49 protein-coding genes (1 of these 49 only partly in view) are annotated in these 56,642 nt (G+C 70.5%); 27 read left to right on the forward strand and 22 right to left on the reverse strand.

The window, feature by feature from the left end:
- The coding region (locus ACFWRO_RS01345) for a VWA domain-containing protein (RefSeq protein WP_384503177.1) at positions 1-1,035 on the forward strand (1,035 nt) is incomplete at its 5' end.
- Positions 1,036-1,096: 61 nt separating this feature from the next.
- Here ACFWRO_RS01345 and ACFWRO_RS01350 read toward each other — a convergent pair.
- Complete coding sequence (locus ACFWRO_RS01350) at positions 1,097-2,236, reverse strand: sensor histidine kinase (protein ID WP_384503179.1); 1,140 nt, start codon at positions 2,234-2,236, stop codon at positions 1,097-1,099.
- Positions 2,233-2,886 carry a response regulator transcription factor gene (locus tag ACFWRO_RS01355; RefSeq protein WP_384503181.1) on the reverse strand — a complete coding sequence of 218 codons (654 nt, stop codon included), beginning with the start codon at positions 2,884-2,886 and terminating at the stop codon, positions 2,233-2,235. The genes ACFWRO_RS01350 and ACFWRO_RS01355 overlap by 4 nt, the downstream gene beginning before the upstream one ends.
- A gap of 148 nt (positions 2,887-3,034) precedes the next feature.
- Here ACFWRO_RS01355 and metG point away from each other — a divergent pair, with 148 nt between their 5' ends.
- From metG to ACFWRO_RS01380, 5 genes are all read left to right on the forward strand, one after another.
- Entirely contained in the window at positions 3,035-4,642 is a 1,608-nt protein-coding gene (metG, locus tag ACFWRO_RS01360) for a methionine--tRNA ligase (protein ID WP_384503183.1), read from the forward strand.
- A 102-nt stretch (positions 4,643-4,744) separates the two neighbouring features.
- Positions 4,745-5,275, forward strand: coding sequence for an SseB family protein (locus ACFWRO_RS01365; protein WP_384503185.1), 531 nt, complete (start codon positions 4,745-4,747; stop codon positions 5,273-5,275).
- Positions 5,262-5,909, forward strand: a complete 648-nt coding sequence (locus ACFWRO_RS01370) for a hypothetical protein (RefSeq protein ID WP_384503187.1) — start codon at positions 5,262-5,264, stop codon at positions 5,907-5,909. Before ACFWRO_RS01365 ends, ACFWRO_RS01370 begins: the two co-directional genes overlap by 14 nt.
- Positions 5,909-10,546: a putative T7SS-secreted protein gene (locus ACFWRO_RS01375; RefSeq protein ID WP_384503189.1), complete on the forward strand. Its 4,638-nt coding sequence runs from the start codon at positions 5,909-5,911 to the stop codon at positions 10,544-10,546. The genes ACFWRO_RS01370 and ACFWRO_RS01375 overlap by 1 nt, the downstream gene beginning before the upstream one ends.
- On the forward strand, positions 10,531-11,025 hold the full coding sequence (locus ACFWRO_RS01380; protein WP_384503191.1) for a barstar family protein: 495 nt from the start codon (positions 10,531-10,533) through the stop codon (positions 11,023-11,025). The genes ACFWRO_RS01375 and ACFWRO_RS01380 overlap by 16 nt, the downstream gene beginning before the upstream one ends.
- 297 nt (positions 11,026-11,322) lie before the next feature.
- Here ACFWRO_RS01380 and ACFWRO_RS01385 read toward each other — a convergent pair whose 3' ends face one another.
- Positions 11,323-11,532 (reverse strand): DUF397 domain-containing protein, encoded by a 210-nt coding sequence (locus ACFWRO_RS01385; RefSeq protein WP_384503193.1) that lies wholly within the window; start codon positions 11,530-11,532, stop codon positions 11,323-11,325.
- On the reverse strand, positions 11,529-12,404 hold the full coding sequence (locus tag ACFWRO_RS01390) for a helix-turn-helix domain-containing protein (RefSeq protein ID WP_384503195.1): 876 nt from the start codon (positions 12,402-12,404) through the stop codon (positions 11,529-11,531). The genes ACFWRO_RS01385 and ACFWRO_RS01390 overlap by 4 nt, the downstream gene beginning before the upstream one ends.
- 154 nt (positions 12,405-12,558) lie before the next feature.
- On the opposite strand from ACFWRO_RS01390, the gene ACFWRO_RS01395 reads away from it, so the two are divergent.
- From ACFWRO_RS01395 to ACFWRO_RS01405, 3 genes are all read left to right on the forward strand, one after another.
- Positions 12,559-12,987 (forward strand): ATP-binding protein, encoded by a 429-nt coding sequence (locus tag ACFWRO_RS01395; RefSeq protein ID WP_384503197.1) that lies wholly within the window; start codon positions 12,559-12,561, stop codon positions 12,985-12,987.
- A gap of 291 nt (positions 12,988-13,278) precedes the next feature.
- The gene (locus ACFWRO_RS01400) at positions 13,279-14,133 is read left to right on the forward strand and encodes a helix-turn-helix domain-containing protein (RefSeq protein ID WP_384503199.1); all 855 of its coding nucleotides are present in this window, start codon (positions 13,279-13,281) and stop codon (positions 14,131-14,133) included.
- Positions 14,134-14,187: 54 nt separating this feature from the next.
- A complete protein-coding gene (locus ACFWRO_RS01405; protein ID WP_384503201.1) occupies positions 14,188-15,096 on the forward strand; it encodes a hypothetical protein in 909 nt (302 codons plus the stop codon).
- 79 nt (positions 15,097-15,175) lie between these two features.
- On the opposite strand, the gene aspS is transcribed toward ACFWRO_RS01405, so the two are convergent.
- A complete protein-coding gene (gene aspS, locus ACFWRO_RS01410) occupies positions 15,176-17,008 on the reverse strand; it encodes an aspartate--tRNA ligase (protein ID WP_384503203.1) in 1,833 nt (610 codons plus the stop codon).
- 168 nt (positions 17,009-17,176) lie between these two features.
- Between aspS and ACFWRO_RS01415 the strand changes: the two genes are divergently transcribed.
- Together ACFWRO_RS01415 and ACFWRO_RS01420 are read left to right on the forward strand one after the other, a co-directional pair.
- Complete coding sequence (locus ACFWRO_RS01415) at positions 17,177-19,327, forward strand: SpoIIE family protein phosphatase (protein ID WP_384503205.1); 2,151 nt, start codon at positions 17,177-17,179, stop codon at positions 19,325-19,327.
- Positions 19,328-19,459: 132 nt separating this feature from the next.
- Positions 19,460-20,278: an MBL fold metallo-hydrolase gene (locus ACFWRO_RS01420; protein ID WP_384503207.1), complete on the forward strand. Its 819-nt coding sequence runs from the start codon at positions 19,460-19,462 to the stop codon at positions 20,276-20,278.
- Positions 20,279-20,318: 40 nt separating this feature from the next.
- Here the strand turns inward: ACFWRO_RS01420 and ACFWRO_RS01425 are convergent, their stop codons facing one another.
- On the reverse strand, positions 20,319-21,311 hold the full coding sequence (locus tag ACFWRO_RS01425) for an AI-2E family transporter (RefSeq protein WP_384503209.1): 993 nt from the start codon (positions 21,309-21,311) through the stop codon (positions 20,319-20,321).
- A gap of 201 nt (positions 21,312-21,512) precedes the next feature.
- Positions 21,513-22,475: a pirin family protein gene (locus ACFWRO_RS01430; protein ID WP_384503211.1), complete on the reverse strand. Its 963-nt coding sequence runs from the start codon at positions 22,473-22,475 to the stop codon at positions 21,513-21,515.
- Between the two features lie 187 nt (positions 22,476-22,662).
- Here ACFWRO_RS01430 and ACFWRO_RS01435 point away from each other — a divergent pair, with 187 nt between their 5' ends.
- Positions 22,663-23,142 (forward strand): hypothetical protein, encoded by a 480-nt coding sequence (locus ACFWRO_RS01435; RefSeq protein ID WP_384503213.1) that lies wholly within the window; start codon positions 22,663-22,665, stop codon positions 23,140-23,142.
- A 39-nt stretch (positions 23,143-23,181) separates the two neighbouring features.
- Here the strand turns inward: ACFWRO_RS01435 and ACFWRO_RS01440 are convergent, their stop codons facing one another.
- Positions 23,182-23,694, reverse strand: coding sequence for an SseB family protein (locus ACFWRO_RS01440; RefSeq protein WP_384503215.1), 513 nt, complete (start codon positions 23,692-23,694; stop codon positions 23,182-23,184).
- Positions 23,695-23,866: 172 nt separating this feature from the next.
- Here ACFWRO_RS01440 and ACFWRO_RS01445 point away from each other — a divergent pair, with 172 nt between their 5' ends.
- The 3 genes from ACFWRO_RS01445 to ACFWRO_RS01455 all read left to right on the forward strand — a co-directional run bounded on the left by ACFWRO_RS01445 (position 23,867) and on the right by ACFWRO_RS01455 (position 27,589).
- Positions 23,867-25,696, forward strand: coding sequence for an acyl-CoA dehydrogenase (locus tag ACFWRO_RS01445; protein ID WP_384503217.1), 1,830 nt, complete (start codon positions 23,867-23,869; stop codon positions 25,694-25,696).
- Positions 25,697-25,897: 201 nt separating this feature from the next.
- Positions 25,898-27,187, forward strand: a complete 1,290-nt coding sequence (locus ACFWRO_RS01450) for a M18 family aminopeptidase (RefSeq protein WP_384503219.1) — start codon at positions 25,898-25,900, stop codon at positions 27,185-27,187.
- A gap of 69 nt (positions 27,188-27,256) precedes the next feature.
- Positions 27,257-27,589 (forward strand): hypothetical protein, encoded by a 333-nt coding sequence (locus ACFWRO_RS01455; RefSeq protein ID WP_384503221.1) that lies wholly within the window; start codon positions 27,257-27,259, stop codon positions 27,587-27,589.
- A 23-nt stretch (positions 27,590-27,612) separates the two neighbouring features.
- On the opposite strand, the gene ACFWRO_RS01460 is transcribed toward ACFWRO_RS01455, so the two are convergent.
- The gene (locus ACFWRO_RS01460) at positions 27,613-29,415 is read right to left on the reverse strand and encodes an NHL domain-containing thioredoxin family protein (protein WP_384503223.1); all 1,803 of its coding nucleotides are present in this window, start codon (positions 29,413-29,415) and stop codon (positions 27,613-27,615) included.
- Positions 29,416-29,475: 60 nt separating this feature from the next.
- Between ACFWRO_RS01460 and ACFWRO_RS01465 the strand changes: the two genes are divergently transcribed.
- Positions 29,476-30,183, forward strand: coding sequence for a hypothetical protein (locus tag ACFWRO_RS01465; RefSeq protein ID WP_384503225.1), 708 nt, complete (start codon positions 29,476-29,478; stop codon positions 30,181-30,183).
- A gap of 40 nt (positions 30,184-30,223) precedes the next feature.
- Here the strand turns inward: ACFWRO_RS01465 and ACFWRO_RS01470 are convergent, their stop codons facing one another.
- On the reverse strand, positions 30,224-31,774 hold the full coding sequence (locus tag ACFWRO_RS01470) for a recombinase family protein (protein WP_384503227.1): 1,551 nt from the start codon (positions 31,772-31,774) through the stop codon (positions 30,224-30,226).
- Between the two features lie 57 nt (positions 31,775-31,831).
- Entirely contained in the window at positions 31,832-32,401 is a 570-nt protein-coding gene (locus ACFWRO_RS01475) for a GNAT family N-acetyltransferase (protein WP_384503229.1), read from the reverse strand.
- A gap of 61 nt (positions 32,402-32,462) precedes the next feature.
- Between ACFWRO_RS01475 and ACFWRO_RS01480 the strand changes: the two genes are divergently transcribed.
- The gene (locus ACFWRO_RS01480; RefSeq protein WP_362005556.1) at positions 32,463-32,954 is read left to right on the forward strand and encodes an LURP-one-related family protein; all 492 of its coding nucleotides are present in this window, start codon (positions 32,463-32,465) and stop codon (positions 32,952-32,954) included.
- A gap of 22 nt (positions 32,955-32,976) precedes the next feature.
- Here the strand turns inward: ACFWRO_RS01480 and ACFWRO_RS01485 are convergent, their stop codons facing one another.
- Positions 32,977-33,774 (reverse strand): carbon-nitrogen family hydrolase, encoded by a 798-nt coding sequence (locus ACFWRO_RS01485; protein ID WP_384503231.1) that lies wholly within the window; start codon positions 33,772-33,774, stop codon positions 32,977-32,979.
- A gap of 179 nt (positions 33,775-33,953) precedes the next feature.
- Here ACFWRO_RS01485 and ACFWRO_RS01490 point away from each other — a divergent pair, with 179 nt between their 5' ends.
- Positions 33,954-34,778, forward strand: coding sequence for a maleylpyruvate isomerase family mycothiol-dependent enzyme (locus tag ACFWRO_RS01490; RefSeq protein WP_384503233.1), 825 nt, complete (start codon positions 33,954-33,956; stop codon positions 34,776-34,778).
- Between the two features lie 25 nt (positions 34,779-34,803).
- Here ACFWRO_RS01490 and ACFWRO_RS01495 read toward each other — a convergent pair whose 3' ends face one another.
- From ACFWRO_RS01495 to pdhA, 5 genes are all read right to left on the reverse strand, one after another.
- Entirely contained in the window at positions 34,804-36,117 is a 1,314-nt protein-coding gene (locus tag ACFWRO_RS01495; RefSeq protein WP_384503235.1) for a nitrate/nitrite transporter, read from the reverse strand.
- Entirely contained in the window at positions 36,114-36,755 is a 642-nt protein-coding gene (locus ACFWRO_RS01500) for a GntR family transcriptional regulator (RefSeq protein ID WP_384503237.1), read from the reverse strand. The genes ACFWRO_RS01495 and ACFWRO_RS01500 overlap by 4 nt, the downstream gene beginning before the upstream one ends.
- A 235-nt stretch (positions 36,756-36,990) precedes the next feature.
- On the reverse strand, positions 36,991-38,373 hold the full coding sequence (locus ACFWRO_RS01505; protein ID WP_384503706.1) for a dihydrolipoamide acetyltransferase family protein: 1,383 nt from the start codon (positions 38,371-38,373) through the stop codon (positions 36,991-36,993).
- A gap of 41 nt (positions 38,374-38,414) precedes the next feature.
- Positions 38,415-39,395 (reverse strand): alpha-ketoacid dehydrogenase subunit beta, encoded by a 981-nt coding sequence (locus ACFWRO_RS01510; RefSeq protein ID WP_384503239.1) that lies wholly within the window; start codon positions 39,393-39,395, stop codon positions 38,415-38,417.
- 2 nt (positions 39,396-39,397) lie between these two features.
- Positions 39,398-40,576: a pyruvate dehydrogenase (acetyl-transferring) E1 component subunit alpha gene (gene pdhA / locus ACFWRO_RS01515; protein ID WP_384503241.1), complete on the reverse strand. Its 1,179-nt coding sequence runs from the start codon at positions 40,574-40,576 to the stop codon at positions 39,398-39,400.
- Between the two features lie 337 nt (positions 40,577-40,913).
- Between pdhA and ACFWRO_RS01520 the strand changes: the two genes are divergently transcribed.
- The 3 genes from ACFWRO_RS01520 to ACFWRO_RS01530 all read left to right on the forward strand — a co-directional run bounded on the left by ACFWRO_RS01520 (position 40,914) and on the right by ACFWRO_RS01530 (position 43,534).
- Positions 40,914-41,573, forward strand: coding sequence for a response regulator (locus ACFWRO_RS01520; protein WP_384503243.1), 660 nt, complete (start codon positions 40,914-40,916; stop codon positions 41,571-41,573).
- Between the two features lie 137 nt (positions 41,574-41,710).
- Positions 41,711-42,127 (forward strand): pyridoxamine 5'-phosphate oxidase family protein, encoded by a 417-nt coding sequence (locus ACFWRO_RS01525; protein WP_384503245.1) that lies wholly within the window; start codon positions 41,711-41,713, stop codon positions 42,125-42,127.
- 384 nt (positions 42,128-42,511) lie between these two features.
- Positions 42,512-43,534, forward strand: coding sequence for a phosphotransferase (locus ACFWRO_RS01530; protein WP_384503707.1), 1,023 nt, complete (start codon positions 42,512-42,514; stop codon positions 43,532-43,534).
- 57 nt (positions 43,535-43,591) lie between these two features.
- On the opposite strand, the gene ACFWRO_RS01535 is transcribed toward ACFWRO_RS01530, so the two are convergent.
- Positions 43,592-45,175, reverse strand: a complete 1,584-nt coding sequence (locus ACFWRO_RS01535; protein ID WP_384503247.1) for a protein kinase — start codon at positions 45,173-45,175, stop codon at positions 43,592-43,594.
- Between the two features lie 271 nt (positions 45,176-45,446).
- Here ACFWRO_RS01535 and ACFWRO_RS01540 point away from each other — a divergent pair, with 271 nt between their 5' ends.
- Complete coding sequence (locus ACFWRO_RS01540; RefSeq protein ID WP_384503249.1) at positions 45,447-47,099, forward strand: protein kinase; 1,653 nt, start codon at positions 45,447-45,449, stop codon at positions 47,097-47,099.
- Positions 47,100-47,225: 126 nt separating this feature from the next.
- Here ACFWRO_RS01540 and ACFWRO_RS01545 read toward each other — a convergent pair whose 3' ends face one another.
- Positions 47,226-47,768 (reverse strand): hypothetical protein, encoded by a 543-nt coding sequence (locus ACFWRO_RS01545; protein WP_384503251.1) that lies wholly within the window; start codon positions 47,766-47,768, stop codon positions 47,226-47,228.
- A 172-nt stretch (positions 47,769-47,940) separates the two neighbouring features.
- Between ACFWRO_RS01545 and ACFWRO_RS01550 the strand changes: the two genes are divergently transcribed.
- The 5 genes from ACFWRO_RS01550 to ACFWRO_RS01570 all read left to right on the forward strand — a co-directional run bounded on the left by ACFWRO_RS01550 (position 47,941) and on the right by ACFWRO_RS01570 (position 53,247).
- A complete protein-coding gene (locus ACFWRO_RS01550) occupies positions 47,941-48,084 on the forward strand; it encodes a hypothetical protein (RefSeq protein ID WP_384503253.1) in 144 nt (47 codons plus the stop codon).
- Positions 48,085-48,190: 106 nt separating this feature from the next.
- The gene (locus ACFWRO_RS01555) at positions 48,191-48,820 is read left to right on the forward strand and encodes a PadR family transcriptional regulator (protein ID WP_384503255.1); all 630 of its coding nucleotides are present in this window, start codon (positions 48,191-48,193) and stop codon (positions 48,818-48,820) included.
- A 154-nt stretch (positions 48,821-48,974) separates the two neighbouring features.
- Positions 48,975-49,709 (forward strand): ABC transporter ATP-binding protein, encoded by a 735-nt coding sequence (locus ACFWRO_RS01560; RefSeq protein WP_384503256.1) that lies wholly within the window; start codon positions 48,975-48,977, stop codon positions 49,707-49,709.
- Complete coding sequence (locus ACFWRO_RS01565) at positions 49,706-52,573, forward strand: ABC transporter permease (RefSeq protein ID WP_384503258.1); 2,868 nt, start codon at positions 49,706-49,708, stop codon at positions 52,571-52,573. The genes ACFWRO_RS01560 and ACFWRO_RS01565 overlap by 4 nt, the downstream gene beginning before the upstream one ends.
- Before the next feature lie 128 nt (positions 52,574-52,701).
- On the forward strand, positions 52,702-53,247 hold the full coding sequence (locus tag ACFWRO_RS01570) for a bacterial proteasome activator family protein (RefSeq protein ID WP_384503260.1): 546 nt from the start codon (positions 52,702-52,704) through the stop codon (positions 53,245-53,247).
- Positions 53,248-53,368: 121 nt separating this feature from the next.
- On the opposite strand, the gene ACFWRO_RS01575 is transcribed toward ACFWRO_RS01570, so the two are convergent.
- The 3 genes in view from ACFWRO_RS01575 to ACFWRO_RS01585 are tightly spaced (at most 10 nt apart) and all read right to left on the reverse strand, a layout consistent with a single transcriptional unit that may run on beyond the window.
- Positions 53,369-54,358: an NAD(P)H-quinone oxidoreductase gene (locus ACFWRO_RS01575; RefSeq protein WP_384503262.1), complete on the reverse strand. Its 990-nt coding sequence runs from the start codon at positions 54,356-54,358 to the stop codon at positions 53,369-53,371.
- Positions 54,359-54,368: 10 nt separating this feature from the next.
- Positions 54,369-55,427, reverse strand: coding sequence for a potassium channel family protein (locus tag ACFWRO_RS01580; protein ID WP_384503708.1), 1,059 nt, complete (start codon positions 55,425-55,427; stop codon positions 54,369-54,371).
- Between the two features lie 4 nt (positions 55,428-55,431).
- Positions 55,432-56,642 carry the 3' portion of a molybdopterin molybdotransferase MoeA gene (locus ACFWRO_RS01585; protein ID WP_384503264.1) on the reverse strand. 154 nt of this gene lie beyond the right edge of the window, so the window shows 1,211 of its 1,365 coding nt (coding positions 155-1,365); the start codon falls outside the window, past its right edge — the gene reads right to left on this strand; the stop codon is at positions 55,432-55,434.

The following is a 56,642-nucleotide window of genomic DNA, read 5'->3' on the forward strand; positions in this document are numbered from 1 at the left end:
CCCGAGGCAACCGAGGCGGAGCCGAAGGCGGCCACCACCAGGAAGCCCAAGGCCGTCGCAGCGAAGGCGGAAGCCGCCGACGCCGAGCTGCCCGAGGCCGTCGCGGCAAAGCCCGAAGCCGCCGACGCCGAAGAGCCCGAGGCAGTCCAGGCGGAGCCGAAGGCGGTCGCCACCAAGCAGCCCGAGGCAGCAGCCGCTCCGACGGAGCCCGAGCCCGTCGCGGCGCAGCCGGAAGCCGTTGCCCCGGCGGAGCCCGAGGCAGTCGAGCCGGAGCCCGCCCCGGCGGAGCCGGAGGCGGTCGTCGTGGCGGCGGAGCCCGCCGCCGACGAGCCCGGGGCGGCCGCCCCGGCCGCCGAGCCGGTCGCCACCACCCCCACCCCGGCCCCCGCCACCACCTCCCCCCTCGCCGCCGACGCGCCCCAGCTGCTGGACGCGTACGCCGCCGCGGGAGAGGTGCTCCAGGAGCGCGGGCTGGTCACGGCTCAGGCGGCCGTGTATCTCGTGGTCGACCGGTCAGGGTCGATGCGTGGGTACTTCAAGGACGGGGCCGTTCAGCGGCTCGCGGAGCAGACCGTGGCGCTCGCCGCGCACCTCACCGAGGACGCGACCGTGACCGCCGTCTTCTTCTCCACCGACATCGACGGCACCGCCGAACTCCGCCCCGCCGGCATCGACGGCCGCATCGACGAGATCAACGCGGGCCTCGGCCGCCTCGGCCGTACGAACTACCACCGCGCCGTCGAAGAGGTCCTCGCCCACCACGAGAAGGCCGACCCCACCCGCCCCGCCCTCGTCGTCTTCCAGACGGACGGCGCCCCCGAGTCCAAGACGGCCGCCACCCAGGCGCTCGCCGAGGCCGCCGAGCGCCCGATCCACTGGCAGTTCGTCGCGTGGGGCGAGGAGGACAACAAGGCGTTCGACTACGTCCGTAAGCTCACCGCCCCCCGTACCGGCCACTTCCTCGCCGGCGCGACCCCCTCCGAGACCGCCCACGCCGACTTCTACCGCGGGCTGCTCTCCACCTGGGAGGCCTGACCGGCACCGGCACCGGCACCGGCGACCGGCCTGGTGGTGACGGAGACGGGCAACGTCACCGTCACCACCAGGGCCCCCCCCCCCCCCCCCCCCCCCCCCCCCCCCGCGCCCCCCCCGCCCCCCGCGCGACCGCGCCCACAGTCCCCCCGTGCGCCACCGCGATCGACCGGACGATCGACAGACCGAGCCCCGCCCCCGGCCCCATCCGGTCGCGCCCCTCGCCCCGCCGGAACGGCTCGAAGAGCCCGGGCACATCGCCTGCCGCGACCACCGGCCCCGTGTTGGAGACGGTCAGCACGCCACCGTCCACACGCACGTCCACCGATCCGCCGGGGACGTTGTAGGCGACCGCGTTCGCGACGAGGTTCCGTACGAGCTGCCCGAGCAGCACGCGACTCCCGAGCACGACACCCCCGCCACCGCCACCGCCACCGCCACCGCCACCAGCGCCGGCACCGCCACCAGCACCGATATCGCCGTACTCCACCCCGTACGTCTCACACTCCTCCGCGACCACACCCCCCAGCTCCACGCCCTCCCGCCCCTCGAGCCCCCGCTCGCTCCTCGCAAGCACCAGCAGCCCCTCGATGAGGCGCTCGCTGCGCCGGTTGCTGTCGAGGAGCACCTGCTTGACCTCGTTCGTGTCGTCGAGGCCGATCTGGATCGCGGCGCGCTGCGTGGCGAGCGGGGTCCGCAGCTCGTGCGAGGCGTTCGCGATGAACCGCCGCTGGCTGTCGAAGGCGGTCTCAAGCCGGCCGAGCAGCGCGTCGATCGTGTCGCCGAGCTCCTTCAGCTCGTCGTCGGGCCCGCTCGCGGCGATCCTCTCGTGCAGGTTCCGCTCCGAGAGCCGCCGCGCACGCGCGGTCATCTCGTGGACCGGCCGCAGCACGCGCCCCGCCGTCCACCACCCGACCGCGACGGCGCAGAAGGCCATGACGACGAGGGCCAGGCACGACCACATGAGCATCTGCTCGCCGGCGGCCCGGCTGACGTCGTCGCTCAGCCGGTACGCGGTGACCGTCTCGAACGGCGCCACCACCCGCACCCGCGCCGCGATCGCGTCCGCCTCGCCCTCCGTACCGGCGCGGGACAGCAGGTTCACGACGGTGAGCAGGCAGCCGCCGAGGACCACGAAGACAGCCCCGTAGACGAGCGCGATCCGCGTCCGGATGGTGGACCCGGCTTCCAAGACATGCGTCACAGCGCGTACCCCACTCCCTGCACCGTCCGGATCAGCGCCGGCTCTCCGAGCTTCGCGCGCAGCTTGCTCATGCAGACCCGTACCGCGCCCGTGAACGGGTCGGTGTGGGCGTCCCAGGCCCGCTCCAGAAGCTCCTCGGCGGAGACGGTCGCCCCGTCCGCCTCAAGGAGGATCTGGAGTACGGAGAACTCCTTCGGGGACAGGTCGAGCGCCCGCCCGTCCCGGGTCACGTCCCGCCGTACGGTGTCCATCTCGACGCCCGCCCGCTCGAGGCGCGGCGGTACGGGCCGGGCGCTGCGCCGCCGCAGGGCGCGTACGCGGGAGACGAGCTCGGGGAACTCGAAGGGCTTGCCGAGATAGTCGTCGGCACCGAGGTCGAGCCCTTCGACCCGGTCCTCCGTCGTGGCGGAAGCAGTGAGCATCAGAATCCGGGTCCGGGCGGACCGGGCGACGAGCGCGCGGGCGACGTCGTCGCCGTGGACGCGGGGCAGGTCGCGGTCGAGGACGACGACGTCGTAGTCGTGCAGGCCCAGGTAGGCGAGGGCGGCGTCGCCGCTGTAGACGGTGTCAACGGCGAAGCCGGCCCGTCGCAGACCGGTCGCGAGGAGCTCCGCGAGGACCTCCTCGTCCTCGGCGACAAGTACGCGCATGATCTCTTCCTCGCTGCTGACGGCCACGGCTCTTTCTACGCCGTCCAACGTTTCGCGAAGGTCTCCGCGCTCCCGCCCCGTCCCACTCCTCGGTCATCGACCGTTATCGATGTGAGTGGATCTTGAACCGCCCGTTAGGATTTCGACCATGGCGGCCACTGGATCCGAGAAGCAGGGGGCGAAGGCGTTCTACGTCTCGACCCCCATCTACTACGTCAACGACGCTCCTCACCTGGGCCACGCCTACACGACCGTCGCAGGCGACGTGCTCACGCGCTGGCACCGTCAGCGCGGCGAGAAGGTGTGGTACCTCACCGGCACGGACGAGCACGGTCAGAAGATCATGCGCACGGCCGAGGCGAACAACGTCACGCCCCAGGCCTGGTGCGACAAGCTCGTCGAGGAGGCGTGGAAGCCCCTCTGGGAGCACCTGAACATCGCGAACGACGACTTCATCCGTACGACGGAGAAGCGGCACACGGATCGCGTCCAGGAGTTCGTGCAGGACCTGTACGACAAGGACGAGATCTACAAGGGCGGGTACGAAGGCCCGTACTGCGTGGGCTGTGAGGAGTACAAGCTCCCGGGCGATCTCATCGAGGCCGAGGACGGCACGAAGCTGTGCGCCGTCCACAAGAAGCCGGTGGAGATCCTCAAGGAGGAGAACTACTTCTTCAAGCTGAGCCAGTACGGCCCGAAGCTGCTGGAGTTCTACGAGGCGAACCCGGGCTTCATCCAGCCGGAGTCGGCGCGCAACGAGGTCGTGAACTTCGTCAAGCAGGGCCTTGAGGACCTGTCGATCTCGCGCTCGACCTTCGACTGGGGCGTCCCGGTGCCGTGGGACGAGAAGCACGTGATCTACGTGTGGATCGACGCGCTCCTGAACTACGCGACGGCGGTCGGCTACAACGAGAACCCGGAGAAGTTCGACGAGACCTTCCCGGCCAACGTCCACCTCATCGGCAAGGACATCCTGCGCTTCCACGCGGTGATCTGGCCGGCGATGCTGATGGCGCAGGGCCTGCCGGTGCCGGGCAAGGTGGCCGCGAACGGCTGGCTGATGGTCGGCGGCGAGAAGATGTCGAAGTCGAACCTGACGGGCATCAAGCCGCAGGACCTGACCTCGCACTTCGGCGTGGACGCGTACCGCTGGTACTTCCTGCGCGCGATCGCGTTCGGCCAGGACGGCTCGTTCTCGTGGGAGGACTTCACCGCCCGCTACACGAGCGAGCTGGCGAACGACTACGGCAACCTCGCGTCCCGTGTCGCGGCGATGGTCGGCAAGTACTTCGACGGCGCCCTGCCGGCCGCGACGGCCGACGGTGACGCGGAGAAGGCGATCCACGAGGGCCTGGCGAAGGCCGTCGCGGCTGCCGACCTGAAGATCGGCGAGGAGCTGGACTTCCAGGGCGGCATCCTGGCGATCTTCGACTTCGTGAAGCAGGTCAACGGCTACATCACGGAGCAGGAGCCGTGGAAGGTCGCCAAGGACGAGTCGGAGACGGGCCGCGCCCGCCTGGCGACGATCCTCTACACGGCGGCCGAGTCCCTCCGCGGCGTCGCGGTCCTCCTGAACGCGATCATGCCGGAGACCTCCCAGCAGCTCTGGGACTCCCTGGGCGCCGAGGCCTCCCTGGGCACCCTGCCCTCCCAGCCGGTCCAGTCCGCCGGCGAATGGGGCCAGCTCCCGGCAGGCACGACGGTGACGAAGGGCGCGGTGCTGTTCCCGCGCCTGGAGGAGCCGAAGAAGGACTGACGTCGTCCTTCCGTAGTACGTAGAGGCCCGGAACCGGACAGGTTCCGGGCCTCGCGCTTTTGTTCGTTGCTCGCGGAAATGATCGCGTGACAGCATGCGTGGGTGACGGAGAACGGGGACGGAATACCGAAGCCTCAGCGGCCTCAACGGGTGTCGAGGCTGACCGAATTGGCGGATTCTTCCCATCCGGTCACGGTCCCTGCCGCAGTCCCGGCCGCGATTCCGGCCGCAGAGGCGGTCGATGAGGCGGCGGTGGCACGTCGCGTGTTTGCGCGGTTGCTCGGCGAATTCCGGCGTACGGCGGTCCTGGTGCCGTTCGACGAGCACGGGAGTCTGTGGACGGCGGACTTCGACGGGGTGCGGTGGATCTGCGCGTTCTCGGACGAGGAGGCGCTGGCGCGGTTCGCGGTCGCGCGGGGCGAGGCTGCGCGGGAGTGGACGTACCGGACGATCCTCGGCGCGCGGCTCCTCGATGTGATGGTGCCGATGCTGCCGGGTCCGGGCGGGGTGGCGCTGGACGCGGGGAGTGCGGACGGGATGGTGTTTCCGCCGGTGGCGGGGGTCGTCCCGGACGAGGTGGCGGTGGATCTCGGGTATCACGGGGGAACGGGGACGCAGGATGAGCGGGAGTGAGCCTGAGCTCGCGGCTCCGGCGGCGGCGCTGGCGGAGATCGTCAAAGGCATCAACCTGGCGCATGCGGAGCTGAAGGAGCTCGGCATGATCGGCGAGGCGTCGGCGGGCCGTGGGTTCTCGGATCTGGCGTTGTCGGGGCTTGAGTTGGGGCACGGGGGTCTGGCGGCGGAGTTCGGGACGTTCTGCGACCGGTGGGAGTGGGGCGTACGGACGCTGACCTTGCGGGGAAACGGTTTTGCGCAGGGGGTGGGCCTGTCGGCGGGCTCGTTCGCGGAGCAGGAGCAGTACGTCAAGGACTCGTTCAAGATCGCGGTGAACTCCCTCAACGGAAACCCGCATCTGTCGGAGGACGAGGTCAAGCAGATGCGCTGGGACACCATCCGCGACCAGCACACCTGGGACGACGCGGACTGGAGCCCGGAATCGTTCAGCGAGGCTCATCAGGAGGTGAAGCAGACCTGGCAGAACACGGCGTACGACGTCGAGGACTCGTTGCTCGACTCGATGGAGCGCTCGGGTGTCGTGGATCCGCAACTGCGTGAGGCGATGGACGAGGAGCTGAAGGAGAAGCTCGATCCCGACCGGGCGACCATCGAGCAGGCCGAGCAGCCGCGGTGGGGGGAGAGCCGCTGATGGTGGACTGGCGGGCGATCGGCGACGGCCTCGTCGACGGGCTCGACAAGGGCATCGACGCGGGCAAGGAGTTCGTCGGCAAGGGCATCGACCACGCGACCGACAAGCTCGGCGACGGCCTGGACAAGGTCGGTGTTCACGACTGGGCGGACGCGGTCGAGGACTGGGGCGACGAGACGGCCTCGTCGCTCGGTGCGCAGGTCGGGGAGCAGCAGCTCGGGCAGAGCGAGGAAGCGAACGAGCTGATCCACGGCAAGCCGGAGAAGATCGCCGCGACGGTGACGAACCTGCGGGACTTCCAGCGCGCGTTCGACCTGGTCGGGGGCGGGATGAAGAAGCTGGACGCCGCCCATTGGAAGGGCGAGGCGGCCAACGCCTTCCGGGAGAAGTTCCAGACCCTGCCCACCGACTGGCTGCACGCGGCGGACGCGATGGAGGACGCGGCCAAGGCCATGGAGACGTACTCCAAGGCGGTCGTGAGCGCGCAGGGCAAGGCGCGTGAGGCGATCGCGCTGTACAAGGAGGGCGACAAGGACTCCAAGACGGCGGCCGACACGCACAACAAGAAGGTCGACGCCTACAACACGGCCCGCACGGGGGACAGTCCGCTGCCCCACCCGGGGACGTTCTCCGACCCGGGCAAGGCCAAGCGACAGCGGGCGCGGGAGATCCTGAACGCCGCCCGGACCGCGCGGAACGAGGCGGCTGCGACGGCGAAGACGGCGGTGCGCGCCGCGCTGGCCCACGCGCCGAAGGAGCCGACGGGCCTGGAGAAGGCCAAGCTCGAGCTGATGGACTACGGCATGGGCCAGAGCATCGAGCTGGCCCATTTCGGCGGTGGCGTCGTCAAGGGCACGGCGGGTCTGGTCAACTTCGTCCGCTCGGTCCACCCGCTGGACGTGTACAACCTGACGCACCCAGCGGAGTACTACAAGAACGTCAACATGACGCTAGCCGGCCTGGTGTCCACGGTGGCGAACCCGGACAGGGCGCTGAAGAACGCCTGGGACGCGGCGAAGGGCGACCCGAGCGAGTTCCTCGGCCGGCTGCTGCCCGAGGTCCTCGGGACCAAGGGCGGCGGAGTCATCAAGGGCGGCCTGCGCGCCGGCCTGAACGGCACCAAACACCTGCCGGAAGCCCCTGAGAAGCCGGGTTCCAGCCGGGCGGACCAGGAGAAGGACCCGCACGGCAAGGGCAAGGAGTGCAGCAAGACCGACTGCGAGAGGGACCCGGTCGACATCGCATCGGGCCGCATGCTGCTGCCCCAGACCGACATCACCCTGCCGGGCTCGCTCCCTCTCCTCTTCCGCCGTACCTTCGACTCCTCACGCCGCTCGGGCCGCTGGTTCGGCCCGACGTGGTCGTCCACGGTGGACCAACGCCTGGAGGTCGACGCCGAGGGCGTGATCTTCAGCTGCGACGAGGGCAGCCTGCTCGCGTACCCGCACCCGGCGCCCGGTGTCCCGGTCGTGCCCACGCACGGCCGCCAGTGGCCGCTGGACCGGGTCGAGGACGGCTACACGATCACCGACCCCGACACGGGCAAGGTCTGGCACTTCACCGACCACAGCGACGAACTGGCACTGCTGGCCCAGATCGACGACCGCAACGGCCGCTGGATCACCTTCGAGCACGACGAGACGGGTGCCCCGACCTCGATCGTCCACCACGGCGGCTACCACCTGAAGCTCACGACGAGCGAAGGCCGCGTAACGGCCCTGCACCTGGCGGGGGCAGCAGTCGACGGATCTGACCAGGAGATCCTGCGCTACGGCTACACCGACGGCCACCTGACCGAGGTCGTGAACTCCTCCGGCCGCCCCCTGCGCTTCGGCTGCGACGAACACGGCCGCATCACCTCGTGGACCGACACCAACGACAGCCGGTTCGACTACGTCTACGACGACCAGGACCGCTGCACCTACCAGTCAGGCACCAACGGCCACCTCGAAACCACCTTCACCTGGGACGACGTCGACCCGGCGACCGGTCTCCGCATGACCACGTTCACCGACGGCGAGGGCCACACCCAGCGCCACCTGATCAACGACCGCGCGCAACGCGTCGCCGAGATCGACGCGCTGGGCGCGATCACCCGCCACGCGTACGACAACCGCAGCAACCTCTTGTCCCACACGGACCCCCTGGGCAACGTCACCCGCTCGACGTACGACGAGCACGGCCGCATGACGGCGCTGGAGCGCCCGGACGGCAGGCAGGCGCGGGCCGAGTACGACGCCCTAGGCCTCCCGACCCGCATCGTCGGCACCGACGGCAACGTCACCCGCCAGACCTTCGACGAACGCGGCAACCGAACGTCGGTGACAGACCCTTCGGGCGCGACGACAGCGTTCACCTACGACTCGGCCGGAGGGCTCACGTCGACGACGGACCCGCTCGGCGCCACGACCCACCTGGTCCTGGACGCCAGGGGCCTGCCCACCGAGATCACGGACCCGCTGGGGGCGACGACCCACTACGACCACGACGCGTTCGGCCGCACGATCCGCGTCACGGACGCGCTCGGCGCGGAGACGCGACTGGAGTGGACGGTCGAGGGCAGGGTGTCCCGCCGCACGGCACCCGACGGCACGGTGGAGACGTGGACGTACGACGGCGAGGGCAACTGCCTCACACACACAGACGCCATGGGCGCCACGACCCGCTTCGAGTACACGGACTTCGACCTCCTGACGTCCCGCACGACCCCGGACGGCGTGCGCTACGAGTTCACCCACGACTCGAACCTGCGGCTGACGCGGGTGACAAATCCGCAGGCCCTCACCTGGGACTACACGTACGACGACGCGGGCCGGCTGCTGTCGGAGACGGACTTCGACGCCCGGACGCTGAGCTACGCCTACGACGCGGCGGGCCGCCTGACCTCCCGTACGAACGCGCTCGACCAGATCGTCGGCTTCGAGCACAACGCCCTCGGCCAGGTCGTCCGCAAGGACGCGGCGGGCGCGGTCACGACGTACGAGTACGACGTCTTCGACGAACTGGCGGAGGCGACCGGCCCCGACGCGACCCTGACCCAGCTCAGGGACAGGTACGGCCGCCTCGTCTCCGAGACCGTGAACGGCCGAACGCTCTCGTTCACGCACGACGGGGTGGGCCGCCGAGTGGGCCGGACGACCCCCGGCGGTTCGACGAGCTCGTGGTCGTACGACGCGGCGGGCCGCAGGACGGAACTGACGAGCTCGGGCCGACGACTGACGTTCGGCCGGGACGCGACGGGCCGCGAAGTGACCCGCACGGTGGCGGACTTCGTCACGCTGACGTCGTCGTTCGACGAGATGGGCCGGCTGGCGACCCAGGACGTAAGGTCCCGGGAATCCCACCTCCAGCACCGGTCGTACGCGTACCGCCCGGACGGCAACCTGATCGGTGTCACGGACGCGCTCTCGGGCACGCGCCGCTTCGACGTCGACGCGGCCGGCCGCGTGACGGCGGTACACGCGAAGGACTGGTCGGAACGGTACGCCTACGACGAGGCCGGCAACCAGACGGAAGCCTCCTGGCCGTCCACCCACCCGTCCCACGATGCGACGGGCAGCCGCACGTACACGGGCACCCGCCTCACCCACGCGGGCTCGGTCCGCTACGAACACGACGCCCAGGGCCGCACGGTCCTGCGCCAGAAGACCCGCCTCTCCCGGAAGCCGGACACCTGGCGCTACGAGTGGGACGCGGAAGACCGCCTCAAGTCGGTGACGACCCCGGACGGCACGCTCTGGCGGTACGCGTACGACCCACTGGGTCGCCGAATATCGAAGCAATCGCCCTGGGAGGCAACCCACTTCACCTGGGACGGCCCGACCCTCTGCGAACAGACGACGAACAACGAGGTCACCCTCACCTGGGACCACGAGGGCCTCCGCCCCCTGGCCCAGACAGAACGCCGCACGGACACGGACGAGGACCGCTTCTTCGCCATCGTGACGGACCTGATCGGCACCCCGACGGAACTCGTAGCCGAATCAGGCGCCTTGGCCTGGCACACCCGCACCACCCTCTGGGGCACCACAACCTGGAACCGAACGGCCACGGCCTACACCCCCCTCCGCTTCCCGGGCCAGTACTTCGACCCGGAATCGGGCCTCCACTACAACCACTTCCGCTACTACGACCCGGAATCGGCCCGCTACCTGAGCCAGGACCCGTTGGGCCTCGCCCCGGCGGACAACCCGGCGACGTACGTCCACAACCCGCACACGTGGAGCGACCCGCTGGGGCTGTCGCCCTGCCCGGACTTCACTCCGGGATCTACCCTCGGAGACGTAAGCAAGATTCACGGATGGGTTCCCAATTCCATCCCCAAGGAAGCGATGGAAGTCCTCCAGGACGTGAAGAAGTACAACTTCGGATGGTGGGGCGGGCCGGGGTTTCATGGTCCGAAGTGGTGGACAGAGCCTTTCGCAAACGACGGAAGACACAACGCATATCAACTCCCCACACACGAACCATCAGGAAAATCTATCACCTATAACGAATATGGCACCTACCCGTCACCGGACAACCCGGTACCAGGTGGCGAACGCTGGGTGTTCGGCAGCGACGGGTCCTCGTACTACACTCCGACCCACTATCAGACATACATTGTCGGAGAAAGTCCCAGATGGGCGGCACAATGAAGGAAGAGTTGTCTGCGATTCACATCGCCCCTTGGCTGCACATTGTCACGCCGGGCGCCGGCGTGCCTCTCGATGAACTCCTGCCCACATCGGGCAGCGTTTACGTGGCGCGCCTGTGCGGACGAGAGATGCCAGACGAAGTGTCGACATTCGAAAAATTCCAGGAGGAATTGAAGTTCCCGAAGTATTTCGGCTGGAACTGGAATGCTTTCCACGACTGTCTTCGCGACCTGGGATGGCTCTCGTCGGATCGGTACGTACTGATTATCGAATCCGCCGAGCACGCACTTTCCGAAGACGACACTGCTCGCAAGGAGTTTCTCATGTCCCTGTGGCGGTCAGCCCGGGGATGGTCCTACGTGAAGCGACCCGAGGGCGTGACGCTCAGCAAGCTTTCCATTGTCCTGTCCTGCGACAAAGATTCCGTCTCCAGCCTCTCGAATTTCTTCCGGGAATTTGAGGACAGCTCCGAATTCTAGCGCGACAGGCAGGCGGGGCATCACACGCCGACGACAGGGAGCTCATCCAGGACGGGTCAGCCCGCCCAGTTGTCGAACGGTTCCTTGTCCGGGTGCCCGGCCGAACAAGGAAGGCGAGCCAAGGTTCAGAAAGCAATCTCCGTCCCGGATCCGTGCCCGCACCGGCAACACCAAGTTGCTCACGGGTCGGAGGACGGCCGAGTCATTGCGCAGTCTCCACCGAGGACTGGAGAGGTGAATCGTCGTGCACCGATTCGGGTAGTCGCCTGCCCCCCAGCACTGTCGGCTCGTCAGGCGTCAGGCTCCGGACGCGTACGAGACGAAGCCGGCCCACGCCCTCGACGCGAGGGCGAGTTGGGGGCTGTCGACGAGCTTGGAGTCGCGGACGTGGACGGTTGTCGAGGTCGTGGCGACCTCGACGCAGGAGTCGCCTTCGCTGCTGCTGCTGTAACTGCTCTTCAACCACGCCAGTTCGGACGCGTCCCCGGCCGAGGTGTTGCGGATCATGTCTCTCCCAGCAGTTGCTCGATGAGGGCGGTCGACTCACGGGGCGTGAGAGCCTGGGCCCGGATGATGCCGTACCGCAGCTCAAGGATACGGAGCTGCTTCCACTCGGTCACCGGTCGGCCATTGGCCACAGCCGGGGAGCGGCCGACCGCCGATCCGTCCCCGAACTTCAGTACCTCGATGCCGCCTGCCAGCCCGGCGTGCTCCTCGCGGTCCATCGGCATCACCTGAAGCTCGACGCTCCGCAACTGCGCTACCTCCAGGAGGTGTTCGAGCTGTGCTCGGAGCAACGCGCGGCCACCCAAGGGGCGTCGGAGTGTCCACTCCTCCAGGACGAAGCCGAGTTCGGGTGCCGGGTCACGTTCGAACACGGTCTTGCGTGCCATGCGACCGGCCACCATCCGCTCCACCTCGTCCTGCGTGTACGCCGGCCGCCGCATCAACAGCAGTCCGCGCGCGTACTCGGGCGTCTGCAACAGGCCGTGGATGTTGAGCGGGTCGTAGAGCTGGAGCTCGACCGCGCCCGCCTCCAGCTTCGCCAGGTCGCGGACCTTCTTCGGGTACCGGACCTTCCGCGCGTCGTCCTTCATCGCCGCGATCATGCCGTCCGCCCCCAGCACCTCGTCCGCCTTGTCGAGGAACTCGGGGCGGGGGATCCGCTTCCCGCCCTCCAGCTTGTAGATCATGTCCTCGCCGTAGCCCACCGCGACTCCGAAGTCGGCGGCCCGCATCCCCGCCGCCTCCCGCCACAGCCTCAACTGCCGCCCCACGGTGGCGACGACGGCCACGCCCCAGTCGTCGTCCGGGTCCACGTCCCAACCCGGCTCGTCCGCCTCGCCCTTGAGCCGCCCTACCCCGTCATCCACCGACATGCCGCACCCTTCACCTCGTCCTGCGTGCCGCAACGGCTCTACCCGCCGGAGGCCCCCCGACAGCCCGGACAGCAGTGGACAAGCTCCGGACAGTCACCCTACGCATCGACATCATCACTGTTCACGGTCGGCGTGGACCGCCACGCTCGGTGACGTGAACCAGAATCAGACCGCCCGACTCCTCGCCCAATCACGTCACTTCGGGGTCCTGCTCTCCCCCACACCACGCGGTGCGCGGCTCGCCCGCCTGCTCGCCGTCGAGTGGCTGCGGACCAAGGGGGAGCTGTCATCTCGCGTCGTCGAGACCGCCGAACATCTCGTCGCGGAGCTCGCGACGAACGCCGCCACCCACGGCCGCGTCGCCGGCCGGAGTTTCCGCCTCGCGCTCATCGCCCAAGAGGACACCCTCCGTATCGAGGTCACGGACACCCGGGGAGACGACCTCCCGCAACTCCAGTCACCGGACGGCGAGTCCGGGCGCGGGCTGCTCCTGATCGATGCCCTCGCCGATCGCTGGGGCGTCGACCTCGGGCCCGTACCCCGTAAGACCGTATGGGCCGAACTCGATCTACGAGACCCGTGACCAGCGGAAACGACTCACGCACCGGAGCCCGGGCGCGCGGGCTCCGGTGGGTCGGACGGCCTTTCCAAGCAACGACGAGAGAGAAAGAACCGTCACCAAGCCCCACCCCTCCCGCCCACCGCGGGACGATCACTCACGCGAGTGAAAAACACCAACTTGGCTGGCTTCGAGGCGGGTTGCCTGATCTACGCTCAGCGCGACAGATCATCCGACCGCAGAAATGCGTCGGCCCTCGCCGGGACCGCGAATCCCGATGCGAGGGCCTACCAGCGAGGAAGCACTACCTTCCTGATGGATACCCAGCACACTAGCGTGCGCCCGCACGCCCAGTCCCGTAACGGCGGGAAGAACCACCCCCAGCGGCGAACCTGCGGCGGTGTCATCCACGACAACGTCCGTCACACCACCCGCTTCACGGTGGTCGGCAACCACCTCGCCCAGCACGCCGAGTTGTCGTTGCTCGCCATCGGCCTGGGCGTCCACATCCAGTCCCTGCCCAGCGGCGCCGCCATCGACATCCGGTCCCTCTCCGCCCGTTTCCCGGAAGGCAAGGCCCGGATCGCCGCCGCCCTGCGCGAGCTCGAAGCCCACGGCTATCTGCGCCGTACGTGCGAACGCACCAGCAGCGGCCGCATCGTCACCCGTACGGTCTCCTGCAACCAGCCGGGCCGGACCGGCGGCGACACCGAGACGGAGCCGGAGCCGGTGAAGCCGAAGGGACCCGGCCGCCGGGAGGACAAGGCCCCGCGCCGCGCCCTCCCCGCCGTGCCGCAGCCCGCGTACCCGGCTTCCGACCTCCTCCGGACCGCCATCGACGTCCTCGCCGGCCTCCGCCGCCAGGATCCACGCCTCCTGCTCTCCGCTTCGGACGCCGAACACCTCGCACCAGGGGTCGTCGCCTGGCTCGAACGCCACGTGCCCCCGAGCGCCGTCCACCTCGCCCTGACCTCCGACCTCCCACCAGAGCCCCTGCACCGCCCAGCCGCGCTCCTCGCACACCGCCTCGCCGCACAGCTGCCACCCCTGCCACCGTTCCGCGCCCCGGAAACGCCCCCGGTGATCAGACACCCACTCCACAACTGCGAGCACTGCGACCGCGCGTTCCGAGGCCCGGAGCCCGGCACTTGCGGCGCCTGCCGCAGCTGACCAGCCACCAAACCCAGCCCTAGGAACCCCGTGGTCAACCCACCGCATGAAGCGATGCACCACATCTTCCGGCACGACGTCCACCTCTTCAGCCGCCTGAAGGACGTGCTGGAGCTTCCCCTCCCGGCCGCCGTCGAGGCGGTCGTCCTGCCCAACGACCTCACCGAGACGAGGCCTGTCGAGCGCCGCGTGGACACCCTCCTGCGGCTCGACAGCGCCAAGGACGGCTCCCTCCTCCTCGCCATCGAGGCGCAGGGCAAGAAGGACCCGTCCAAGCCGGCGAGCTGGGCGTACTACGTCTCGTACCTGTGGACGAAGTACGGACTGCCGACCGCGCTGCTGGTCGTCTGCCAGGACCGCGCCACAGCGGAATGGGCCGCCCGGCCCGTCGCCAGCGGACCCGCCTATATGCCCACCCTCAGCGTCCAGCCGATCGTCGTGGGACCGCACAACATGCCCGTCATCACCGACCCGGTCAAGGCCGGCGAGGATCTGGCACTGGCCACCCTGTCGGCCATCACGCACGCGGGCGATCCGGACATCGGTGCCATACTGAAGGCACTGTCCACCGCGCTGCGGGACGTTCCCGAGAACGTCGCCGACCCGATCATCGAATTCACCGCACAGGGGCTGAGCAAGCGCACGGCCCAAGACCTCTGGAGGACTCTGGTGGCCGTGGACCTCTCCTTCTACAAGTCGTACCTCTCCGAGGAAATCCGAGACGAGGGCCGCGCAGAGGGCCGAGCCGAAGGCCAGGCCGAGGGCCGAGCCGAGGGCCAGGCCGAAGGCCGAGCCCAGGCCAGTGCCGCCGCCATACTGCTGGTCCTGGAGCAGCGCGGCCTCGACGTTCCCGACGACGTCCGCGACCGCGTCAACGGCTGTGACGACCCCGACCTGCTGCGCAGCTGGCTCGTGCGCGCCCTTACCGTGTCGTCCGCCGAGGAGATCTTCGCGGACGAGTAGTAGTCCGCACGCCGACATGCCGAAGGGCCTGGGATCCGTGGATCCCAGGCCCTTCATTCGTCCGATGGACGACCGCTTATTACCGCGCCGCGTCCGGGTGGACCGCGTCCGTGATCGGGCGGTCCGTGGTGGCGGGGGCGTCCACGACCTTCGACTCCACCGGCTTGCGGAGCTGGATGTTCAGCTCGCGCAGGCGGGACTCGTCGAGTTCCGTGGGGGCGCCCATCAGGAGGTCCTGGGCGTTGCCGTTCAGGGGGAAGGCGATGGTCTCGCGGATGTTCGGCTCGTCGGCCAGGAGCATCACGATGCGGTCCACGCCCGGGGCGATGCCGCCGTGCGGCGGGGCGCCGAACTCGAAGGCGCGGAGCATGCCCGCGAACTCGTGCTCGACCGTCTCGCGGGAGTAGCCCGCGATCTCGAAGGCCTTGAACATGATCTCGGGCTCGTGGTTCCGGATCGCGCCCGAGGAGAGCTCGATGCCGTTGCAGACGATGTCGTACTGCCAGCCGAGGACGTCCAGCGGGTCCTGGGTCTCCAGGGCCTCCAGGCCGCCCTGCGGCATCGAGAACGGGTTGTGCGAGAAGTCGATCTTGCCGGTCTCCTCGTCCCGCTCGTACATCGGGAAGTCCACGATCCACGCGAAGCGGAAGACGTTCTCCTCGAACTGGCCGGCGCGCTTCGCGGCCTCGACCCGGACCGGGCCCATGATCTTGGAGACCTCGTCGAACTCGCCCGCGCCGAAGAAGATCGCGTGACCCGGCTCCAGGCCGAGGCGCTCCGTGAGGACCTTGATGTTCTCCTCGGTGAGGAACTTGGCGATCGGGCCCGTCAGCGCGTTGCCTTCGCCGACGCGCACCCACGCCAGGCCCTTCGCGCCCAGGGAGACCGCGAAGTCGCCCAGCGCGTCGAAGAACTTGCGCGGCTGGTCGCCCGTGTTCGGGACGGCGAGCGCACGCACGTGCTTGCCCGCGAAGGCCTTGAACTCCGACGCCTCGAAGACGTCCGAGATGTCGACGAGCTCCAGGGCCGTACGCAGGTCAGGCTTGTCGTTGCCGTACTTGAGCATCGACTCGCGGAACGGGATCCGCGGGAAGGGCGAGGTGACGTGGCGGCCGCCGCCGAACTCCTCGAAGATCTCCGTCATCAGCTTCTCGATCGGCTGGAAGACGTCCTCCTGCTCGACGAAGCTCATCTCGACGTCGAGCTGGTAGAACTCGCCCGGCGAACGGTCCGCGCGGGCGTCCTCGTCACGGAAGCACGGCGCGATCTGGAAGTAGCGGTCGAAGCCGGAGATCATCAGCAGCTGCTTGAACTGCTGCGGCGCCTGGGGGAGGGCGTAGAACTTGCCCGGGTTCAGACGGGACGGCACGACGAAGTCGCGGGCGCCCTCGGGGGAGGTCGCGGCGAGGATCGGGGTCGCCATCTCGTTGAAGCCGAGGGCCACCATCTTCGAACGGATGGAGGCGATGACGGCCGACCGCAGCATGATGTTGCGGTGCATGCGCTCGCGGCGCAGGTCGAGGAAGCGGTACTCCAGGCGCCGCTCCTCGTTCACGCCGTCGTCCGTGTTGACGGTGAACGGGATCTGCTTCGCCGCGCCCAGGACCTCGACCTCGGCGGCCTCGATCTCGATCTCGCCGGTCGGCAGCTCCGCGTTGACGTTGTCCGCGCCGCGCGAGACGACCTTGCCGTCCACGCGGACGACGGTCTCCTTCGTCAGCTTGTCGAGCACCTCGGCCGCGGCCGTGCCCGGCCGGGCGACGAGCTGCGTGATGCCGTAGTGGTCGCGGATATCGATGAAGAGGATGCCGCCCAGGTCGCGCCGATTGTGCAGCCAGCCGCTCAGCCGGACGTCGGTGCCGACGTCAGAGGCGCGGAGCTCGCCGCAGGTGTGGGACCTGTACCGATGCATCGTCGTTCATCCAGTCTTCGGGATCTACGGGAACCAAGGGGGTGTGCCGCCGTGACGTGACATGGCATGGCATGGCGGCAGACCCCGCCCAGCCTACCGGGCGACCCAAGATCGCATTTCGAATACGCTCAGTGGCGACCTTCTGTCCGATATTCATAAAGTGGGGCAATGCGCACCGAGGACGTCCTGGCCGCGATCGCGACCGGCCTGTGGCGCTGGGACAACGCATCCGGGATCGTCACCCTCGACGCCGAGGCGGCCCGGCTGCTCGGGCTGCCCGCCGAACCGGTCCAGCTCACCGAAGCGGCCGTACGCTCCCGGTTTCATCCCGTCGACTGGAACGAGATCGACGGGGTCGTGAACCTCGCCGTCGCCGAAGGGACCCTCGCCGAGGCCCGGCTGCGGATCATGGACGGCCACGGACGGGTGATCCGTACCGTACGGAGCCGGTCGAAGCCGCTCATCGAGGGCGAGGACTACCAGCTCGTCGGCACCCTCCAGGAAGTCGCCGAACCGCAGCCCGGCACCGCCGCCCGCACCCCCATCACCGGCGACTGGCGCCGCTCCCGCGAGGCCTTCCTCCTCGACGCCGGACGCGCGCTCGCCGAGGCCCGGTCCACCGCCGAGGTGCTGCGGGTCGCCGCCTCCCTCTCCATGCCGGGCTTCTCGCCCGACGGGCTCGCCGTCTTCGGCGTCGCCGGCGAACGGCTGACGATCATCGGCCACCACGGGCACAACGTCGGCGACGAGGGCCCCTTCACCTCGATGTCCCTCGACACCGACTACCCGGCCGCCGAGGTCGTACGGACCGGGCGGGCGATCTACCTCCCGACACCGGAGGAGTACCTGCGGCGCTTCCCGGTGACCTGGCCCCTGGCGCAACGATTCGGCAGGCAGTCCTGGGCCTACCTCCCCCTCATCGTCGCGGGCCGCACCATGGGCGCCTGGATGGCCGCCTTCAAGCACCCCGTCGGCTTCACCCCCGACGAACGCTCCGTCCTCACCACCGTCGCCCGCATGCTCGCCCAGGCCCTCGCCCGGGCGGGCGTCGCCGAGTCCGAGCGCGAGCTGTCGCTGGGCCTCCAGCGCACGATGATGCCCGTCCTCGGCCCCGGCATCCCGGGCCTGCACGTCGCCGCCCGGTACGTGCCGACCGGCGGCGGGCTCCAGGTCGGCGGCGACTGGTACGACATGATCCAGCTGCCCGGCGGCCGGATCGCGCTCGTCATCGGCGACGTCCAGGGCCACGACGTACGCGCCGCCGGGCTGATGGGCCAGCTGCGGATCGCCCTGCGCGCGTACGCCTCCGAGGGCCACCGACCCGACGCCGTCCTCTCCCGCGCATCGCGGTTCCTGTACGGGATCACCAACGGGGAGAGCCCGGGAGCGCCGGAGAGCCGGGAGCGCCGGGGCGAGGGCGGGGCGGATGGTGGCGGCAGCGGGCCCGGGCTTCTCGACAACGGGCCGCGCTTCGCCACCTGCCTCTACCTGGAGATCGACCCGGTCACCGGCGTCGTCGACCTCGCCCGCGCCGGGCACCCCGACCCGGCGGTCCGGATGACCGACGGAACGGTTCTCCTGCGCCCCACCGCCGGCGGGCTTCCCCTCGGCATCGACCCCGACACCGACTACCCGACGACCCGGTTCACCCTGGAGCCCGGCGAGACCCTGATGATGTGCACCGACGGGCTCCTGGAGACCGGCGGCCACGACCTCGACAGCGGCTGGGAACGCATCCGTACGCTGCTCGAAGGGCACGACGGCGAATCGCTCGAAGAGCTCGCCGACAGCCTCGTGGAGGCCGTCCACGGCCCCGGCTCGCACCACACCACCGGCCCGCTCGCCGACCGCCGCGAGGACGACATCGCGGTCCTGCTCCTCTCCCGCCAGGGCCCGACCGCCCGCCAGGCCCCGCGCCGCACGATGATGACCATCGCGCAGGCGGAGCCGGAGCGGATCGCGGCGGCCCGCCAGCACATGCGCCAGCTGCTGCACGACTGGACGGACGAGGACCAGATCGACTCGGCGGTCCTGATGGTCTCCGAGATGGTCACCAACGTCCTCATCCACACCGACGGCGACGCGCTCCTGGTCGCCGAGGTGACCTGCGACGACGCCTCCAAGCGGCGGATGCGGGTGGAGGTCGCCGACGCCAGCGACGAGCTGCCGCACAAGCGGCACCCGGGGGAGATGGCGTCCTCGGGGCGCGGCCTGGTGCTGATGGAGATGCTGGCGCACGCGTGGGGGGTGGATCCGCAGGGCGAGGGCAAGTCGATCTGGTTCGAGCTGAACGAGCCGCCCGCGGAGAAGCCTCGGTAAGCGGAGAAGCCTCGGCAACCCGCGGAGAAGCCTCGGTAAAGAGAAGCCTCGGTAAGCCGACGCGCGGGGTGTCGGCGTGCGCGCGAGACTGGTGGCGTACGCCCGCCGCCCGGGGGGACCACGGAGCACCCCATGGACACCCACAAGGTCGGAAGCGACACCACCGTCCTGGCCGACAGCCTCGAAGCGCCGGGGATCGGCCACATACCCGTCAACGCGTACGTCCTCACCGCCACGGAACCGGTCGTCGTCGACACCGGGCTCTCCCTCTCCGACCGGGACTTCGTCGAAACCCTCGGCTCGGTCGTCGACCCCGCCGACGTCCGCTGGATCTGGCTCACGCACCCCGACCGCGACCACACGGGCGGCATCTTCGACCTGCTGGACGCCGCGCCGCGGGCGAAGGTCGTGACCACCTTCGCCGGCGCCGGGATCATGACCTGCGAACGTCCGCTGCCGATGGACCGCGTGTACTTCCTCAACCCCGGCCAGTCCATGGACGTCGGCGACCGCATCCTCGACGCCTTCAGGCCGCCGCTCTTCGACAACGCGGCGACCGTCGGCTTCTACGACGAGAAGACCCGGATCTGCTTCAGTTCCGACTGCTTCGGCGGGCCCATGCCGACCGCCGAACTCGCCGAGAGCGGGCACGCCAACGACCTCAAGCCGGAGGAACTGCGCCGGACGCAGCTGCTCTGGGCGACCGTGGACAGCCCGTGGATACACATCGTGGACGCGGCGAAGTACCGGGCGACGATCCAGCCGCTACGGGACATGAACCCGGAGATCGTGCTCTCCACGCACCTGCCGCCGGCCGTACGGATGACGGACCTGATGGTCGAGACGATCACGATGGCGCCCGACGCCGACCCGTTCGTGGGCCCGGACCAGGCGGCCCTGGAGCAGATGCTCGCGTCCTTCGAGCGGGGCGGAATGCCGGCGCCGATGTAGCGACGCAGCTAGCCGATGGAGTGACGCAGCCACACGTACGTCACCCTGCCTGCGGCGTCTCGTACCGGCCCCGCAGCTCGCCGATCACCCCGAAGGCGGCCGCCGTGACCGGTACTGCGAGCAGCATGCCCAGGATCCCGGCGACCGACGCCCCCGCGGTGATCGCGAGCATGACGACGGCCGGGTGCATCTGGACGGTACGGCTCTGGATCGCGGGCTGGAGGACGTTGCCCTCGATGACCTGGACGGCAAGGACCACGCCCAGGACCCAGAGCGCGATGACGAAGCCCCGGTCCGCGAGGGCCACGAGAACGGCGATGGCCCCGGAGAGGAAGGCGCCGAGGTACGGGATGTACGCGGTCACGAAGACGAGCGCGCCCAGGCCCACGGCCCCGGGGACCCGCAGGATCAGCAGCCCGATGGTGATGAGGACGGCATCGACGAGGGCGACGAGGGTCGTCCCGCGCATGAAGCCCTCGACGGCCTCGAAGGCGCGGCGCCCCATGGCCTCCAGCATGTCGCCGGTCGAGCCCGGGGCGAACGAGCGCAGGGCGCCGGCGGCCTTGTGCGAGTCACGGAGGAAGAAGAAGATCAGCAGCAGGGCGAGCACGGCCATGGCGGCTACCTGGCCCACGATGCTGATCCCGGAGATCACCCCGGACGCGGCGGTCCCGCCGAACTTCTGCAGCAGCGACTTCGCGTTCTTGGCAAGGTCGTCGATCGAGGTCCCGGCCGCGCCCAGGTGGTCGGCGATGTCGAGGGCCGCCTGCCGCAGCGAGGCGATGATCTGGTCGCCGGTCTCGATGAGCGCGGCGACCACGATGTACGTCGCGCCGCCGACGAAGGCGAGGACGGCGAGGACCGTGAGCCCGGCGGCGAGCGACTGTTGCACCTTCATCCGCAGCAGGCGCCGGTAGAGCGGCCCGAGCAGCGCGGTACCGAGGATCGCGAGCAGGACGGGCGTGACGGCCGTCTGGAACACGACGCACAGCCAGATCCCGACGGCCACGACCCCCGCGACCAGCAGCAGCACGGCACACCAGGCGGCGGTCCGCCGAGCGGGTTCGGGAAGGAGCGGCCTCTGGGGGCCCTGCGTCTGCACCCGTCCACCGGACCACGCCACTCGGCGCGTCGTCCTGCGCTACGGGCCGGACGAGTGACGCTCCGTCAGAGCGCGTACGAGTACGGGGCCGGGCAAGCGCCCGACCCCGACCCGTAAGGCGTACAACCGCTCCTACTCGCCCATCCCGTGCACCGCAGGGATCGTGCCGAGGCGGCCCGCCTGGAAGTCCTCGAAGGCCTGGCGGAGTTCGGCCTGGGTGTTCATGACGAACGGGCCGTAGTGCGCCATCGGCTCGCGGATCGGCTGGCCGCCGAGGACGACGACCTCCAGGTCGGGCGTGTGCCCGTCCTGCGTCTCGTCCGCCCGGACCGTGAGCGCGCCGCCCTTGCCGAAGACCGCGGTCTGGCCCATGTGGACGGGCCTGCGCTCCGTACCGACGGAGCCGCGGCCGGCCAGGACGTAGACGAGGCCGTTGAAGTCCTCGCGCCACGGCAGGGTCACCTCGGCGCCCGGCCGGACGGTCGCGTGGATCATCGTGATCGGGGTGTGGGTGATGCCGGGGCCGGCGTGGCCGTCGAGCTCGCCCGCGATGACGCGGAGCAGCGCGCCGCCGTCGGGGGAGGTCAGCAGCTGCACCTGGCCGCCGCGGATGTCCTGGTAGCGCGGGGCCATCATCTTGTCGGAGGCCGGCAGGTTCACCCACAGCTGGAGGCCGTGGAAGAGGCCGCCGGACACGACGAGCGCCTCCGGCGGGGCCTCGATGTGGAGCAGTCCGGAGCCGGCGGTCATCCACTGGGTGTCGCCGTTGGTGATGGTGCCGCCACCGCCGTTGGAGTCCTGGTGGTCGAAGATCCCGTCGATGATGTACGTGACCGTCTCGAAGCCGCGGTGGGGGTGCCACGGCGTGCCCTTGGGCTCACCGGGGGCGTACTCCACCTCTCCCATCTGGTCCATCATGATGAACGGGTCGAGGTACTGGTAGTTGATCCCGGCGAACGCGCGGCGCACCGGGAACCCCTCGCCCTCGAAGCCGGACGGGGCCGTGGTCACGGCGAGCACGGGGCGGGAGACGGCGTCGGCGGGGGCGGCGACGCGCGGGAGCGTCAACGGGTTCTCCACAGTCACTGCAGGCATGGTCGGAACCTCCTTCTGCGTCGAGTTTAGTTGAAACTCGAACTTTCTGCCACACCGGCAGAACAGGAAGGGCCACCGGGACATTCCCGGGGCCCGAAAGACATAAGGACTTCAGGACATTACGAAGGTCTAACCGGACGGCTCCAGCCCCAACCCAGGAGCCCAACAGCGCGTCCTACCGTGCGTGATGGAACTCTTCAACGTCGACGGCAACGACGACGAGTCGGCCGCCCCGCGGTCCGGCCCCTGGTGGAAGCACGTGTTCGCGGCGGTCGTGGTCACCGTCTGCGGACTGGCCCTGGGCTGGTTCGCCGCCACCTTCCGGTGGGGCCCGCCCGAATACGGCATCCCGGCCGCCGCGCCCGGCTCCCCCTGGGCACTGCTCGCCGTCTGCGGGGCCGCCGGGCTGGCCGCGGCCGGACTGCTGCGCGGCGCGGCCGCGCGGTTCCCGCTCTACGCCCCCGGCCGGATCGGCTTCGTCCTGGTCTTCCTGGGCACCCGGCTGGCGCTCGGCTTCCGGCCGGAGCCGGCGGAGCTGGCCGCGGGGGCCGGGCTGGCGCTGCTCGCCGCCGCGGGCTGGTGCGCGTTCGCGTGGCGCACGCAGCGGCACGCCCCGGCGGAACGGGTGGAACGAGTGGAACAAGCAGAACCTGCGGAACCGGCGTAGCGATCAGCCATCGACCAGGCCCCACACGTCGCGGTCGAATCAGCCGTACATCCGCCGCATCGCGAAGTCGACCATCTGCTCCACGGCCTTGGCGTCGAAGACCATCCGGTGGTCGCCCTCCATGTCGAGGACGAAGCCGTAGCCGGTCGGGAGCAGGTCGATCACCTCGGCGCCGGTGATGACGAAGTACTTCGACTCCTTGCCCGCGTACCGCCGCAGCTCCTTGAGCGACGTGAACATGGGGATGACCGGCTGCTGGGTGTTGTGCAGGGCCAGGAAGCCGGGGTTGTCGCCGCGCGGGCAGTAGACCTTCGAGCCCGCGAAGATCTGCTGGAAGTCCTCGGCGGACAGGGAGCCGGTCGTGAAGGCCCGTACGGCGTCGGCGAGGGACGGCGGGGACGGCTCGGGGTACAGGGGTGCCTGCTGGCCGTACCCCTGTCCCTGCATCCCGGGCATCCCGCCCTGCATGCCCGGCATGCCTCCCGCCATCGGCTGCTGCGGCGGCGGGGCGTACTGCTGCTGGGCACCCGGATTCTGCTCGTAGCCGTACATGGCGCACAGCCTAGCGAGTGGGGGCCGTAGCGATTGTCGTCACAGATGACCGGATAGGGGTTGCTTCTTATTACCGGTGGGTAGCATCATCGGAGAGAGCATTAGCTACTAGCTGGTACTCGCCGCACGTGTACGAGGAACCTGCCTCCCCGATCCTTACGGAGCCGTCGCCATGGGGCACTACAAGTCGAATCTCCGCGACATCGAGTTCAACCTCTTCGAGGTCCTCGGTCGCGACAAGGTGTACGGCACCGGTCCGTTCGAGGAGATGGACGTCGAGACCGCCAAGAGCGTCCTGGAGGAGCTGACCCGCCTCTCCGAGAACGAGCTGGCCGAGTCCTTCGCCGACACCGACCGGAACCCGCCGGTCTTCGACCCCGAGACCAACACCGCGCCCGTCCCGGCGAGCTTCAAGAAGTCGTACCAGGCGTTCATGGACTCCGAGTACTGGCGTCTCGGCCTGCCCGAGGAGATCGGCGGCACGACCTCCCCGCGCTCCCTGATCTGGGCCTACGCGGAGCTGATCCTCGGCGCGAACCCGGCCGTGTGGATGTACTCCTCCGGCCCGGCCTTCGCCGGCATCCTGCACAACGAGGGCAACGAGGCGCAGAAGAAGGTCGCGCAGATCGCCGTCGAGAAGCAGTGGGGCTCCACCATGGTCCTCACCGAGCCCGACGCGGGCTCGGACGTCGGCGCCGGCCGTACGAAGGCGGTCCAGCAGGAGGACGGCTCCTGGCACATCGAGGGCGTCAAGCGCTTCATCACGTCCGGTGAGCACGACATGTCGGAGAACATCCTCCACTACGTGCTGGCCCGCCCCGAGGGTGCAGGGCCCGGCACCAAGGGCCTCTCGCTCTTCCTCGTGCCGAAGTACCTGTTCGACTGGGAGACCGGCGAGCTGGGCGAGCGCAACGGCGCGTACGCGACGAACGTCGAGCACAAGATGGGCCTCAAGGCCTCCAACACGTGCGAGATGACCTTCGGCGACCAGCACCCCGCCAAGGGCTGGCTGATCGGCGACAAGCACGACGGCATCCGCCAGATGTTCCTCATCATCGAGTTCGCCCGCATGATGGTCGGCACGAAGGCGATCTCCACCCTCTCCACGGGCTACCTCAACGCCCTGGAGTACGCCAAGGAGCGCGTCCAGGGCACCGACCTGGCGAACTTCATGGACAAGGCCGCCCCCAAGGTCACCATCACGCACCACCCGGACGTCCGCCGCTCGCTGATGACGCAGAAGGCGTACGCGGAGGGCATGCGCTCCCTCGTTCTCCACACGGCCACCGTGCAGGACGAGATCCAGGTCAAGGAGGCCGCGGGCGAGGACGCCAAGGCGCTGCACGGCCTGAACGACCTGCTGCTGCCGATCGTGAAGGGCTACGGCTCCGAGAAGGGCTACGAGCAGCTCGCGCAGTCGCTCCAGACCTTCGGCGGCTCCGGCTTCCTGCAGGAGTACCCGATCGAGCAGTACATCCGGGACGCCAAGATCGACACCCTCTACGAGGGCACCACGGCCATCCAGGGCCAGGACTTCTTCTTCCGCAAGATCGTCCGCGACCAGGGCGCGTCCCTGAACACGCTGGCGGAGGAGATCAAGAAGTTCCTCGCGGTCGGCACCGGCGGCGAGGAGCTGGCCGGCGCCCGCGACTCGCTCGCCAAGGCGGCCGTGGACCTGGAGGGCATCGTCGGCAAGATGCTCACCGACCTCACCGCGACCGGCGAGGACGTCAAGAACATCTACAAGGTCGGCCTCAACACCACGCGGCTGCTCATGGCCTCGGGCGACGTCGTCGTCGGCTACCTGCTCCTGAAGGGCGCGGCCGTCGCCGCCGAGAAGCTGGCCGCCGGCGCCTCCGCCAAGGACCAGTCCTTCTACGCCGGCAAGATCGCGGCCGCGAAGTTCTTCGCCGCGAACGTCCTGCCGGGCGTGGGCGCCGAGCGCGCGCTCGCCGAGGCGGTCGACGGCTCGCTGATGGACCTGGACGAGGCCGCGTTCTAGTCACCTAGACACGCACCGCGTCCAATGAGGAACGGCTCGCTCCCGGGGAGGGGAGTGGGCCGTTCCGCTTTCCGCCGGAACGATTCAGCCATCCGCTGGAACGCGTCAACCGTCCACTGGAACGAGTCACCCCGCAGGAGGGGTCCGTTCCGTCTATCGGGGCCCCGGCGCCGTATTCCGGGGCGTGCGTAAGGTGAACCCATGACGAGCACCGCCCGCTTCGACCGCGGCCATACTGACGACCTCATGACGTTCCTGGCGGCTTCCCCGTCGCCGTACCACGCCGTGGCGAACGCCGCCGAGCGGCTCGAGAAGGCCGGCTTCCGCCAGGTCGAGGAGACCGCCGCGTGGGACGCCACGACCGGCGGCAAGTACGTGATCCGCGGCGGCGCTCTCATCGCCTGGTACGTACCGGAGGGCGCGTCCCCCCACACCCCGTACCGGATCGTCGGCGCCCACACCGACTCCCCCAACCTGCGCGTGAAGCCGCATCCCGACATGGGTACGCGCGGCTGGCGCCAGGTCTCCGTCGAGATCTACGGCGGGACGCTCCTCAACACCTGGCTCGACCGCGACCTCGGCCTCGCGGGCCGGCTCACCCTGCGGGACGGCAGCCACCACCTGGTGAACGTGGACCGCGCCGTGCTCCGCGTCCCGCAGCTCGCCATCCACCTCGACCGGCAGGCCAACGAGGGCCTCAAGCTGGAGCGGCAGCGCCACATGCAGCCGATCTGGGGCCTCGGCGAGGTCCACGAGGGCGACCTGATCCGCTTCGTCGCCGAGGAGGCGGGCGTCGACGCCGAGGACGTCGCCGGCTGGGACCTGATGGTCCACGCCATCGAGGCCCCGTCCTACCTGGGCCGCGACCGCGAACTCGTCGCGGGCCCGCGCATGGACAACCTGATCTCGGTCCACGCGGGCGTCGCCGCCCTGGCCGCCGTCGCGGGCCGCGCGGACCTCCCGTACATCCCGGTGCTCGCCGCCTTCGACCACGAGGAGAACGGCTCCGAGGCCGACACCGGCGCCCAGGGCCCCCTCCTCGGCAACGTCCTGGAGCGTTCGGTCTACGCCCGGGGCGGCGCCTACGAGGACCGCGCCCGCGCCTTCGCCGCCTCGATCTGCCTCTCCTCCGACGTCGGCCACGCCGTCCACCCCAACTACGCGGAACGCCACGACCCGACGCACCACCCGCGCCCCAACGGCGGCCCGATCCTCAAGGTCAACGTCAACCAGCGGTACGCCACGGACGGCAGCGGCCGGGCGGTCTGGGCGGCGGCCTGCGAGAAGGCGGGCGTGCCCTGGCAGACCTTCGTCTCCAACAACGACATGCCGTGCGGCACGACGATCGGCCCGATCACGGCGGCCCGCCACGGCATCAGCACGGTGGACATCGGCGTGGCCTGCCTCTCGATGCACAGCGCCCGCGAACTGTGCGGCGCGGAAGACCCGTACCTGCTGGCGAACGCACTGGTGGCGTTCCTGGAGGGATGAGATCCGGACTCTCCTGCGCGCGGCCCGCGGAAACATCTGCGAAAGCCCCCACCTGACACCGTCTGCCCCATGGAGCGTCAGCAGGCCCAAGAGGGGCCGTCACGGGGGAAGTTGGTCGCGGGCGTCGTCGCCTTCGCGCTGTTCGGCACGGCGGTGGCGTGGGGGTTGATCGACCGCTACAACGAACGTCCGCCGTGGGGCACGGACATCGCCTACGAGGGCGGGTACGTGCAGGCCGTCCGCATCGCGAAGGTCCGTCCGATGCGGGACGGCGAGTGCGAGGAGATGGAGCGGATGGGCATGGGCGGCGAGCGGGCCACCCACGCCCCGGAGGCGTGGGTGGCCGGTTGCCTGGACGGGGCGGCGGGACGCCCGTCGACGAACCAGGGATTCGTGCGTTAGCGAGAGGCCCTAGCCGCAGACGGTCACGCGTCCATCCCGGCGAGGATGAGCGGAAGCCTCGTGGCACCGGTCTCGGTCAGCCTCACCGGCACCCCCCAGTCCTGCTGGTGGACATGGCAGGCCGGGTACTCGTTGGCCGGGTCGTCGTCGCAGGAGGCGGCCATGGCGGAGACGTGCAGGACGCCCTCGGTCAGGGCCGGGTTGAGCGCGAGCTCCCGGAAGAGGTCGGTGCCCGTGCCCTCGCCGTCGAGCAGCAGCTCGGGCGGGGTCGAGGAGACGAGGAGCCGGGTGGAGGGGCCGTAGCGCTGGTCCAGCTTCTGGCCGGTCGGCGCCTGGAAGACCACGTCGAGCCGGAGGCGGCCCGGGGCGACCTCGGTGGCCTCGCGCTGCGTGCGGTGGGCGACCGCCTCGACCTGGACGGCCTCCTCGGGCAGCCGCAGCCGGGTGAGCCGGTGCCGGGCGGACTCGACGACCACGATCTCGTCGCCGACGAGCACGGCGTCGCTCGGCTCGCGCAGATCGGTGGCCAGCGTCGTGACCTCGCCGGTCGCGGGGTCGAAGCGGCGCAGGGCGTGGTTGTACGTGTCCGCGACGGCGACCGAGCCGTCGGGGAGGGCGGTCACGCCGAGCGGGTGCTGGAGCAGCGCCTGGTCGGCGGCGCCGTCGCGGTGGCCGAAGTCGAAGAGTCCGGTGCCGACGGCGGTGTGGACGGCGCCGTCGGTGTCGATCCAGCGGACGGCGCTGGTCTCGGAGTCGGCGATCCACAGCCGGTCCTCGGTGGCCGCGAGCCCCGAGGGCTGCGCGAACCAGGCCTCGCCGGCGGGCCCGTCGACGAGCCCCTCGTTGGTCGTACCGGCCGCGACCTGGACCGTGCCGGTCTCCGGGTCGTACGTCCACACCTGGTGGACGCCGGCCATCGCGATCCACACCTTGCCCTGCCACCAGGCGACGTCCCACGGCGAGGACAGGTCCACGTCGAGGGCGGGCCCGGAGGTCGGCGACCCCTGCCACCACTGCTTACCGGTGCCGGCGATCCGCTCGATCGCGCCGGTCGCGGGGTCGAACGTACGCAGCGCGTGGTTCACGGTGTCGGCGACGACGACCTTGCCGTCGGGCAGCAGCGCGAGCCCCTGCGGCTCCCGGAACTCCCCGTCCCCGATCCGCCGCACGACGGTCTCCCCGTCGGCGTCGAGCTCGACGAGCTGATGCCGGGTGGTGTCGGAGACAAGAAAGTTCCCGTTGCCCAGCAGCACGGCTTTCCCAGGAAAACGCAGATCGGTCGCGACCGGCTCCGGCGGCACGTACGGCCCGTCTCCGCGCCGCAGCGTCCCCTTGGCCGCGTGCTCGGCCTCCAGCTCCTCGACGAGCGTCCGGATCGCGTTGGCATGCCCCTCACCCGCGTGCTGGGCGACGACGTACCCCTCGGGGTCGATGACGACGAGCGTCGGCCAGGCCCGCACGGCGTACTGCTTCCAGGTCGCCAGCTCGGGATCGTCGAGCACGGGGTGGTGCACCTCGTACCGCTCGACGGCATCGACAACGGCCTGATGCTCGGCCTCGTGCACGAACTTCGGCGAGTGCACCCCGACGATCACCAGCGTGTCGCGGTGCTTCTCCTCCAACTCACGGAGCTCGTCGAGGACGTGGAGGCAGTTGATGCAGCAGAAGGTCCAAAAATCCACAACAACGCACTTACCTCGCAGATCGGCGAGGGTGAGCTCTTTGCCCCCGGTGTTGAGCCAGCCGCCCTTGCCGATCAGCTCGGGGGCACGGACACGGGCACGTCGGCGGGGCGCGGGGGTGGGCGCCGGGGCGGCATCGTTCATGCTTCAAGCTTGCCATCTGGGTATGAATGGCGGATCACGCACATGTGGCAGGGGGCAAGGGTGGCTGCGGAGGGACACGCGACCGGTGCCGGCGGGACGGCACCGCCGGTGAAGACGTTCGCGGCGCTGCCTAGCCGTACGGAGGACGGGCAGGCGCAGTTCGCCAGGTGTCTGGAGGACGTCGCCCGGGTCGTCGGGCTCGGCATCGCCGCTGACGAGGAGCCTGGTGATCAGCGCGCCTGGGAGCGCCGGGCCCGGACGGCTCTGCGTGAAGCCTGCCTCCGTGGCATGAACCTTTCCGAGGAGGCCTTCGACGCGCTGATCAAGGCTGCCGTCCACGACCCCGACCCGAGCTTCAACCGCCAGTTCGTCGAGCCGACGGTGAACGCGTTCGGGCAGGGGCGCGTCCAGTCCGCCCTCCTCGGATACCTCCGGACCGGTACGAACCCGCAGCGGGCGGGCGCCGCGCGGGCCTGGTACTGGTCGGCCCTGCCGCCGCGGATGCCCCACGTGCGGGCACAGAACCCCAGTTCCGTCGGCCGGGCGGAGCCCGATCAGGTCTCGGACGACTGGTACGAGACCGCGCTGCGCGAGTTCGTGGCCAACGAGGACCTGGACGTGCGGCGCTGCCTCCTCCCCGGACTGCCGCTGCGGAAGTCGGCCTACCCGCCGGAGCTGCACGACCTGGTGGACGCGGCGGTGGCGACAGCCCGGTCCCATCCGGACGAGTACATCCGCCACCGCGTGGAACACCAGGTCGGCGGCTGATCCTTGTCAGCTGCTGCCCGGCTGGGTCTTGCCAGCGGGTTCAGGTGGCGGTGGCGGTGCCCGCCGGCTCTGCCCAATGGATCTGGATGCGTTGTTCGGGAATGATCCGCTGTCCACGCACTCCCTTGCTCACTTCGACTCGGTCCATGGCGAGCGACAACCGACCGCGCCGGTCTTCGTTCGTCGCATCAGCCCACGCCTCGCGAAGGGTGATGCCGTCGAGCATCGGAGACACGTCGACGGACGGCATGGGGAGCCTGTCGAGGTAGCCGCGGAGGCCGTCGATACGTCCTCTCAGACGTCCCGAGAGCCGGTTGTAGCGCTCCACCGCTGCGGCGCCGCTGAACTCACCCCGCACGTAGCGCGCATCCTCCAGATCAGCCAGGCGGACTTCCTCTTCCTGGATTTCGGCAGTGAGGGCATCGCGTTTCGCGAAGGTCTCCGGGGCCACACGGCGTACCCAGCGATCTGCGATCGCGACAAGCAGCGGGTCGCCCGGTCCGAGCGCCGGGAGCTTGGTGAGGAACTGTTCCGTCACGTACTGGTCAACCGCCTCTGCCCAGGCCGACGCTCCGATGCACTGGTTGCCCGCACGGCGAGCCATGCACTGGTAGCTGCCGCCCACACGGTGCATCCGGCGGTCGCAGCCAGGAACCGCGCAATGGACGAGTCCCGTGAGCAGCGCCGTTCCCTCGGGCTTCGGCCGCCGCCTTCCCGCGTGCACGAACGTTCGGGACTCCATGGTGCGGATGATCTGTTCACGCTCTTCGACCGCGATGATCCCCTCGCCGATCTCGACGGCTTCCAGCGTCTCGGGGTCGCGGTACGGGAAGACCCTGCCCGTGTACTTCCGCTCACCGTCGTCCGTCTCGACGGTCTCGGTCTCCGGCATCAGGCCGGCGAACGCGGGGGAACGCAGGAGCTGCATGATGCTGGCCGCGTTCCACTGCCCACCCCTCGGCGAGAGGATCTCGTACTCGTTGAGGAGTCGGGCGATCTTGACCAACGATGTCCCGGCGAGCGCTTCATCCGCGATCAGGCGGGCGTAGACGGCGTGCTCCAGGTCATGAACGAGCTTCTTGCTCTTCGGGTCGATGAGCAGCCCATACGGAGGCTGTCCGCCGATCCACTGGCCCTTGCTGCGCAGGAAGCGCTTCGCGTGCCCGACACGCGTGCCGAGATTCTTCGACTCGGACCGGGCGAGCTCAGCGAGCATGGCGACGGCCATGCGCGCCGAGTCGTTCGAGGTGTCAAGACCGTCTACGACTGAGACCAGACGGCCTCCCGCCTTCTCGATCTCGTCCAGCACCTTGCCCACCTGTCCGATGCCCCTGCGGGACAGACGGTCAAGTTTCCAGACGACCAAGGTACCGACGACGCCCGCCGTGACCGCCGCCAACGCGGCGTCGAAGGCTTTGCGTTCAACGCTCTTGTAGCCGGAGCGCCCTCTGTCCATGTGGACCTTGCGGACGGTCAGGCCGTTGCGTTCGGCCCAGGCACGGCATTCGGCTTCCTGCCGTTCGAGTGCGGTCTTGCCGTCCCTGTCGAGAGACAGCCGGAGGTACAGATCACAGATCGTGTCTTGGTGCACACACTCAGTGTGGCCAAGAGTTCGGTGCTCTGTTGTCTATTCACAGAAATCCAGGACCTACGAGCGCACCGGCGGGCGGGGGTGAGTGGCCCAGTGTTCGTCGGCGGTGAGGCCCATCAGGACGAGGTCGTGGTAGGCGCCCGCGAAGAATTCGTGCTGGCGGAGGCGGCCCTCCTCGATGAAGCCGAGGGAGCGGTGGAGGGCGAGTGAGGCGTCGTTGAAGGCGTGGATCTCGACCTCGCACTTGTTGAAGCGGCGCTCGGCGAACATGTACGTGAGGGTCAGCTCGACGGCTTCCCTGGCGTAGCCCTTGCCGCGTTGTGCGCGGGTGATCTCGATGCCCGTCTTGAAGCGCCCCGCGCGGGTGTCGGTGTCGCCGACCGTCACCGAGCCCGCGAAGGTCTGGTCGGTCAGGGTTTCGACGACCAGCCGGAAGGCCTCGCCGCCCGGTGCGCGGCCGGCTCGTTCGGCGGTCCAGGCGCGGAAGCCCTCCGCCGAGCGCGGCGGCTCGACGAGGTCCGCGTTGCGTACGTCGACGGTGTCCTCGGCCAGCGCGCGGAAGCCTTCCCAGTCGTCCGCCTCGACGCCCCGCAGGCGCACCTTCCGCCCCACCCATATGTTGCTCATGGCGCCCCACGCTAGGGGCGGGACGGAGTGAAGCGCCTCTGAATTGGGCACGCATCCCGGCATGAAATATCTCGTACGGGACAAAATCTTCGCGATCGGCGACGACTACTGGATCGAGGACGAGCGCGGTCGGCACGCCTTCCTCGTCGACGGCAAGGCCCTGCGGCTGCGGGACACCCTGGAGCTGAAGGATCCGCTCGGGCAGGTCCTGGTCACGCTGCGGCAGAAGATGTTCAGCCTGCGGGACGCGATGACCATCGAGCGGGACGAGCGGCCGCTCGCCACCATCCGCAGGAAGCGGCTCTCGCTGCTCCGCAACCACTACCGGGTCACCCTCGTCGAAGGCACCGAGCTGGACGTCAGCGGTCGGATCCTGGACCGGGAGTTCACCGTCGAGTACGACGGCGAGCTCCTCGCCCACATCTCCCGGCAGTGGTTCCGCGTCCGCGACACGTACGCCGTGAACGTCGTCCGCGAGGACACCGACACGGCGCTCCTCATCGCCGTCGCGGTGTGCGTGATCCGGATGGCCGAGCGGGAGCGCGAGGACTAGGGCCTGACCCAAACAAAAGGCCCTAGCGCCCCAGCACCCTGTCCTTCAGTGCCGGGAACTGTTCCCTCGTCGTCGTCACCCGCGCCACGTCCAGCTCCACGCGCAGGATCTCCTCGTCCGGGCCCGCCTCCGCGAGGACCTCGCCCCAGGGGTCGACGACGATCGAGTGGCCCGCCTGTTCCACGCCCGCGTGGGTGCCGGCCGTGCCGCAGGCCAGCATGTACGCCTGGTTCTCGACCGCCCGCGCCTGCGCGAGCAGCGTCCAGTGGGCGCGGCGGCGGGCCGGCCAGCCCGCCGGGACGACGAAGGCCTGGGCGCCCGCGTCCACCAGGCCCCGGAACAGCTCCGGGAAGCGCAGGTCGTAGCAGGTGGCCACGCCGACCGTAAGGGCCGGGTCACGGTCCGCGTCCGGGACGGTGAACGTCACCAGTTCCTCGCCCGCCGCCATCATCACGGCCTCGCCCTTGTCGAAGCCGAAGCGGTGGATCTTGCGGTAGCTCGCTGCCAGGTCACCGGCCGGGGTGATCACCAGCGAGGTGTTGTAGAGCGCGCCGGCCGCCGCCTCCACGATCGAGCCCGCGTGCAGCCAGACCCCCGCGTCCCGCGCGGCCGCCGCCATCGCCTCGTACGTGGGGCCGCGCAGCGGTTCCGACTCCGCCGCGAAGGACTCGTACGCGAACGCGCCCATCGGCCACAGCTCCGGCAGGACCACGAGATCCGCGGCGCCGCGCTCCGCGCGTACCAGCTCGGCCACCCGCGCACGGCGCGAAACGACCGGTTCGTCCGGGTCTACTGCGATCTGGATGAGGGAGGCGCGCACACTACCACCGTCCTGGCATTCGAACCGTCAACACAGGCCTACGATCGTCACACGAAAGCACTGCCGGGGTGCCTTCGGGCAGCGTAACTTAGCGTCCGAGCCTCCCACGCAGTCTTGTCTCCAGCCCGCCTGTCCGCTCGATCGTCAGCCCGTGCACCGCAGAACCGCCGAGGGGTCCCGTGACCGTCCATCCCAGCCTCCAGACCTACGCCGACGCCTGGACCCACTCCATCGAAGCGATAGCCGAGTTGGTGCAGCCGCTCGTGGAAGGCGAATGGAACCGCGCGACACCGTGCCCGGGCTGGTCGGTGCGCGACATCGTGTCCCATGTGATCGGCATGGAGTGCGAGATGCTGGGCGACCCCCGCCCCATCCACTCGCTGCCCCGCGATCTCTACCACGTACGCGGTGAGTTCTCCCGCTACATGGAGATGCAGGTCGATGTGCGCCGGCACCACACCGGCCCCGAGATGACCTCCGAGCTCGAGTACATCCTGATCCGCCGCGCCCGCCAGCTCCGCAACGAGAACCGGAAGCCCGACCACCTGATCCGCGCCCCCCTCGGCGCCGAGCAGACCCTCGAAGTGGCCTACCGGATGCGCGCCTTCGACGTCTGGGTGCACGAGCAGGACCTGCGGGCCACCCTCGGCCGGCCGGGCAACCTCGACTCCCCCGGCGCGCTCGTGGTCCGGGACAACCTGCTCCTGGCGCTGGCCAAGGTCGTCGCGAAGGACGCGGGCGCGCCCCCGAACTCGGCGGTCGTCGTCGACGTGCACGGCCCGGTGGAGTTCCTGCGGACGGTCCGGGTGGACGCGGCGGGCCGCGGCTCGGTCGACGGCGCGCCGTCGCTCGGTCCCGCGGTGACGCTGGCGCTGGACTGGGAGACGTACGTACGCCTCGCCTGCGGCAGGGTTCGCCCGGCGGCCGTCGCCGACCGGATCAAGATCGAGGGCGACACGGAGCTCGGCCAGGCGATCATGGACAACTTCGCCGTGACTCCCTGACGTACGGCTCCGGTAGGACGCGGTTCTACGCCGGTACGTGGACGGCCTCGACGCGGCTCGCCACCAGGCGTTCCTTCTCCCGCCGTGCCGTACGGGACTTCAGCCGCAGGATCTGTACGACGCCCAGCGCCTCCAGGACGAAGACCGACGCGAAGGCGATCCGGTAGTTGTCGCCGGTGGCGTCTAGGAGGACGCCGACCGCGAGCAGCGTCGTCATCGAGGCGGTGAAACCACCCATGTTGACGATTCCTGAGGCCGTTCCCTGACGCTCCGGCGGGTTCGCGGGGCGGGCGAAGTCGAAGCCGATCATCGAGGCGGGCCCGCAGGCGCCGAGGACCGCGCAGAGGGTGATCAGGAGCCACATCGGCGCCCGGTCGGCGGGGTACGCGAGGGTGGCGCCCCACAGCAGCGCGGTCGCCGCGACCGTGCCGAGGGCGAGCGGGGCGCGAGCGGTGTGGTGCCGGGCGATGATCTGGCCGTACGCGAGGCCCACCACCATGTTGGAGAGCACGACGAGCGTCAGCAGCTCCCCGGCGACGCCCCGGGAGAGGCCCTGGGCCTCGACCAGGAACGGCAGGCCCCACAGCAGCAGGAACACCATCGCCGGGAACTGGGTCGTGAAGTGCACCCACATGCCGAGCCGGGTGCCGGGCTCCCGCCAGGACTCGGTGATCTGGCGGCGGACGAACGCGGCTCCGGCGTGCGCCGCGGGCGGCGGTTCGTGGCCCTCGGGGTGGTCCTTGAGGAAGAGCAGCAGCAGGACGAGGACGACGACGCCCGCGATCGAGCTGCCGAGGAAGGTGGTCGTCCAGCCGAGGTCGTGCAGGGCGCGGGCGATGAAGATCGTCGAGACGAGGTTGCCTGCCATCCCGAAGAGCGCGGCGACCTGGGCGATGAGCGGGCCGCGCCGGGCGGGGAACCAGCGGGTGCCGAGCCGCAGCACGCTGATGAAGGTCATCGCGTCTCCGCAGCCGAGCAGGGCGCGGGCGGCGAGCGCGGTGCCGTACGAGGGGGCGAGCGCGAAGCCCAGCTGGCCGACGGTGAAGAGCACGACACCGATGGTCAGCACCTTCTTGGTGCCGAGCCGGTCGACCATCAGGCCGACGGGTATCTGCATGCCCGCGTAGACGAGCAGTTGGAGTATGGAGAAGGTGGAGAGCGCGGAGGCGTTGACGTCGAAGCGGTCGGCGGCGTCGAGTCCGGCGACGCCCAGGGACGTACGGAAGATGACGGCGACGAAGTAGACGCCGACGCCGACGCCCCAGACGAGGGCGGCGCGGCGGCCGCCGGGCGGGTCGCCGGGGAGGGTGACGGCGGAACCGTATCCGTCGCGGCTCACCTCGCCTCACCCCGGACCAGGACCTTGACCCAGCTCAGGTGCTGGCGGACGCAGTGGGCCGCGCCCTCCGTGTCACCGGCCTTGATCCGCTCCAGGATCTCGGCGTGCTCGGCGATGTTCTTGGCGATCCGGTCGGGCTGGGACTGCATGACGGCGACGCCCATCCGCAGCTGACGGTCGCGCAGCTGGTCGTAGAGGCGGGCGAGGATCTGGTTGCCGGCGTGCTTGACGATCTCGGCGTGGAAGCAGCGGTCGGTGACGGCGACCTCGGCGAGGTCGCCGGCCTCGGCGCGCCGCTTCTGCTCCTCCAGGAGCTCTTCGAGCCGCTCGACGAGCGCGGCGGAGGCGGGGACGGCCCGGCGGACGGCGAACTCCTCGACGAGCAGCCGGGTCTCGACGACGTCGGCGATCTCCTGCGCGGAGACCGCGAGGACGAGGGCGCCCTTCTTGGGGTAGAGCTTGAGCAGCCCTTCCATCTCCAGCTTCAGCAGCGCTTCCCGTACGGGGGTGCGGGAGACCCCGACGGCCTGGGCGAGTTCGCCCTCGGTGAGCAGCGTCCCTCCCTCGTAGCGGCGGTCGAGGACGGCCTGCTTGACGTGCATGTAGACGCGGTCGGCCGCGGGAGGCGCTGAGGGCATGCGCACAGCATAGATACAACAGGGGTGCAACAGGCAGGCCCGTCCGCGATGCGGACGGGCCTGTCCGGCGCTGCGACGGCGCGGAGGCGATCAGTGCCCTTGCAGCCGTCGGCCGCCGATCGGCAGGTAGCCGTGAGGACCACGCACGTCGGGGTCGGCTCAACACGAAACGCCCGGCCGGGGACGATGCCGTCCCCCGGCCGGGCGTTTCACGTGAAACATCCCAACTGGACTCTTACGCCCAGGTGATGAGCCGCTTCGGCTGCTCCAGGATCGCCGCGACATCCGCGAGGAACTTGGAGCCCAGCTCGCCGTCGACCAGGCGGTGGTCGAAGGAGAGGGCCAGCGTGGTGACCTGACGCGGCTTCACCTTGCCCTTGTGGACCCAGGGCTGGAGCTTGATCGCGCCGACCGCGAGGATCGCGGACTCACCCGGGTTCAGGATGGGCGTACCGGTGTCGACGCCGAAGACGCCGACGTTGGTGATGGTGAACGTGCCGCCCTGCATGGCCGCCGGGGTCGTCTTGCCTTCGCGGGCGGTGGCGACCAGCTCGCTCAGGGACGTCGACAGCTCGGGCAGGGTCTGGGCGTGCGCGTCCTTGATGTTCGGCACGATCAGACCGCGCGGGGTGGCCGCGGCGATGCCCAGGTTGACGTAGTGCTTGAGCACGATCTCCTGGTTCGCCTCGTCCCAGGCCGTGTTGATCTCCGGGTTGCGCCGGGCGGCGACCAGGACGGCCTTGGCGATGAGGAGCAGCGGGTTGACTCGCAGGCCCGCCATGTCCTTGTCGGACTTGAGCTCCTCGACCAGCTTCATGGTGCGCGTGATGTCGAAGGTCACGAACTCGGTGACGTGCGGCGCGGTGAAGGCCGAGCCGACCATCGCCGCCGCCGTGGCCTTCCGTACGCCCTTGATGGGGGTACGCGTCTCCCGTGCGCCCGCCGCGACGGGCACGGCCGCGGGAGTCGGCGCCGCCACGACCGCCGGGGTCTGGACCGCCGGAGCCGGGACCGGGGCCACGGCCGGAGCCGCGGGAGCCGCCGGGACCGCTGCCGGAGCGGCCGCCGAGTGGACGTCCTCGCGGGTGATGATCCCGTCCGGGCCGGTCGGGGTGACCGTCGCCAGGTCCACGCCCAGGTCCTTGGCCAGCTTGCGCACCGGGGGCTTGGCCAGCGGGCGGGTGGCGGTCGCGGTGGCGCCGCCGTGCCCGTTGAGCTCGCCCTGGATCGCGGCGGCGGCCTGCGCGGGCACGCCCGCGCCCTTGCGCGCCCGGCGCTTGGTCGAGCTCGCGGCCACGCCGTAACCGACCAGGACCGGCTGGCGGCCCTGCGGCTCGTCGTCCTCGGCGGGCGCCTCCACTACGGGAGCCGCCACCGGGGCAGCGGCAGGCGCCTCTCCACCCACGTTCACCGAGATGATGACCTGGCCGACGTCGACCGTCGTGCCCTCGGGGAAGCGCAGTTCGTGGACCGTGCCGTCGAACGGGATCGGCAGCTCGACGGCCGCCTTCGCCGTCTCGACCTCGCACACGACCTGACCGTCGGCGACCGTGTCACCCGGCTGGACGTACCACTTGAGGATCTCGGCCTCGGTGAGACCTTCGCCCACGTCGGGCATCTTGAATTCGCGGATCGTCACGATGCTCTCCTCACAGCCCGTCAGTACGCCAGCGAGCGGTCGACGGCGTCGAGCACGCGGTCCAGACCCGGGAGGTACTCCTCCTCCAGGCGCGCCGGCGGATACGGCGCGTGGTAGCCGCCGACCCGCAGGACGGGGGCCTCCAGGTGGTAGAAGCAGCGCTCGGTGATCCGGGCGGCGATCTCCGCGCCGGCTCCGTAGAAGACCGGGGCCTCGTGGACCACGACCAGGCGGCGGGTCTTCTCGACCGAGGCCTGGATGGTGTCGAAGTCGATCGGGGACATCGAGCGCAGGTCCAGGACCTCCACCGACTTGCCCTCCTCCTGGGCGGCCGCGGCGGCCTCCAGGCAGACCTTCACCATCGGGCCGTACGCGACGAGCGTGAGGTCCGTGCCCTCGCGGGCGACCCGGGCCTTGTGCAGCTCGCCCGGGATCGCCTCGGTGTCGACCTCGCTCTTGTCCCAGTAACGGCGCTTGGGCTCGAAGAAGATGACCGGGTCGTCGCTCTGGATGGCCTGCTGGAGCATCCAGTACGCGTCCGACGACGTGGACGGCGAGACGACCTTGAGGCCGGGGACGTGCGCGAAGAGCGCCTCGGGGGACTCCGAGTGGTGCTCGACGGCGCCGATGCCACCGCCGTACGGGATCCGGATGACGACCGGCAGCTTGATCTTGCCGAGCGCGCGGGCGTGCATCTTGGCGAGCTGCGTGACGATCTGGTCGTACGCGGGGAAGACGAAACCGTCGAACTGGATCTCGACGACGGGCCGGTAGCCGCGCAGGGCCAGACCGATCGCGGTGCCGACGATGCCGGACTCGGCGAGCGGGGTGTCGATGACCCGGTCCTCGCCGAAGTCCTTCTGCAGACCGTCGGTGACCCGGAAGACACCGCCGAGCTTGCCGACGTCCTCGCCCATGATGAGGACCTTGGGGTCGTTCTCCAGGGCCGTGCGGAGCGATTCGTTGATCGCCTTGGCCAGGGGAAGCTTCTGAACAGCCATGATTACTCGGCCCCTCCGTCCGCGAACGACGCCTGGTAGGCGGCGAACTGTGCGCGCTCCTCGTCGACGAGCGCGTGGCCGTCGGCGTAGACATTCTCGAAGATCGCCATGTGGTCCGGGTCGGGCATCGAGCGGACGCCCTCGCGGACGCGCTTGCCGAGCGTCTCGCTCTCCGTCTCCAGGGCCTCGAAGAAGGCCGCGTCGGCGTGACCCTCGCGCTCCAGGTAGGTCTTGAGCCGCAGGATCGGGTCCTTCGCCTCCCAGGCCTCGCGCTCCTCGTCGGCGCGGTACTTGGTCGGGTCGTCGGACGTGGTGTGAGCGCCCATGCGGTACGTGAACGCCTCGACGAGGGTCGGGCCCTCGCCCCGGCGGGCGCGCTCGAGAGCCGAGCGGGTGACCGCCAGGCAGGCGAGGACGTCGTTGCCGTCGACCCGGACGCCGGGGAAGCCGAAGCCCTGCGCGCGCTGGTAGAGCGGCACACGGGTCTGCTTCTCGGTGGGCTCGGAGATCGCCCACTGGTTGTTCTGGCAGAAGAACACGACCGGCGCGTTGTAGACCGCGGAGAAGGTGAAGGACTCGGCGACGTCTCCCTGACTGGAGGCGCCGTCACCGAAGTACGCGATCACGGCAGAGTCCGCGCCGTCCTTGGCGACGCCCATGGCGTAGCCGGTGGCGTGCAGGGTCTGCGAGCCGATGACGATCGTGTACAGGTGGAAGTTGTTGGTGTTGGGGTCCCAGCCACCGTGGTTCACACCGCGGAACATGCCGAGCAGGTTCGTCGGGTCGACCCCGCGGCACCAGGCGACACCGTGCTCCCGATAGGTCGGGAAGACGTAGTCGTCGTCGCGGAGAGCCCGGCCGGAGCCGATCTGCGCGGCCTCCTGGCCGAGCAGCGAGGCCCACAGGCCCAGCTCGCCCTGGCGCTGCAGGGCGGTGGCCTCGGCGTCGAAGCGGCGGGTGAGCACCATGTCGCGGTAGAGGCCGCGCAGCTCGTCGGCGCTCAGGTCGATGTCGTACTCGGGGTGCTGGACTCGCTCCCCTTCGGGCGTCAGCAGCTGTACGAGCTCGGGCTCGGAAGTCTGGGACTTCTTGGCGCTCGCGGCGGCGCTGGCGCCGGCCGTGCGCTTGGTGCCGCTGCTGCGTCGCGTCGTCTTGCGCGCGGCAGTGCTCTCCACGGTCACGTGCGTACTCCTCCGTCGGTCCGGCCCCCGGGGTTGCCGGGAAAGGCCAGTGCGGCTCGCCTTGTCCGGACGCGCGCACGGGGTGGGTGCGACTCGGCCGGGTCAGGCGTGACAGGTGCCCCGGCGAGCGCCCTGTCATAGGCACGTTACCCACTGCTTCGCATTACTGCGAAACCCCATTTGACCTGCGATTTTGCTTGGATTTCCAAGTAAATCGAGAAATGTGGGAACAGTAGCTGGTCAGCGCGCTGGCAACAGCCTCGCAGGCCGCCGGAACACCGGCACGTTATCCCGCACACCCCGGGCACGGGAAGAGCCAATATGTGAGACTGAGTGCGTGCGCGAAGATGGAAAAATCCGGGTATTTCTGCTGGACGACCACGAAGTCGTCCGGCGCGGCGTCCACGAGCTGCTCTCCGTGGAGGACGACATCGAGGTGGTCGGGGAGGCGGGCACGGCGGCTGACGCCCTCGTCAGGATCCCCGCGACCCGGCCCGACGTGGCCGTGCTCGACGTGCGGCTGCCGGACGGCAGCGGCGTCGAGGTCTGCCGCGAGGTGCGTTCGCAGAACGAGGACATCAAGTGCCTGATGCTCACCTCGTACGCCGACGACGAGGCACTCTTCGACGCGATCATGGCCGGGGCCTCGGGTTATGTCCTCAAGGCCATTCGCGGGAACGAGCTGCTTTCGGCGGTACGGGACGTGGCGGCGGGCAAGTCCCTGCTCGATCCGGTCGCGACCGCCCGCGTCCTGGAACGACTGCGGGACGGAAACAACCCCAAGGGTGACGACAAGCTCGCCAATCTGACGGAACAGGAGCGCAAGATCCTGGATCTGATCGGCGAGGGCCTGACCAACCGGGCCATCGGCGAACGGCTCCACCTGGCGGAGAAGACCATCAAGAACTACGTCTCCAGCCTGCTGTCGAAGCTGGGCATGGAGCGCCGCTCGCAGGCCGCGGCGTACGTGGCCCGCATGCAGGCCGAACGGCGCTGAGAGCGTCGGTGGCCCCCCTTGCGGGGTCACCCGTTCGGCCTGACCCGGTGCGGGCCCCGATTCGGGACCTACGTCCCCGGTGAACCGGGGCAGGCGCCCCTTCCCCCGTGCGGTGCCGGTGGCGGAGAGTGGAAGCCATGTCCACCGAGGAGATCCGCGCCATCGAGCTGCTGAACCGCGTCTCGTACGGCCGAGTGGCGACGAGCATGCGCGCGATGCCGTTCGTCGCCCCCGCCCGGCACATCGTGGCCGACGGCTGCGTCCTGATCCGCATGCACCGCGGCCTCGGCTACCACCGGGCCTGCGCGGGCAGCGTCGTGGCGTACGGCGCGGACAACTTCAACTCCGGCGCGGAGAACCTGTGGTCCGTGCAGTTCACGGGATACGCCGAGGTCGTCGAACCGACCGAGGAGCAGCTCGCCGAGTTCGGCGCGAGCCCGGAGGTGGTGGACGGCGACCCCTTCGAGCCGGTCTACATGCGCATCGAGCCGCAGTTCGTGACCGTGCACCAGCTGGACTACACCACGGAGCGACATCTCCAGCACGTAGCGTGATCTAACATCTGGGGGGTGCCGCGCTCATCTGAAACACTCGCTCCGCCCCTCGGCGCTTCTACGTTCACTCCGCCCCTCGGCGCCTCCACGCTCGCTCAGCCCGTCAGCGCCTCCACGCTCGCTCAGCCCGTCGGCGTCTCCACGCCGGCTCAGCCGGTCGGCGCCGTCCCGCTCGCCCCGCGCGGCAGCCACTCCGTGCTCGCCCCACGCGGCGGCGACGCGGCGCCCCCCTGGCGTGGCGGTGACGCCGTGCTTGCTTCCCATGGCAGCGACACCGTGCCCGCCTGGCGTGGCAGCGACACAGAGCTCGGCCTACGTGGCAGCGACGCAGCCCTCGCCCTGCGTGGTAGCGACGCATCGCTCGCCCTGCGTGGTAGCGGCACCGTGCTCGCCCCCCGCGGCGCCGCCACGCCCGTTCCGCCCGTCGGTGCCCTGCTGCGGCGCTACCGCGAGGCCGGTGAGCCGCTCTCCTGCGAGCCCGTCACCCAGGGCCTGCTCAACCGGGGCTACCGCCTCTTCACCACCCGCGGCGCCTACTTCCTCAAGCAGCACCTCGACGCCCCGACCGCCGACCGGGACACCATCAGCCGCCAGCACCGCGCGACCCAGCGCCTGCACGCCCTCGGCCTGCCCGTCGCCCCGCCGCTCGCCGACTCCGCCGGCCGCACGGTCGCCGTCATCGGAGGCCGCTGCTACGCCCTGCACCCCTGGATCGACGGCCGCCACCGCGACGGCGCCCAGCTCTCCACGGGCGGTTCACGGCGCCTCGGCGCGCTCCTCGGGCACGTCCACACCTGCCTGGAACAGGTGATGGAGTCGCCGCCGCCCGGCGCCGGGCACGAGAGCGCCCGCCCCGAGGACACCCTCCGAGTCATCGACGAACTCCTGCGCCTCGCCCGCACCCACCGGCCCCGCACCGGCTTCGACGCGCTCGCCGAGCACCGGCTGCGCGAACGCCGGGGGCTGCTCGCCGAGCACGCCCACCGCCGGCCACCGCCCGCCGCCTCGGCCGGCTGGGTGCACGGCGACTTCCACCCGCTGAACCTGCTCTACCGGGGCGCCGAACCGGCCGCGATCGTCGACTGGGACCGCCTCGGCGTCCAGCCCCGGGCGGAGGAGGCCGTCAGGGCCGCCGCCATCTTCTTCGTACGACCGGCGGGCGAACTGGCCCTCGGGAAGGTACGGGCGTACGCGCGGGCCTACCGGCGGGCGGCCGGCGCGGACGCGGCGGAGCTGGCGTCGGCGGTGCACCGGGTGTGGTGGGAGCGGCTCAACGACTTCTGGATACTGCGCTGGCGCTACCAGCTCCACGACCGAAGGGCCGACCCACAGTTTCCTGCGGTGTCGGCCCTGGCGGTGTGGTGGACCCGCGAGTACGAGGCGGTACGCGACGCGTTCGCGGGGTGACTCCGGCCTGAGCTACGGGGTGGAGCCCCATTGCCCTACGGGGTGGAGCCGGTTGCCCTACGGGGTCAAGCCCGTGCCGCCGCGGGTCGCGGGCTGCCCGGTGTTCCCCTGGACGGTGTTGTCCGGCGGGTCCGTGGGGTCGCCGGACGGCGTGCCGGTCGGCTCGCCCGTCGGGTCGCCCGTGTTGCCGCCGTCGTCCGAACCGTCGTCCGTCGGCGTCGGCTGGGTGGTCGGCGGGGTCGTCTGGGGCGTCGTCGGCGGCGTCGTGTGCGGCGTGGTCGGAGGCTTCGTCCACGGCTGCTCGTTGCCGCCGCTCGACGTCGTGTCCGGCTCCTGGGTGTCCTGGCTCTGCTCCTCCGACGGCGTCGGCGACTCCGCGGACGGGGTCGGCGACTGGGTGATCGGCGTCGTCGGCTTGTCGCTGTCCGCCTGACCGGCCTTGTCCAGCGCGTACACGACACCCGCCACGATCGCGATCAGCGCGAGCGACAGGAACAGCAGCACCTTGCCGCGGCCGCCCTTCCCACCGCTCTGGCGGCCGTGACCGTAGCCGCCGTGGCCACCGTCGTATCCGCCGTCGTCCGGGTTCATCGGGGGCAGGAGCGGGCGCTGCGCGGTCTCGTGGTGCATCGGGTGCCCCATCGCCGTCGTCGCCGCGACGCCGCCGACCGGGGTGTGACCGCCCTCGTGCATCTCCACGGGGCCGGTGTTCCACGTGCCCGTGTGAGCGCCCGCCTGCTGGAGCATCTGCAGGCCGTACTGGATGAGCCCGCGCATCTCCTCGGCACTCTGGAACCGGTCGTCCGGGTCCTTCGCCAGCGAGCGCATCACGAGCCCGTCGAGCTCCGGCGGCGAGGGGTGGGTGACCTCGGACGGCGGGACCGGGATGTCCTGAACGTGCTGGTAGACCACCGAGAGCGGGGTCTCACCGGTGAACGGGGGCCGCAGCGCGAGGAGTTCGTAGAGCAGACAGCCGGTCGCGTACAGGTCGGAACGGTGGTCCACGGCCTTGCCGAGGGCCTGCTCGGGGGAGAGGTACTGCGGCGTGCCCATGACCATGCCGGTCTGGGTCATCGTCGACTGCGCGCCGTGCAGGGCGCGGGCGATGCCGAAGTCCATGACCTTCACCGCGCCGCCGTGCGTGATGATGACGTTCGCCGGCTTGATGTCGCGGTGCACGATGCCGTGCTGGTGCGAGTAGGCGAGCGCCTCCAGGACACCGGAGACGATGATCAGGGCCTGCTCGGGGCCCGGCGCCTCGGCGCTGATCAGCAGGTCGCGGATGGTGCGGCCCTCGACCAGCTCCATCACGATGTACGGCACGGACTGGCTTCCGACGAGGTCCTCGCCGGAGTCGTACACCGCGACGATCGCGTGGTGGTTGAGGCCGGCGACCGACTGCGCCTCGCGCGTGAAGCGGGCCTTGGAGACCGGGTCCTCGGCGAGGTCGGAGCGGAGCAGCTTGACGGCGACGGTGCGGCCCAGGCGGACGTCCTCGGCGGCGAACACCTCGGCCATGCCGCCGCGCCCGAGGCGGTGGGTCAGCCGGTACCGTCCGTCACCGACCACTCCGCCGACGCCCCAGGACTCCGCGGCGGCGCCCGACAGGCCGCCGCCGCCTGCTTCGGATTCGGGTGCCATCAGTCCTCGCCGTCGTCTGTCAGTCATGTGGAGCCGTTCCGTCGTCACGCTACAGGCTTCGTCCGACACCACGGTCCGAGTGGACCGGCCATCCAACCTCCCGCGTGTACACCGATGCAAATTCCGGCCGGATCGTGTAACGCTTCCGAGACGCTTCTTGCGCGGAGGGTCACGGAACGGGCACCCGGCTTGACGTGTCGGTGCCCTCGGGCAGACTTGGCCAGGAAATTCACGATCAGCGCCGCCACGCGCGCGCGTAGGGGGAGCACGAATGAGCCAGGACGGCGCCCAGGGCCGCTATGCGGGCGGTTCGGTAGCGAACGGCCGGTACCAGCTTCGCGACCTGCTCGGCGAGGGCGGCATGGCCTCCGTCTACCTCGCGTACGACAGCGCGCTGGACCGGCAGGTCGCCATCAAAACCCTGCACACGGAACTCGGCCGGGAACAGTCGTTCCGCGAGCGGTTCCGGCGCGAGGCGCAGGCGGTCGCGAAGCTTTCGCACACGAACATCGTCTCGGTCTTCGACACCGGCGAGGACACCCTCGACGGCTCGGTCATGCCGTACATCGTCATGGAGTACGTCGAGGGCCAGCCACTCGGCTCGGCCCTGGCCTCCGACGTGCGGCAGTTCGGCGCGATGCCCGCCGACAAGGCGCTCAAGGTGACGGCGGACGTCCTCGCCGCCCTGGACACCAGCCACGAAATGGGCCTGGTCCACCGGGACATCAAGCCCGGCAACGTGATGATGACCAAGCGCGGCGTGGTCAAGGTGATGGACTTCGGCATCGCGCGCGCCATGCAGTCCGGTGTCACCTCGATGACGCAGACGGGCATGGTCGTCGGCACGCCGCAGTACCTCTCCCCCGAGCAGGCCCTCGGCCGCGCGGTGGACGCCCGCTCCGACCTGTACTCGGTCGGCATCATGCTGTTCCAGCTGCTCACGGGCCGTCTGCCGTTCGACGCGGACTCGCCGTTGGCCATCGCGTACGCGCATGTGCAGGAGGAGCCGGTCGCCCCGTCGTCCATCAACCGCTCGGTGACCCCGGCGATGGACGCGCTCGTCGCCCGCGCGCTGAAGAAGAACCCGAACGAGCGTTTCCCGAGCGCCGCCGCGATGCAGGACGAGTGCCTGCGCGTCCTCTCGGCGGGCCAGACGGGCGCGCCGGTGATCGTGGCCGGCGGTCCGGTCAGCAGCGGCGCGGGCGTGGGCTCGGCGGTCTTCCCGCCGGTCGGCCAGACGCCGCCGCCCTCGACGCACGGGGTCCAGTACCCGTACCAGCAGCCGACGCCCGCGCCGGCCCCGCAGCCCGGTCCGTACGGTCCGCCGACGCCGGCGCCCGCACCCTCCTACGGGTACCCGCAGCAGGCGCCGACCCCGCCGCCGGCCCCGGTGTACCAGACGCCGGCCCCTGGCCCGTACACGATGTCGCCGCAGCCCCCGACGTCCGGCGGCACCCCCTCCGGTACCGCGGGCGGGTCCCGGCGGAACACGCCGATGATCGTGGGCGCGGCCGTCGCCGCGCTGCTGGTGATCGGCGGAGTCATCACCGTGATCAACCTCAACAAGGACGACGACCCGAACGACAACGCGGGTGGCGACCCCAGCCAGAGCCAGTCGGTCGCACCGGGGCACAAGGGTCCTGACCTGACGAAGACCATCGACGTGAAGAAGTGCACCGAGCCGAGGGAGTCGAGCGACGACCCGGAGAAGTTCGAGATCCCGGACTTCACGTACAAGAACATCCAGTCGGTGAAGGACTGCATCCAGGCCGCCGGGTGGAAGGTGACGAAGCAGACCCCGGTGGACGAGGCGACGTACGGCGAGGGCACGGTGCTCAGCCAGTACCCGCCGGCGGGTGGGGACGCGTCGAAGAGCGACGCCGAGTTCACCCTGGAGATCTCCACGGGCAACCCGGGGCAGTAGTCCGTCCCCTCCTCGGGGTCGTCCGTCCCCGTCTCGGGTTCATCCGCGCGCGGGCGCCCGGATGCCGGAATTGTCCCGTCATGTGACGCTGAGTTGGATACCTCGGCGGCTCGGTACGGGAGGGGGTCACCCGGTGATTCCAGGACTCCGCGGCACGCGGACGCGGGCACTGCGGTGGCGGGCGCTCGGCCCTGTGGTGGCGTGCTGGCTGCTGATCGGCGCCGCACCGGTGGCGTACGGGTACGAGCGCCCAGGACCCGCTCCGGCGGGCTCGGCTTCGGCGGGTTCGACTCCGGCGGGCTCGGTGGGTTCGGCGGCGGGCTCGGTGGGTTGGGCGCGCTCGACGGCTGCGCCCAGGACTGCCGGGCCATCGAACTCGTCGACGTCGGCGAACTCGTCGACGTCGGCGAAGTCGGCGAAGTCCACCGCGCCGGCCACGCCCTCCCGTTCCCCGGCCGGCTCCGCCGCCCCCTCCGCCCCGACGGGGCGCCCCGGGCCCACCCCCGGCGCCTCCCGCCCGCCCGCCGCGCCCTCGGCGTCGGCGTCCCCGTCCGCGTCGGCCACCGCGGCACCCGGGCCCACCCCGTCCGGCTCGCTGGCCGGGCGGCCCGCAGGGGAGGGTCGCGAGCGGCCCGGCCGGCCCCCCTCGAAGCCGAAGCCGAGTGACACGGAGGGATCCACCGACGCGTCGGCCGACCCGTCCGCGGACCCGTCTCGTACCAAATCCGAAACAGCCGAGGAGCCCCCGGAGGAGCCGCGCGAGGAGGCGGACGCCGCGGACGAGGGCCTCGAACCCGTACCGGAGACGGACCGCACGGATTCCGCTTCGCCGCCCGCGACCGTGCCCGCCGCCGCCCCCCGGCTCGGCAACCAGCCCGTACCTACCGCCTCTGACCGGCAGATTCCCGTGGCCACGCTGGGCGCCGGGCTCGCCCTGATGGGGCTCGGGATCGGTTTCCTCGGCCTCCGGATGCGGCGCCGCTGAGAGGTCCGATCCCCCGCGGGACCCCGCGTGTCCCCCTTGAGACGGACGCGGAAGCTCCGTCTCAGGTCGCTTGTCCGCGTCGGCATACCCGGTATACATACTGAGTATGTCGATCCGCCACGGGCTTCTCGCCCTCCTCGAACGCGGGCCTCGCTACGGCTCGCAGCTCCGTACGGAGTTCGAGTCCCGCACGGGCTCCACCTGGCCGCTCAACGTCGGCCAGGTCTACACGACCCTGAACCGTCTCGAACGGGACGGCATGGTCGCCCAGGACGGCGAGGACGAGGCCGGCCACGCGCTCTACGCGATCACCGACGGCGGTCGCGAAGAGCTGCGGAAGTGGTTCGAGAAGCCCGTGGACCGCACCAGCCCGGCCCGTGACGAGCTCGCCATCAAGCTCGCCATGGCCGTCGGAGCGCCCGGGGTCGACATCCGGGCCGTCATCCAGTCGCAGCGCCGGCACACCGTGAAGGCGATGCAGGACTACACCCGGCTCAAGGCGCAGGCGCTCACCGCGCTCGAGACGGGCGAGTCCCGGGAACGCGACGACGTGGCCTGGCTCCTCGTCCTGGAGCAGCTGATCTTCCAGACCGAGGCCGAGGCCCGCTGGCTGGATCACTGCGAGGCCCGGCTGATCCGGCTCTCGACGTCCGCCGTCGGCGCGGGGGACCCCCGGCCTCCCGAGGCGGCCTCATCGGCCGCCGACGAGACGCACCACCCGGCGCGGCTGCGCTGACCCCGCGGCCACCCGGCCCCCGGTCCCGCGCCACCCACACGACCCACGGCGCCAGTCCCGCACGATCCGGCGCCGCACCCGCACCATCACCACCTCTCCATCCGCTCCGTACGCGACGCCCCACCGCTTCCGTACGCCCAAGGGGGACCCCTCCATGTCCACAGCGCAGCCCGTGCTGCAACTCCAGAACCTGACCCGCGTTCACGGCTCCGGCGCCACCGAGGTGCACGCCCTGCGCGGCATCGACCTCGCCGTCTACCCGGGTGAACTCGTCGCCGTCATGGGCCCGTCCGGCTCCGGCAAGTCGACCCTGCTCACCATCGCGGGCGGCCTCGACAACCCCACCTCCGGCCGGGTGATCGTCGAGAACACCGACATCACCACCGCCGACCGCAAGGCCCTCGCGGCCCTGCGCCGCCGCAGCATCGGGTACGTCTTCCAGGACTACAACCTCATCCCGGCGCTCACCGCCGCCGAGAACGTCGCCCTGCCCCGCGAGCTCGACGGTGTCGCCGCCCGCAAGGCCCGCGTCGAGGCGCTGGCCGCGCTGGAGGAGATGGACCTCGGCCACCTCGCCGACCGTTTCCCCGACGAGATGTCCGGCGGCCAGCAGCAGCGCGTGGCCATCGCCCGCGCCCTCGTCGGCGACCGGCGCCTGGTCCTCGCGGACGAGCCCACCGGCGCCCTGGACTCCGAGACCGGCGAGTCCGTCCTCGCCCTGCTGCGCTCGCGCTGCGACGCCGGGGCCGCGGGCGTCCTGGTCACCCACGAGCCGCGGTTCGCCGCCTGGGCCGACCGGGTCGTCTTCCTGCGGGACGGCGCCGTCGTCGACCAGACCGTGCGCAGCGAGGCCGACTCGCTCCTCTCCGGCCAGGCGGCCGAACGGTGAACAAGTGGCTCCACTCCTGGCGCGCCGCGATCCGCATCGCGCGCCGTGACGCCTGGCGCTCCAAGGGACGCAGCTTCCTCGTCCTCGCGATGATCGCCCTGCCCATCCTCGGCGTCAGCGCCGCCGACCTGACCCTGCGCAGCTCGGAGCTCTCCACCGAGGAGACCCTGAGCCGGGAGATCGGCGCGGCCGACGCACGCTTCTCCGATGCCCAGGTCGAAGGTGTGCCGATCTTCCAGGATCCGAAGGGCGACACGAACGTGCCGGCCAAGGACTACGAGGACGAGCCCTGGCCGAGCGGTCCGACCGACGTCACCAAGACCTTCCCGGCCGGCGCCACGGTCCTGACCGACAGCTCCGGCAGCGCCAAGCTGACCACCGTTCACGGGCTGCTCCAGAGCGATGTCCGTGAGCTGAAGGCCGCCGACCCGATCGCCCGGGGGATCATGAGCCTCCAGGACGGCCGCTTCCCGGAGAAGGCCGACGAGGTCGCCGCGACCACGCACTTCCTGGAGACCAGCGGGCTCGGCATCGGCTCCACCCTCTCCGCACGCGGAGACAACCGGACGTTCCGGATCGTGGGCTCGTACGAGCTCCCCAACAGCCTGAAGGCCGACCAGATCAACGCCCTGCCGGGCGCGTTCCTCGACGGGTACGCCAAGGTCGTCGCGGCGAGCGGGCTGGACACGGGCAACGCCTCCGTCACGTATCTGGTGAAGGCTCCCGGTGGTTTCACGTGGAACACCGTCCAGCAGATCAACACCAAGGGCGTTGCCGTCGTCTCGCGCGCGGTGCTCCTTGACCCGCCCGCCAACGCCGATGTCCCGCTCTACCAGAAGGACGGCTGGGGCACCTTCGAGGACAGTGCGGCCGCCAAGGCCGCCGCGCTCGCCGCGGCGGGTACAGTCGTCGGCCTCGCGATGCTGGAGATCTGCCTGCTGGCCGGGCCCGCGTTCGCCGTGGGCGCCCGCCGCTCGCGCCGTCAGCTCGGGCTCGTCGGTGCCAACGGCGGCGACCGTCACCACATCCGCGCCATCGTGCTGAGCGGCGGCCTCGTCATCGGCGTCGCGGCGGCCGTCATAGGCACCGTCCTCGGGCTGATCCTGACGTTCGCGCTGCAGCCGTTCCTCGAACAGGCCATGGGCCAGCGGTTCGGCTCCTTCGACGTCCGCCCGCTGGAACTGCTGGGCATCGCGCTCATCGCCGTGCTGACCGGCCTGCTGGCCGCGATCGTCCCGGCCGTCACCGCGTCCCGGCAGACCGTCCTCGCCTCGCTCACCGGCCGTCGTGGTGTCCGCCGCGGCAGCCGCGTCCTGCCGCTCATCGGTCTGGGCGCCCTGCTCCTCGGCGGCGCGCTCGCGCTGTACGGCTCGGTGATCTCCGACCAGTTCATCATCGTCGCGGGCGGCAGCGCCCTCGCCGAGCTGGGCGTGGTCGCCATGACCCCGGCCCTGGTGGGCCTCTTCGGCCGCACGGGCCGCTGGCTGCCGCTCTCGCCGCGCCTCGCCCTGCGGGACGCGGTGCGCAACCGGGGCCGTACGGCACCCGCCGTCGCCGCCGTGCTCGCCGCGGTCGCCGGAACGGTCGCCGTCTCCACCTACGCGGCCAGCCGCGAGGCCCAGGACGCGGCGGGCTACGAGGCGAAGCTGCCGCACGGCGCGGTCGCCGCGCTCGTGATGGAGGAGGCCGGCCGGGACGTTCCGCAGGTGCGTGACGCCATCCAGCGGCTGCTGCCCGTCGACACCCGCGCGGACCTCCAGCGCATCGTGGTCGGCAAGCCGGGCTGTGCCCCGTACAGCGAGGCCGCAGGCTGCGGCCGCTTCGAGCTGGTGATCCCGAAGGCCAACGAGTGCCCGCTGTGGGCGTCCTCCGAAGACGGTTCGGACCCCTCGGAGAAGTTCTCCAAGGAGCAGAAGCGGAAGCTCGCCAAGGACTGGCGCTGCACGGAGAACAGCGGTGGTGACCTGCCCGGCGGCGCCTACGTCGAGGGTGGCCTGGTGGTCGGTGACGCCTCGGTCCTGAAGGTCCTCGGGATCAAGGACGCGGGCGCGGAGAAGGCCCTCGCCGAGGGGAAGATCGTCTCCTTCGCCAAGGCGCCGATCGACAAGGGCGACAAGATCGCCATCAGGGTGATCGCCGACAACAAGAAGGCGAACGAGGCCGATCAGGAGCGCAAGCCGCTCCCCGGCGAGGTCAAGAACCTCCCCGCCCACCTCGTGACCGGGCAGAACGCCTACGGCGTGCGGGCGCTCATCAGCCCCGAGGCCGCCAAGGCCGCCGGCTTCGCCGCGGTGCCGTTCGGCTCGTTCTTCACCACCGACGCGGTGCCCAGCGCCGAGCAGCGCCAGAAGCTCGACGGGGAGCTCGCCAAGATCGGCAGCGATGTCGGGCTGCACGTGGAGGAAGGATTCGTCAGCAACACCAGCATCGTGCTCCTGGCGCTGACCGTCTTCGCCGGCCTCGTCACCATCGGCGCCGCCGGTATCGCCACGGGTCTCGCCCAGGCGGATGCCGAGGCCGACCTGAAGACGCTCTCCGCCGTCGGCGCGCCCCCGCGGGTCCGCCGCACGCTCAGCGGCTTCCAGTGCGGGGTGGTCGCCGCGATGGGCGTGATCCTCGGATCGGCGGCCGGTGTGCTGCCGGCGATGGGGCTCCGGCTCTCCGAGGAGCGCCAGGAGCTGCGGTTCTACCAGGAGTCCCTCGACCAGGGCTGGGGCGGCTCGATGGAAGCCCCGTACGTCCCGATCGTCGTCCCCTGGGAGACGCTCGGCGCGATGCTGATCCTGGTACCGCTGGGCGCCGCGCTCCTCGCGGCCCTGGTGACCCGCTCGCGCGGGGCCCTGGCCCGCCGCGAAGCCGCCTGATCGGTCTCTGATCGCTCCTTGATCAGTCCCTGATCGGTCGTTGCCGTCCTGTGCCCCTGGAGAAGGGTGGATCACCCTTCTCCAGGGGCACACCGTGTGATGAGGCACGTGTGCGAGAGAATGGCGGCATGGAGATGCCGAGGAATGAACGGTCGCAGGAGACTCCCCAGGTCCTCATCGTGGGACAGGACGGGATGGCACTCGGCGGCGCTCAGGGTGACGACGAATCCCGCGAGGTCCCGTTGACGGAAATGGTCGAGCAGCCTGCGAAGGTCATGCGCATCGGCAGCATGATCAAGCAGCTCCTGGAGGAAGTACGCGCGGCTCCCCTCGACGAGGCGAGCCGGGTCAGGCTCAAGGACATCCACGCGAGCTCCGTGAAGGAGTTGGAGGACGGGCTCGCGCCCGAACTGGTCGAGGAACTGGAGCGGCTCTCGCTGCCGTTCACCGACGAGGCGATTCCGTCCGAGGCGGAACTGCGGATCGCGCAGGCCCAGTTGGTGGGCTGGCTCGAAGGCCTCTTCCACGGGATCCAGACGGCGCTGTTCGCCCAGCAGATGGCCGCCCGCGCCCAACTGGAGCAGATGCGGCGTGCGCTGCCTCCGGGTGCGCCGGTAGACGATGACGACGACCACGGCCGGGGACACGCCGTCCGGTCGGGGCCCTACCTGTAGGACTTCGAGACTGCCAGCAGTCGTTCAAGGGCCCGGCACACCTGGTGTGTGCCGGGCCCTTGCGCGTGTTCAGGCGGGCCTGGTGGGCGCGTCCTCAGGTCGTCCTGGTGCGCGCGCGTCCTCAGGTCGTCCGGGGAGCCAGGAGCAGGACCTTGCCCACGTGGGTGCCGGAGTCCAGGGCGCGGTGCGCCTCGGCGGCGTCCGGCATCTCCACCGTACGGTCGACCACCGCCCGTACCGTGCCGGATTCGATCAGCGGCCAGACGTGCTCACGCACCGCGGCGACGATGGCCGTCTTCTCGTGCAGCGGGCGGGCGCGCAGCGTCGTCGCCGTGATCGCGGCCCGCTTGGAGAGCAGCGCGGCGAGGTTCAACTCGCCCTTCACACCGCCCTGCAGACCGATGACGGCGAGCCGGCCGTTGACCGCGAGCGCGTTCACATTGCGCTCCAGGTACTTCGCTCCGACGATGTCCAGGATCACGTCCGCGCCGGCGCCGTCCGTGGCCTTGCGGAGCTCCTCGACGAAGTCCTGCTCGCGGTAGTCGATCAGGATGTCCGCGCCCAGCTCGGCGCAGCGCGCGAGCTTCTCCGGGCCGCCGGCCGTGACCGCGACCTTCGCGCCGACGGCCTTGGCGAGCTGGATCGCCATCGTGCCGATGCCGCTCGCACCGCCGTGCACCAACAGCGTCTCGCCGGGCCGCAGATGGGCGACCATGAAGACGTTCGACCAGACCGTGCAGGTCACCTCGGGCAGCGCCGCCGCCGTCACGAGGTCCATGCCCTCCGGCACGGGCAGCAGCTGGCCGACGGGGACGACGACCTTCTCCGCGTAACCGCCGCCCACGAGGAGCGCGCACACCTCCTGGCCGACCGTCCAGCCGGAGACCCCCGGGCCCAGCGCGGCGATCCGGCCCGAACACTCCAGGCCGGGGTACGGAGACGTGCCCGGCGGCGGGTCGTAGAAGCCCTGGCGCTGGAGCAGATCGGCACGGTTGACGGCGCTCGCCACCACCTCGACGAGGACCTCGCCCTCGGCGGGCACGGGATCGGGCACCTCGGCCCAGACGAGGGCCTCGGGGCCGCCGGGTTCCGGAATCGTGATCGCATGCATGGCGGCGAGGCTACTCGGACGGCGACGACAGCGGGGTGACCGGAGCGGCGCGCACGATGGTGATCACACGGTCCGTCAACTGCAGCGGGCTGGCCGCGTGATCGTCGTAACCGAGGAGCCGGTGCCCGCGCAACACGCTGACCACCAGGTCCTCGGTCTCCCGCACGCTCTTGCCGACCTCGGCCTTGGTGACCGGCCGCTCCACCAGATCGAGGCCCGAGCCCTGCTGGATCAGGTCCTCCATCACGGCGCCGGCGCTGGGGCTGAGCACGGAGAGCCCGAGCAGGCGACCGGCCGCGCTGGCGCTGGTGATCACGGCGTCCGCGCCGGACTGGCGCAGCAGCGGCGCGTTCTCCTCCTCGCGCACGGCGGCGACGATCTTCGCGCCCCTGTTGAGCTGCCGGGCGGTGAGGGTCACCAGGACGGCGGTGTCGTCGCGCTGGGTGGCGATGACGATCTGCCGCGCCTTCTGCACCTCGGCGCGGATCAGTACATCGCTACGGGTCGCGTCGCCGACCACTCCGACGAATCCGTCCGCGTTCGCCGTCTCGATCACCTTGGTGGAGGGGTCGACGATGACGATCTGTTCCTTCCGCAGGCCCGTCGCGCAGAGCGTCTGGATCGCCGAGCGACCCTTGGTTCCGAATCCGACGACGACGGTGTGGTCACGCAAGGTGGACCTCCAGCGGTTCAGCCGCCACTCCTCCCGGGTCCGCTCCGTGAGGACCTCGAGAGTGGTACCGACCAGGATGATCAGGAACAGCACGCGCAGCGGCGTGATCACCAGGATGTTGACGAGCCGCGCGGTGTCGCTGTGCGGGACGACGTCGCCGTATCCGGTGGTGGAGAGGGTGACGGTCGCGTAGTAGGCGCTGTCGAGGAAGTCGAGCGTCCCGTTGGCGTTGTCGTGGTAGCCGTCGCGGTCGATGTAGACGATGACCGTGGTGAGGGCGAGCACGCCCAGGGCCATGAGCAGGCGCTTGGCCACCTGGCGTATGGGCTTCTCGACGACGCGGCGGGGCATCCGGATCCGGGTGGGGGCCGCCTTCTCGTCCGCGTCGCGCGCCATGACGTCACGGCTGGGAAGTTTCACGTGAAACACCCTCCTGCCGTGCCGCCGCGAACCCCTGGTTCGGGTCGCCGAGCGAGCCCGGCCAGGGGAGGTCGAGGATCTCCAGGGCGTCGCCGGGCCGTGCGCCGCCGGGCGGCACGACCGCCATCCCGTCCGCCGCGGCGATCCCCCGGAGCATCGCGGGTCCGTGGTACCGCAGCGGAACGATCCGGTCGTCGCGGTAGACGAACGGGACGAGCCGGGTGTCGTAGGGGTGTCCCTGCACCTCGTCCGCCATGGGGGCGCTGTACGGCGGCGGGAGCGGGGTGCCCGCGAGGGCGCGGAGCAGTGGCTCGGCCAGGGTGAGCAGGCCCGAAACGGCGGCCAGGGGGTTGCCGGGCAGGCCGACGAGATGGCGGTCGGCGTCGAGGCGCGCGAGCAGCATCGGGTGGCCGGGACGGACCTTCACCCCGTCGACGAGCAGGGTCGCTCCGGCTTTGGCGAGCACCGGGTGGACGTGGTCGACGGGGCCCGAGGCCGTGCCGCCCGTGGTGATCACCAGGTCGGCGGGGGAGCCGGTGACGGCCGCCGCGAGGGCGTCTTCGTCGTCGCCGATCCATCGGGTGGCGAGCGTCTCGGCGCCCAGCGCGGTCAGCCAGGGGCCGAGCATGGGGCCGAGGGCGTCCCGGATCAGCCCGTCGTGGGGGAGTCCCGCCGTCAGCAGCTCGTCGCCGAGGACGAGGACCTCCACACGGGGGCGGGCCGGGGTGGGCAGCTCGTCGTACCCGGCGGCGGCCGCGAGGCCGAGGACGGCAGGGGTCACCCGGGTCCCGGCGGGCAGCAGCCGGTCACCGGCGCGGCATTCCTGGCCCCGGGGGCGGATGTCCTGGCCGGGCACGACCTCGCGCCGGGCGTGCAGATGCCCGCTCGTGTCGGTGCGGGCGTGCTCGCTGCGGATGACCGCCGTGGTCTCGGGCGGTACGCGGGCGCCGGTCGCGATCCGTACGGCGGTGCCGTCGTCCAGCGCGGCGGCAGGGGCGTGGCCGGCGAGCACGGCGCCCTGGGCGCGGATCTCCCAGGGGCCGGGACCCGCGACCGCCCAGCCGTCCATGGCCGAGGTGTCGAAGGAGGGCAGGTCGGTGAGCGCGTGGAGCGGCTCGGCGAGCACCCGGCCCAGGGCCTGGTCGAGTGGCGTACGGAGGGGTGGGCGCGTGGCGCCCACGGTGGCCCCGG

The sequence above is a fragment of the Streptomyces sp. NPDC058579 genome (assembly GCF_042718575.1).
Taxonomy (GTDB): domain Bacteria; phylum Actinomycetota; class Actinomycetes; order Streptomycetales; family Streptomycetaceae; genus Streptomyces.

Excerpts from the sequence above, each read along its gene's own strand:
- ACFWRO_RS01450 (WP_384503219.1), top strand. The coding sequence starts at position 25,898 with ATGACGAGCACCGCCCGCTTCGACCGCGGCCATACTGACGACCTCATG.
- ACFWRO_RS01435 (WP_384503213.1), top strand. The coding sequence starts at position 22,663 with ATGGAACTCTTCAACGTCGACGGCAACGACGACGAGTCGGCCGCCCCG.
- ACFWRO_RS01500 (WP_384503237.1), bottom strand. The coding sequence starts at position 36,755 with ATGCCCTCAGCGCCTCCCGCGGCCGACCGCGTCTACATGCACGTCAAG.
- ACFWRO_RS01415 (WP_384503205.1), top strand. The coding sequence starts at position 17,177 with ATGCGCACCGAGGACGTCCTGGCCGCGATCGCGACCGGCCTGTGGCGC.
- ACFWRO_RS01460 (WP_384503223.1), bottom strand. The coding sequence starts at position 29,415 with ATGAACGATGCCGCCCCGGCGCCCACCCCCGCGCCCCGCCGACGTGCC.
- ACFWRO_RS01430 (WP_384503211.1), bottom strand. The coding sequence starts at position 22,475 with ATGCCTGCAGTGACTGTGGAGAACCCGTTGACGCTCCCGCGCGTCGCC.
- ACFWRO_RS01380 (WP_384503191.1), top strand. The coding sequence starts at position 10,531 with ATGGGCGGCACAATGAAGGAAGAGTTGTCTGCGATTCACATCGCCCCT.
- ACFWRO_RS01575 (WP_384503262.1), bottom strand. The coding sequence starts at position 54,358 with ATGCATGCGATCACGATTCCGGAACCCGGCGGCCCCGAGGCCCTCGTC.
- ACFWRO_RS01455 (WP_384503221.1), top strand. The coding sequence starts at position 27,257 with ATGGAGCGTCAGCAGGCCCAAGAGGGGCCGTCACGGGGGAAGTTGGTC.
- ACFWRO_RS01475 (WP_384503229.1), bottom strand. The coding sequence starts at position 32,401 with ATGAGCAACATATGGGTGGGGCGGAAGGTGCGCCTGCGGGGCGTCGAG.
- ACFWRO_RS01510 (WP_384503239.1), bottom strand. The coding sequence starts at position 39,395 with ATGGCTGTTCAGAAGCTTCCCCTGGCCAAGGCGATCAACGAATCGCTC.
- ACFWRO_RS01375 (WP_384503189.1), top strand. The coding sequence starts at position 5,909 with ATGGTGGACTGGCGGGCGATCGGCGACGGCCTCGTCGACGGGCTCGAC.
- ACFWRO_RS01440 (WP_384503215.1), bottom strand. The coding sequence starts at position 23,694 with ATGTACGGCTACGAGCAGAATCCGGGTGCCCAGCAGCAGTACGCCCCG.
- ACFWRO_RS01525 (WP_384503245.1), top strand. The coding sequence starts at position 41,711 with ATGTCCACCGAGGAGATCCGCGCCATCGAGCTGCTGAACCGCGTCTCG.
- ACFWRO_RS01385 (WP_384503193.1), bottom strand. The coding sequence starts at position 11,532 with ATGATCCGCAACACCTCGGCCGGGGACGCGTCCGAACTGGCGTGGTTG.
- ACFWRO_RS01445 (WP_384503217.1), top strand. The coding sequence starts at position 23,867 with ATGGGGCACTACAAGTCGAATCTCCGCGACATCGAGTTCAACCTCTTC.
- aspS (WP_384503203.1), bottom strand. The coding sequence starts at position 17,008 with ATGCATCGGTACAGGTCCCACACCTGCGGCGAGCTCCGCGCCTCTGAC.
- metG (WP_384503183.1), top strand. The coding sequence starts at position 3,035 with ATGGCGGCCACTGGATCCGAGAAGCAGGGGGCGAAGGCGTTCTACGTC.
- ACFWRO_RS01540 (WP_384503249.1), top strand. The coding sequence starts at position 45,447 with ATGAGCCAGGACGGCGCCCAGGGCCGCTATGCGGGCGGTTCGGTAGCG.
- ACFWRO_RS01400 (WP_384503199.1), top strand. The coding sequence starts at position 13,279 with ATGGATACCCAGCACACTAGCGTGCGCCCGCACGCCCAGTCCCGTAAC.
- ACFWRO_RS01560 (WP_384503256.1), top strand. The coding sequence starts at position 48,975 with ATGTCCACAGCGCAGCCCGTGCTGCAACTCCAGAACCTGACCCGCGTT.
- ACFWRO_RS01535 (WP_384503247.1), bottom strand. The coding sequence starts at position 45,175 with ATGGCACCCGAATCCGAAGCAGGCGGCGGCGGCCTGTCGGGCGCCGCC.
- ACFWRO_RS01420 (WP_384503207.1), top strand. The coding sequence starts at position 19,460 with ATGGACACCCACAAGGTCGGAAGCGACACCACCGTCCTGGCCGACAGC.
- ACFWRO_RS01505 (WP_384503706.1), bottom strand. The coding sequence starts at position 38,373 with ATGCCCGACGTGGGCGAAGGTCTCACCGAGGCCGAGATCCTCAAGTGG.
- ACFWRO_RS01370 (WP_384503187.1), top strand. The coding sequence starts at position 5,262 with ATGAGCGGGAGTGAGCCTGAGCTCGCGGCTCCGGCGGCGGCGCTGGCG.
- ACFWRO_RS01570 (WP_384503260.1), top strand. The coding sequence starts at position 52,702 with ATGGAGATGCCGAGGAATGAACGGTCGCAGGAGACTCCCCAGGTCCTC.
- ACFWRO_RS01480 (WP_362005556.1), top strand. The coding sequence starts at position 32,463 with ATGAAATATCTCGTACGGGACAAAATCTTCGCGATCGGCGACGACTAC.
- ACFWRO_RS01390 (WP_384503195.1), bottom strand. The coding sequence starts at position 12,404 with ATGTCGGTGGATGACGGGGTAGGGCGGCTCAAGGGCGAGGCGGACGAG.
- ACFWRO_RS01580 (WP_384503708.1), bottom strand. The coding sequence starts at position 55,427 with ATGGCGCGCGACGCGGACGAGAAGGCGGCCCCCACCCGGATCCGGATG.
- ACFWRO_RS01555 (WP_384503255.1), top strand. The coding sequence starts at position 48,191 with ATGTCGATCCGCCACGGGCTTCTCGCCCTCCTCGAACGCGGGCCTCGC.
- ACFWRO_RS01405 (WP_384503201.1), top strand. The coding sequence starts at position 14,188 with ATGCACCACATCTTCCGGCACGACGTCCACCTCTTCAGCCGCCTGAAG.
- ACFWRO_RS01355 (WP_384503181.1), bottom strand. The coding sequence starts at position 2,886 with ATGCGCGTACTTGTCGCCGAGGACGAGGAGGTCCTCGCGGAGCTCCTC.